This is a genomic window from Microbispora sp. NBC_01389, assembly GCF_045040095.1.
Classification (GTDB): domain Bacteria; phylum Actinomycetota; class Actinomycetes; order Streptosporangiales; family Streptosporangiaceae; genus Microbispora.
In genome coordinates this window covers 2752666-2807535 of the sequence record NZ_CP109552.1, presented here as the reverse complement: position 1 = coordinate 2807535, position 54870 = coordinate 2752666, and the positions used below count along the sequence as shown (strand labels likewise).

Genomic DNA, 54870 nt, shown 5'->3' with positions numbered 1-54870 from the left:
CCCCGGCGGGGAGCTTCCCCGGCACCGGCCGACTCTGGCCGAGATCGCCAATCTGGCGGGAGTGTCTCCGCCGACCGTGTCGAGGGTGCTCAACGGGCAGGCCGGGGTCGCCCTGACCACCCGGCAGCGGGTGGAGGCGGTGCTGCGGGAGCACGGCTACCGGCGGCGCGACAGCGAGCCGGCCGCGATCCTGGAGCTGGTCTTCCACGCCCTGGAGAGCCTGTGGGCACTGGAGATCATCCAGGGCGTCGAGCAGGTCGCGCGGGAGCGCGGGCTGGCCGTGGTGCTGACCGAGATGCAGGGCAGGCTCACCCCCGGCAGGGCCTGGACCGAACAGGTGCTCGCCCGCCGCCCCACCGGGGTCGTGGCGGTCTTCTCCGAGCTCACCGTGCAGCAGCAGTCCCAGCTCGCCACCCGTTCGATCCCCCTGGTCGTGCTGGACCCGACCGGGGAGCCGCTGCACCAGACGCCGTCCGTCGGGGCCACCAACTGGAGCGGCGGGATGGCCGCCACCCGGCACCTGCTCGACCTGGGCCATCACCGCATCGCCATGCTGAGCGGGCCCACCCAGTGGCCGTGCTGCCGGGCCCGGCTCGACGGCTTCCGGGCCGCGATGGACGCGGCGGGCGTGTACGTGGACCCCGCCCTCCTGAGGATCAGCACCCTCTATGTGGAGGGCGGGTTACGCGACGGCGCCGAGCTGCTGCGCCTGCCCGACCCGCCGACCGCCGTCTTCTGCTCCAACGACCTGCAGGCGCTCGGCGTCTACGAGGCCGCCAGGCGGGCCGGGCTGCGCGTCCCGGAGGACCTCAGCGTGATCGGGTTCGACGATCTGTCGTTCACCCAGTGGGCCGGGCCGCCCATGACGACCGTACGGCAGCCGCTCGTGCAGATGGGGGCCACCGCCGCGCGGATGGTCCTCACGCTCGCCGACGGCGAGCCGCTCGAACAGCACCGCGTCGAGCTCGCCACCACCCTCGTCGTACGGGAGAGCACCGCGCCACCCCGTGTTTGATACCCGTGCCTGACCGCGTTCAGGGCCGGCGGCCCCAGGTGGCCCACCGCCACAGCCACTCCAGCGGTCCGTACCGGTGCGTGCGCAACCAGAGCACGGACCACAGCCACTGGACGGCGAGGATTCCGGCCGAGGTCGCCGCCACCCTCGCCGAGGACCAGGCCTCCGGCGAGCATCCGCAGAGGCGGGCGGCCAGCAGGACGAGGACGGTCGCGGTCAGGTAGTTGGTCAGCGCCATCCGGCCGAGCGGCGCGAAGACGGCCCGCAGCGCCGGCCGGAGCGGCGTCCGCAGCAGCACGAGCAGGGCGCAGACGTAGACCCCCGCGAGCAGCAGCCCGGAGAGGGCGAGCGCCCGCCCGAAGTCGGGGTCGCCGCCCTCCTGGCCGACCGACCACCACAGCGCGGGCGCCGCCGCGACCGCGGAGGCCAGCCCGAGCAGCGCCGGAACTCGGGTGGACCGCTCGATCCGGGCCGTCACGCCGTATCGGGTCAGCGCGGAGCCCAGCAGGAACAACCCCGCGACCAGGGTGAACCTCTCCCCGCCGAGGAAGAGCGACACCGCGACGAGCGCGGGGGCGAGCCCGGCGACCACCCGGCGCGGGAGCCAGGTCGAGGGCAGCAGGATCAGCAGGCCGACGACGGCGTACGTGCTCAGGATGTCGCCGTGCCAGAGCAGGAAGAAGTGCGCCAGCCCGGCCGCGAGCAGCACGAGGAGCCGGCGCAGCAGGATCACCCTCGGCCGTGCCACCCGGGCGGCGGCCGACTCCAGCAGCAGCGAGAACCCGACGCCGAACAGCAGCGAGAAGATCGGGAAGAAACGCTGCTCGACGAGCAGGCCCATCCAGGCGTCGTCGGGGGTCGCCGGCTCGGCCGCCCGCCAGAGGTCTCCGGTGTGGGAGATGGGTTTGACGTTGGCCAGCAGGATCCCGCACAGCGCGAAGCCGCGCACCACGTCGAGCGCGGTGATGCGCTCACGTCGCGTGTGTTCCGTAGAAGTCGCCGTAGGAGTTGCCGGAGAAGTTTCCGGAGAAGTTTCCGGAGAAGGTCGCATGAAGCCGCATCCTGCGCGGACCCGTACGGCTCCGGCATCGGCCGCAAGCGGGAATCGCGCGGCACGGGACCATACTTTCGGCCGGTTCTGTGCGGGCCGCCAATCTCATAGCCTCGGGCCTGTGTTTTTCGAAGCCGGGGAGTACGGGGGCGGGGAGTACGGGAGCGGAGGGTACGGGGGCGGGGGGTCCGGAGACGGGCGGCCGACGCCGGGCTGGGCGCCGTGTTCGTCGTGGTCCTGGCCCTTTGGGCCTCCCTCATCGCCGGCAGCTGGGGTGGCGGCTACTGGCGGTTCGACTGCGCCGCGGGCGCCGCGGTCTGCGTCATCGCCCTGGTCCGGCGGCGCGACCGGGCGTGGGCGGCGGTGGCGGGCCTGGCCGTGGCGGCGACCGCCGTCCTGGCCGCCAGGTTCGCCGATCTGCCCGCCGAGCCCGGCCCCGGGATGGCCCTCGGCCTGGCCGTGCTGGTCGCCGCGGCGGTCAGAAGACTGCCGGTCCGTACGGCCTGCGGCGTAGCGGGGGGCGGGCTGGCCGTGGCCGTCGGCAGCCTGCTGACCGCGCACACGGTCGCCGCCGGGGTGCCGTCGGTCACCGCGATGAACATCACGACCTGGGCCGCCGCCGTCGTGGCCGGGCTGTCCCCGCGGCTGCTCGACGCCCGCAGGCGGGCCGTCGCGGAGGCGGTGCGCCAGGCCGAACGGCTGGCGCTGGCCCGGGAGTTGCACGACGTCGTCGCCCACCACGTCACCGGCATCGTGGTGCAGGCACAGGCCGCCCGGCTCGTCGCGCGCCGGAGCCCCGAGAAGGCGGGCGACGCCCTGGGCCAGATCGAGGCGGCCGGGTCCGACGCGCTGGCCGCGATGCGACGCGTCGTCGGCCTGCTGCGCGTTGCCGAGGGTGCGGCGAGCGGCTCCCGCGACGGCGCGGCCGTCACCGGGCCCGAAAGGCTCGGCGACCTGGTCGGGCGCTTCGAGGCCGGGGGCCACCCGGTGCGCCTGCGGCTGCCGCACGAGGAGGAGACGGCGGCGTGGCCGCCCGAGGTGGCCTCCACGGTCTACCGGGTGGTGCAGGAGTCGCTGACCAACATCGCCCGGCACGCGCCGCAAGCCCGTGCGGTCACGGTCAGCGTCGAACGGAACCGGAACGTCGTCGTCGTGGAGGTCACCGACGACGCGCCGCCAGGGCCGGGCGGGGAATCGCGTGGAGGATCGCGTGGAGGATACGGCCTGCTCGGGATGCGTGAGCGGGTCGAGGCGCTCGGCGGCACGTTGCGGGCCGGGCCGCGGCCCGGATCCGGCTGGTCGGTGCTCGCCACCCTGCCCGCGCCTCACCCGGGCCTCCGGCGCGACAGGTGACGACGATCAGAGTCCTGGTGGCCGACGACCAGGCGATGGTACGCGGCGGCCTGCGGCTGATCCTGGAGGACCAGCCCGACATCGAGGTGGTCGCCGAGGCGGCCGACGGCGCCGAGGCCGTCGAGCTGGCCCGGCGGCTGCGGCCGGACGTGTGCCTGGTCGACGTGCGGATGCCCCGGCTCGACGGCATCGAGGTCACCCGTCTCCTGGCCGGCCCGGGAGTCCCCGAGCCGCTCAAGGTGGTCGTGGTCACGACCTTCGACCTGGACGAGTACGTGTACGGCGCGCTGCGGGCGGGCGCGGTGGGCTTCGTGCTGAAGGACTGCGGCCCCGCCCTGCTGGTGGAGGCCGTGCGGGCCGCGCAGGCCGGGGACGCCCTCGTCTCCCCCTCCGTCACCCTGCGACTGCTGCGCCACCTGACCACCCACTGGACCACTCATCCGGCCGCCCGGCCGGATCATCCCCTCTCGAACCGGGAGATCGAGGTCGTCCGGGCCGTCGCGCGGGGCCGTACCAACCAGGAGATCGCCACTGAGCTGTTCATCTCGCTCAGTACGGTCAAGACCCACGTGTCGGGCATCCAGGCCAAGCTCAGGGTGCGCAACCGCGTCGAGATCGCCGCATGGGCCTGGGAGAACCATGTCGTGGGTCCCACCTGACACAACAGCCCAAAAGGTGTCAAATCACCTGGAATGGGGAGAAGGTAGGCAGCCGAACTAGAGGAGGATGGCAGCATGGCCGTAAGCGGCATCATCTCCGCCATAATCATCGGACTCATCATCGGCGCTCTCGGTCGGCTGGTCGTGCCCGGACGTCAGGCCATCCCGATCTGGCTGACCATGGTGATCGGCGTCATCGCCGCCCTCATCGGCACGGCGATCGCGCGAGGCCTCGGAGTGGGGAACACCCGCGGCATCAACTGGCTGGAACTGATCATCCAGGTGGCGCTGGCGGCCCTGGGCGTCGTCGCCGCCGTGGCCGTCTACCGGCGCAGAAGCGTCGGATAGTCCCTCCCCGACGCCTTCCCCGACGGCCCCGGCACGCGCCGGGGCCGTCGGCGCGTTCCAGGACTTCACCGACCTTTACGCAATCACCGACTTCCTTTGATTTCCCCCGCCCCAGGGCGGCGTACGGTCGTCTTTCGGGGGCTTCGGGGCTTTCGGGGGGTCTTCATGAACTGCCGCGACGAGACGTGTGTCACCTGCTCGGACGAGGCGGTCGCGGTCACCGTCGTACGGCTCCTCGACGCCGGCCTCGCGGTCGCCGACACCGGCCGCGGCCGGGAGGTGGTGAGCGTCGCCCTGGTGGACGTCCGGCCCGGCGACGTCGTGCTGGTCCACGCCAAGGAGGCCATCGCCGTGGTCCCCGGTGAGGTCCCCGGTGAGGTGCCCGGTGAATGGAGGCGCTCGTGAAAGAGGCGGGCCCGATGAAGGCGCCGGTGGAGCACCACATGCGCTGGCAGTTCGGTGTGCTCGTGCCGCCGGGTTTCCCCGGCGAGCCGTCGGCCGGCGGGACCGAGTGCCTCCTGGAGGCGGACCCGGACGCGACGATCGACCTGCGACTGCGGTTCCTGCACGTCAGGTGCAGGACGGTGGAGCGGGAGGAGGACGACGGCTACTGGCCGGTGCCGAAGCTGACCGTCGGCGGGCACGACTACCTCGGCTTCGACGAGGCCGTCGAGCGGGAGACCCGGGCCACCGTGCCCCTGACGGGCGGGCGGCGCACGATCGAGGTCCATGTGCCCGGGGGCCGGGAGATCGAGCCGATCATCGCCCCGAGCGGTGAGCGGACGGGCCGCGTCATCTGCGAGCACCAGCCGATCGACGCGGAGATGCGGGTCTCCGCCGAGCGGCTGTCCGGACCGTACGGGCTGGTCAGGCTGAGGGTCGAGGTGCACAACACGGCCCGCTGGGAGCGTGCGGACGCGCCGCGCGAGGAGGCCCTGCGGCACTCGCTGGTGGCGGCCCACCTGCTGATCGGTGTCAGCGGAGGAGCGTTCGGCCCCGCCCCCGCCGACGAGGGCCCGCAGGTCGGGGGGGCATGACGGCGATGCACGAGTTCGGGATCGCCGAGGCCGTTCTCGACGCCGTGGAGAATCGCGCGAGGGGCAGACGGGTGCGCCGGGCCCGGGTGCGGGCGGGCGCCCTGCTCCGCATCTCCCCCGCGATCCTGGCGCAGGCGTTCGGCCTCGCCGCCACCGGCACGGTGGCCGAAGGGGCGGCGCTCGACCTGGTCGTCGAGCCCGTCCGGCTCATCTGCCGGGGCTGCGGGCACACCGCCCTGTGCGACGACCCGATGACGATCTGCGGCGAGTGCGGGGGCATCGACATCGACAGCGAGGGCGGGGACCGCCTCGTCCTGGAGTCGGTCCAAGTGGTGGAGGCGGCCCATGTGCCTGGGGATTCCGGGCGAGATCGTGGAGATCCCGTCCGATCGGACTGACCTCGCCAAGGTCGACGTGAGCGGGGTCCGCCGGGCCGTCAACATCGACCTGCTCGACGGTCAGCCGCTGCGGCCCGGCGACTGGGTCCTCATCCACGTCGGTTTCGCCTTGTCGAAGATCGACGAGGACGAGGCCAGGGCCGCGCTGGAGTTCCTGGAGGGCATCGGCCAGGCGTACGAGGACGAACTCGCGGCGCTGCGCGACTCGGGCCCAGAGCCGGGCACGGAGCTGGGCACGGAGGGGTGAATCATGCGCTTCGTCGACGAGTACCGCGACGCGGACAAGGCACGGGCGCTGTCCGCGGCGATCGCGGGCCTGTGCGAGCCGGGGCGGACCTACACCTTCATGGAGGTGTGCGGCGGCCACACGCACACCATCTACAAGCACGGACTGGAAGACCACCTGCCCGAGTCGATCACGCTGGTCCACGGCCCCGGCTGCCCGGTGTGCGTGATCCCGATGGGCCGGGTGGACGACGCGATCCACATCGCCGAGCGGCCCGGCGTCATCATGACCTCGTTCGGGGACATGACGCGGGTGCCCGGCGGCCGGGGGTCGTTCCTCGACGCCGCCGCCCGGGGCGCGGACATCCGCATGGTCTACTCGCCGCTGGACGCGCTGAAGATCGCCCGGCGCAACCCGGACCGGCAGGTGGTCTTCATGGCCATCGGGTTCGAGACCACCACGCCGTCGACCGCCGTGACCGTGCTGCGGGCGGCGGCCGAGGGCCTGCGCAACTTCTCGGTCATGTGCAATCACGTCATGATCATCCCGGCGATCACGGCGATCCTGGACTCCCCCGGCCTGCGTCTCGACGGGTTCGTCGGGCCCGGACACGTGTCCACGGTCATCGGCTGCCGGCCGTACGGGTTCGTCGCCCGCGACTACGGCAAGCCGCTGGTCGTGGCCGGCTTCGAGCCGCTCGACATCCTCCAGGCGATCCACATGCTGATGCTCCAGATCGCCGAGGGGAGGTCGGAGGTCGAGAACCAGTACGCCAGGGTCGTCCCGTGGGAGGGCAACCCCAGGGCGCTGCGGGCCGTCGACGAGGTGATGGAGCCGCGGCCGCGCTTCGAGTGGCGCGGCCTCGGGCTCATCCCCCGCTCCGCCCTGCGCATCCGGGAGAAGTACGCGGCGTACGACGCGGAGCGGCGGTTCGACGTGCCCGGCGGCCGGGTGGCCGACCCGAAGGCGTGTCAGTGCGGCGAGGTCCTCAAGGGCGCGCTCAAGCCGTGGGAGTGCAAGGTGTTCGGCACGGCCTGCACTCCCGAGACGCCGATCGGCACCTGCATGGTGTCGTCCGAGGGCGCCTGCGCGGCCTACTACAACTTCGGCCGCTTCTCGCGGCGGCGGGTGCGGGATGCGTCCAGGGAGGTGACGGCGTGACGAGCCGCGAGGAGCAGGTGCTCGAACGCGTCGACCGGGCGCGGCGGCGGAAGGCGCGGGTGCGCGAGGAGCACATCACGATGGCCCACGGCGCGGGCGGCAGGGCGACGCAGACCCTGATCGAGGCGGTCTTCCTCGACGCGTTCCGCAACCCGCTGCTGGAGCCGCTGGAGGACGGCGCGGTGTTCCAGGTTCCGGCTTTCACGGCACCAGGCGGGGCAGTCGCCCGGCTCGCGTTCACCACCGACTCCTACGTGGTCTCGCCGCTGTTCTTCCCCGGCGGCGACATCGGCGACCTCGCGGTCAACGGGACGGTCAACGACCTGGCCGTGTGCGGGGCGAGGCCGCTGTATCTCTCCGCCGGGTTCGTGCTGGAGGAGGGCTTCCCGGTCGAGGACCTGCGGCGGGTCGCCGCCTCGATGGCCCGGGCCGCCGCCGCGGCGGGCGTGGCGATCGTGACCGGGGACACCAAGGTGGTGCAGCGCGGCAGGGCCGACGGCTGCTACGTCACCACCGCCGGGGTGGGCCTGCTGGACCGGGACACGCGGCTCGGCGTCGCGCGCGCCCGTCCCGGCGACGCCGTGCTCGTGTCCGGCCCGATCGGGGAGCACGGCGTGACGATCATGCTGGCCCGGGGCGAGCTGGAGATCGAGGCCGACGTCACGTCGGACACCGCGCCGCTGAACGGGCTGGTCGCCGCGCTCCTCCAGGCCACGGGGTCCGTACGGTGCCTGCGGGACGCGACCCGGGGCGGCGTCGCGACGGTGCTCAACGAGATCGCCCTCGCCTCCGGCGTCGCCGTCGTCGTCGACGAGGACGCCGTGCCGGTCCGCCCGGACGTACGCGGGGCCTGCGAACTGCTCGGGATCGACCCGCTCTACGTCGCCTGCGAGGGCCGGGTCGTCGTGGTCGTGGCAGGGGACACGGGAGGGAACACGGCCGGGAACACGGCGCAGGACGCGCTCGCCGCCCTGCGCGGCCATCCGCTCGGCGCGGACGCCGCCATCATCGGCCGCGTCGCGGCCGATCCCCCGGGCCTGGTGCTGCTCAGGACCGCCTTCGGCGGCACCCGGATCGTCGACATGCTGGTGGGCGACCCCCTACCGAGGATCTGTTAGCCGGGACCTGTTAGCCGGGATCTGTCAGCCGGGATCTGTCAGCCGGGATCTGTCAGCCGGTCGCGGGCGGCGGCGACGGCGGCCTGACCGAGGCTGACGCCGCCGTCGTTCGGGGGGACGCGATGATGGGTCAGCACGGTGAAGCGGCGTTCCTCCAGCAGGGTGACGGCCCGGTCGAGCAGGAGCAGGTTCTGGAAGACGCCGCCGGAGAGCGCCACCGCCGACAGGCCGGTGATCTCCCGCAGGTGGTCGCAGCCGGCGGCGACGACATGGGCCAACGTGTTGTGGAAGCGCGCGGCCACCACCTCACGCGGAGTGCCCGACCGCAGGTCGCCGGCCGCCGCGCGGACCAGGTCCACGCCCGGCACAGTGAACGGCGCAGCAAACGGCGCAGTGAACGGCCCTTCGCCTGAGGTGAGGCGGCACGCGTACGCGTCGTCCACGCGGGGATCGGCGATCTGCTCCAGTTCGACGGCCGCCTGGCCCTCGTAGGTGATCTCGTCGCGCGTGCCCACCAGCGCGGCGACCGCGTCGAACAGCCGGCCCGCGCTGGACGTGCGCGGCGCGTTCACACCACGCCGGGCCATCGCGGTCACCACCGCCCATCGACCGGCGTTGCGGCGGACGACGCCGAGATCGCCGGGGACGTCGCCCTCGTAGGCGAGGTCGAGGTAGGCCGCCGCCATCCGCCAGGGCTGCCGGATCGCCGCCGCGCCTCCCGGCATCGGCACCGTCGCGAGGTGACCGGCCCGCTCGAACCCGGCGAGATCGGCGACGAGGAACTCCCCGCCCCACAGCGTGCCGTCGAGGCCGTACCCGAGGCCGTCGAAGGCCACCCCGATCACCGGCCCGGCGACGCCGTTGTCGGCCAGGCAGGACGCGACGTGGGCGTGATGGTGCTGCACGCCGACCAGGTCCGCGTCCCGGTCAAGGATCCAGTCGAGACCGTACTTCGTGGACAGGTAGTCGGGGTGGAGGTCGTGGGCGATCACCTCGGGCGCGACGTCGAACAGCCGCATGAAGTGGGCGACGCCCTCGGTGAACGACCTGAGGGTCTCGTGGTTCTCCAGGTCGCCGATGTGCTGGGACACGAAGGCCCGGTCGTCCCTGGCCAGGCAGAAGGTGTGCTTGAGCTCAGCGCCGCAGGCGAGCACGGGCCGCGGCGCGCCCCCGGCGAGCGGCAGCGGGTGGGGCGCGTAGCCCCGGGAACGCCTGATCGGCAGCGCCCGCCCCCGGAAGACGCGCACGACGGAGTCGTCCGTACGGACGTGGATGGGCCGGTCGTGGGTCAGGAAGGCGTCGGCGACGCCGCCGAGCCGTTCCCGAGCCTCCTCGTCCCGGTGGACGATCGGCTCTTCGGAGACGTTCCCGCTGGTCAGCACGATCGGCTCGGCCAGCGCCCGGAGCAGCAGGTGATGGAGCGGGGTGTAGGGCAGCAGCACGCCCAGCCACCGGTTCCCCGGCGCCACAGAAGGCGCCACCCCGGCGGCGTCCAGACGGCGCAGCAGCACGATGGGCCGGGCGGGGCCGGTCAGCAGGCGTTCCTCGGCGGCGCTCACCTCGCACAGCCGCCGCGCCTCGGCGAGGCCGCCCGTCATCACCGCGAAGGGCTTGTCCTCGCGGTGCTTGCGCGCGCGCAGCGCCGCGACCGCGGTCTCGTCCCCGGCGAGCGCCGCCAGGTGGAAGCCGCCGAGTCCCTTCACCGCCAGCACCCGGCCGCGCCGGAGCAGCCGTACGGCCTCCTCCAGCGGGTCTCCCCTCCCCTCTCCGCCGCCGGGGAGCAGCAGCCGCAGCCGGGGCCCGCAGGCGGGGCAGCACACCGGCTGGGCGTGGAAGCGCCGGTCGGCGGGGTCGTGGTACTCCCGGGCGCAGTCCGGGCACATGCGGAACCCCGCCATCGTGGTGTTCGCCCGGTCGTAGGGCACGTCATGGACGATCGTGAAGCGTGGGCCGCAGCAGGTGCAGTTGGTGAAGGCGTAGCCGTACCGGCGGCCGGCCGGATCGGCGACGTCGCGCAGGCACGCGTCGCAGGTCGCCACGTCCGGCGGGACGAGCGCGCGCCGGTCCCCCCAACCGAGGCTCCGGTTGAGACTCGGCGCGATGACGAAGTCGCGGCGGCCGGTCACGGCGGCCGGGCCGGTGCTGATCCGCTCGATCACCGCGAGCGGCGGCGGATCCGCGGCCAGCGCGGCCAGGAACGCCTCGACGAGCGCTCCGCCGCCCTCGATCTCGATGAACACCCCGCGTTCGTCGTTGCCGACCAGCCCGGCGAGGCCCAGCCGCGTGGCGAGGCCGTACACGAAGGGCCGGAAGCCGACCCCCTGCACGATCCCCTCGACCCGGACGGCGACGGCACGCCTGCTCACGGGCCCATTGTCTCAGGCCGCTGTCTCAGGCCGCTGTCTCAGGCCGCTGTCTCAGGCGGGGCTCTGGTCCGGCAGCTCGAAGACGTCGTCGAGGGCGATGACCCGCAGCAGATGGCGCAGGTAGGCGGTCAGCGCGACGATCCGGAAGGCCGCCCCGCGTTCCTCGGCCCCCCGGTAGAGGTTCATCACGACCGCCATGCCCGAGGAGTCGACGAATCTCAGCCCGGCCAGGTCGAGCTCGATCACCCGCGGATTGTCCGCGAGCACCTTGTCCACCTCTTCGGCCGCCTCGTCCACGGTGGTGTAGTCGAGCTCCCCGGTCAGCACCAGGCGCGCGGTGCCGGGCCCGAGGGTGACGTACTCGACCTCTAACGGCGGCGTGTCCTGCATCAGGGGCTCGTCTCTTCGGGTTCCGGGTGATCGGGGGCGCCACGGGCCGCGCCCGCCGCTCGCATGCCCTCGGCGAGAAACGCCCGGGCCCGAGGGCAGTCTGTCAGCTCACCGCGCAGAACGGCCAATCCGAGCACGACGGACTCGCCCGGCACCCCGCGCGCCGCCAGCACCGCGCAGGTCCAGGTGACGAAGTCCGTGAAAACCGACATGTCGCCGAGATACAGCGCGGCGCCGAGGAAGTCGGCGACGTGCCCCAGATCCTCCGCCGTCTGCTCCAGCTGCCACGGGTCGTAGTCCCGCATCGGCGGGCAGGAGGTCGCGAGCAGCTCCAGCGCCCGTGGCAGCAGTTCGCCCCGGCGCCGGGCGAGGCAGGCGTACTCGTCGTCGGGCGGCAACTCGGCGCCGTTCCCCGGCGCGAACATCAGCGGCCCGGTGCCGAGCAGGTCGGCCGCTACGTCGGCGGCCGGGGCCCAGGCGTCCGCGCCGAGCAGGCGGGCGATCCGGTCGTCGGCGCCGAACGCGGCCCCGCCTGCCAGGACGGGGACGCCGGCGGTCCGGCAGGCGGCGACGGCCCGGTGCGCGCGGGGCAGCCACACGGGCAGCGTGCAGCCGAGCGCGACCAGTTCGGGGCTCACCTGCCCGATCCACTCGACCAGGTGGGGTGTGGGCACGCTGGCGCCCAGGAAGTCGACCCGCCATCCGTGCAGGCGCAGCACCTCGGCCAGGAGGCGGGTGGGCAGAGAGTGATGCTCTCTCTCGACGCAGGCGACCACGACGCGCCCGCGGGCGGGAGGCGGGGTCACCCTCCGGGCGACGGCGGCGACGACCCGCTCGCTGACCGCGGACGCCGCGTGCTCCTGGGCCACGGACCACCGGTTGGCCGCCCACAGCCGGCCGACCCGGCGCTGGGCCGGCACGATCACGCGCAGCAGCACGTCCTGGGCGGACACGCCCTCGTCGAGCATGCCGAAGACCAGGTCGACCGCGCCGAACTCGTCGACCTCCTCGATCCGCCGCAGATAGCGGACGATTTCGCTCGTGAAGCCCGCCGTCGCCGCCGGGGCGCTCGTCATCGCCCGGCCACCGGCCGAAGGCGGAGCTGCGGGGATCCTCCCATGTCACGCCCCCTCAGCTGAGTCGTCTCTCTCACGTTACCCGTGCGGACCGGCCCCCGGACGGGCGGGCGGCGGTCGCCGCCTCGATGCCCTCGGTCAGCAGCGCGCGGGCGCGCGGGCAGTCGGCCAGCACGTCCCGGAAGATCCGCAGCCCGAGCATCACCGACTCGGCGGGCACCTTCCGTGCCGTCAGCACCTCACAGGTCCATGTGACGAAGTCGGTGAACAGGCTCGGGTCGTGGACGTACAGCGCGGCGGCGAGGAAGTCGGCGATGTGACCGAGATCCTCCGCGGTGTGCTCAAGCTGCCGCTCGCTGTATCCGCCCATCGGGGCGTACGACTCCCTGAGCAGGTCCAGCGCCCTGGCCAGGACGTCGGCGCGGTGCCGGGTCAGGTAGCCGTACTCCTCGTCGCCCAGGTGGACCTCCCTGTCGCTGCCGGCGGCGAACGACGGCAGCCCGGAGGCGAGCCGGTCGGCCGCCGCGTCGGCGGCGGGCGCCCACGCGTCCGCGCCCAGCAGGCGGGCGAAACGGCCGTCGGCGCCGAATGCGGCCCCGCCCGCGAGCACCGGGACGCCCACAGCGCGGCAGGCGGCGATGGTGGCGTGCGCCCGGGGCAGCCGGGTCGCGATCATGCAGCCGAGCGCCACCACGTCGGGGCCGGTCTGGTGCAGGTGGGTGATCAGGTGCGGGCCCGGCACGCTGGCCCCCAGGAAGTCGACCCGCCATCCCCGCAGCCGCAGCACCTCCGCCAGCATGCGGGTGGGGAGGGCGTGATACTCCCCGTCGGCGCAGGCCACCGTCACCCGGCCGCGCGTCGGGGTGGGCCGCACCCGCCCGGCGATCGCCGCGACGGCTCGCTCGCTGACCGCGGTGGCGCCGTGCTCGCGGGCCACCGACCAGTCGTTGGCCGCCCACAGCTCGCCCACCCTGCGCTGGCCGGCGGCGACGACCCGCAGCAGCACGTCCTCGGCGGGGACGCCCTCGTCGATCAGGCCCAGGACGAGATCGATCGCGCCGTACTCGTCGGACTCGCCGATCAGTTTCAGGTAGCGCTCCACCGCGTTCTCGACGCCGGTCATCCAGTCGTCTCCGCCCACACCGTCATGGCGCCCGTCATGGCGCCCGTCGTGGCGCCCGTCGCCGTACCGGCCGCCGGGTCCTGACCGCCCGCCCGTACGGCGAGCAGGGCGCGGTCGTCCTGCTGGCCGCCCGCGAGCCACTCGCTGCTGATCTGCTCAAGCCGCTCCACCAGCGCGTCGACCGGCATGCCGCGACAGGTCGCCAGGGCGTCCTTGAGCCGTTCCTCGCCGAACATCTCGCGCCCGGTCGGGCCGCCGAAGGCCTCGGTGATGCCGTCGCTGTACAGCAGGCACACCTCGCCGGGGGCCAGGTCGACCGTGGCCGGCCGTACCACGGTCTTCTTGAGCGCGCCGAGGAGGGAGCCGCGGGCGGGCACCTCCTCCACCGTGCCGTCCCGGCGCAGGACGAGCGGCGCCGGATGGCCCGCCACGGCCAGATCCACCGGCACGTGCTCGCCGGGGGCCTCGCGGAGCGTCGCGAGGACCAGCGTGACGTAGGAGTTCGGCGCCGGCGAGGCGAGCAGCGACCGGTTCAGCAACTGGAGCAGCCGGACGGGTCGGCTTTCCAGCAGCAGCAGCGCGCGCAGGCTCTGCCTGACCTGACCGGCCAGCACGGCCGCGCGGGCGCCCTTGCCGCAGACGTCGCCCAGGATGATCAGAGGCGGCCGTTCCACGATGCCCGACTCGATGCCGTGACCGGCGCCGGTCTCGGGCAGGTAGACGTCTTGAACTCCTCCCCGGCCTGAAGGCCGGAGATTCTCCCGTCGCGTCGCGGTTAAGCGGCGCGCGGGGGTTGACGCTTCGCGGACCGGGCAACCCCGAGGTCTCCACGTCCTGACACCGCAGTTCCTGCGGCGTTGCGAATGTTGATCGCGGCGTTGGTGTCGGCGTGCCCGGCCCACCCGCACGCGGGATTAACGCAGGCGTACCTGATCCCGTTCCGGGCCGCCGGGTCGCGGTGGCCGCACCGGTGGCAGGTCTGCGACGTGCCCGGGGCGGGCACCTTCACCACCAGCCCGCCGCGATCACGGGTCTTGTACTCCAGCAGGGTGTGCGGCCCCACGCCTGCCCGGTGATGGCGCGGTTCAGCCCCGCCTTCTGCCGCACGTTCCGGCCGGGTTGGTCGATCGTGCCGGTGGCGGAGCGGACCATGTTCGTGATCGTCAGGTCTTCCACCACGACCACGCCGAAGGTGCGCGCGAGTTCGGTGGTGGTGGTCTGGTGCTGCCAGTCGACGGCTCGGCGCTTGGCTGTCGCGCGGAGCCGGGCGATCCGGTCGTAGGTGCGGGCCAGCCGTGTGGACGTGGGCCGGCCAGGAGTGCGAGCGCGGCGCTGGCGGGCGGACTTCTTCTCCAGCCGGCGAAGGCGTTCCTTCTCGCCGCTGGTGAGCCATTCCCCATGGTCACGCGTGGTGCCGTCCGACAGGGCCAGGGCGACGGTGATTCCCCGGTCGATCCCGACCTGCTCGCCCCGGTGGGCGACCGGGGCAGGCACCCGGCGTTCGGCCCGGAACACGATCTGCCACCCGAAGGCGTCTTTGACCAGCCGCGCGCCGGTGATCCGCCCGGCCGGGCCGCCCCTGGTGACGCCGGGCAGATCCCTGGTCCACCGGAACCGCACCCGCCCGACCTTGGGCAGGTTGACCGCACCCCACCGCCGATTCAGCCGGGCGATGTTCAGGTCCCGCCCCTGGGGGACATCCACGGCCATCCGGGACCGGAACCGGCCCTTGAAGCCGGGCCGTTTCGCCGGGTGGCCGGGGTTGAAGTAGTTCGCCCACGCCTGCCGGTAGGTTCTCAGCACCGCTTGGGCCGCCTGGGCGGGCAGCCGCCCGATCCAGTCGATCTCCCGGCGGGCCTGCCGGATCGCCGCGTCGCAGTCCTTCACCGAGGCCAACCGGCCCTGCCGGAAGGTGCAGTACTCGTGCAGCAGGTTCCACAACGCGCGGGCGGTGTGCGCCTGACCGTCCAGCACCGCCACCTGGGCGGCGGTGAGGTCGAGTCGCGCCACGTGCGCCCGCGCCTGCCCGGCCACCTCCACGCCCTGATCGTACCCCCGGGTTTACGCCATCGTGACGGAATCCACACTGTGAGTGACCCGATCTGCGGCGTGGGCGGCCAACCGCACTGAAGGGTGTCTCGGGCGGATCCCAGCGAGATATACAGTGCTCCCGTCCGCTGGTACCCGTGGAGCGGGCACTTTTGGGTGCGGCTGTCACCTTGCCGGAAGCGTGGGCAACGCACCGCTCACGGTCCTCAAGCACTACCTCGACCAGCAGAAACGACCCATGTGAGCGGACAGTGTGAGCGGACAGTGTGAGCGGACAGTGTGAGCATCTCTGCCGCCAGGGCTTGACCCATGAGCTGAGCTGTTCACGGGCAGACGGCCAGGGCACGCTCGCGCCCTGGCGGGCACTCCCGCGTGGGCCTTCACCCCCGGCGTGAACGCCGGAGCACTGGCCCACATTTCGGTAGAAGTCGCCGCCCACGGCGCCGGCCTGCTGGGAGGACCGGAGCCTCCCGCCGAGGCGCATGCCCTCGATGTCCGGCAGTTCGGGCGGCAGCAGGCCGTCGATCAGGATGGTGTTGACCGCGCTCTGCTCCCGGAACAGCGTGGCCGCCGAGAGCGCCGCGCCCGCCCGGGACGCGAGGTCGCGCGCCATCGCCAGGGCCTCCTCGTCGAACGGGGGCCGGCCGGCGCGGCGGACCAGCGCCATCGCCCCGGCGGGGACGCTGTTGCCGGGCAGCGGGAACACCAGCAGGTCACCGGCCGGGCCGAACCCCTCCGGCAGCAGCCAGTCCGGCACGGCGCCCGCGTCCTGCCGCCCGCCCGAGCCGTGCGTCAGGCCCGCGAGCGCGTCGGTCAGGCCGGGCACCCGCAGCACCGTCGCGAGCGGCAGGACGCCCTCCTCCGGCCCGGCGTGCCCGGCGACGGCCCGGACCCACTCGACCCGGCGGTTCGTCGCGGGCGGCAGCACCACGATCGCCACGTCGCACAGGAACTCGGCGCCCAGATCGACGGCGGCCCGGGCGCATCGGCGCGGGTGGAGCGACGCGAACAGGCGGCGCGCGGCTTCCAGCAGGAACTCGGTGCGGCGCGGCAGGGAAGGCGCCTCGCTCAGGTAGAGGGCACGATGGTCGCCGACCGCCTCCGTCCGCACCCGGATCACCCGGCCGCCGTACGTCACCGTGGGCGGGCCCGCGCCGGGCGCCGGGCGCAGCTGTGGGGGGATCAGCCGACCGGGGACGATCTCGGGCGCCAGCAGCGCCGCCATGTCGCCGGGCGTCGCCCGCGCGGCTCCCGCGGTCGCGGAGCCGGTGGCGCCTCTCACCCGTGCGTTCTCTTCAATGGCCCCTGTCTCAATGGCCTCGGTCCTCGGATCGTCGTCTTTGCCAGACTACCTTCGGCCACGACGGCTCGATCCCCGGGCTGAAGGCCGTCGTCAGCGGTAAATGTTCGGCCACGCCGACATCCGCGGGCGGAGGCGGGGAAGGGCCGCGGGAGGACCCGGCCGGGCGGGCAGAAGGGCAGGGAGGCTTTCCATAATTCCGATCGATTTGGTAGGGTTCGCAGGTGCACTTCGACTACACCATGGCGATCGGCTCCTTTCTGGTCGCCGTCGTCGTCGGCCTGACGGGCATGGGTGGGGGCGCCCTCATGACGCCCATGCTCGTGACGTTCTTCGGCGTACCGCCCCTCGCCGCCGTCTCCAGCGACCTCGTCGCCGCCGCCGTCATGAAGCCGGTGGGCAGCTTCGTCCACCTGCGCCGGGGCACGGTCAACCTGAGGCTCGTCGCCTGGCTGTGCGCGGGTTCGGTCCCGGCGGCGTTCTGCGGCGTGCTCATCGCCCGCGCCCTCGGCACCGGCGAGGGCGTGCAGAGCGTGATCCAGAAGGGCCTCGGCATCGCGCTGCTCATCGCCGCGGCGGGCCTGGCCGTCCGCGGCTACCTCGCGATGCGCGACCGCGCCGAGGGCCGCACCCCGGAGACCGGCCGCCGCACCGCCGCCCCCGGCGAACCGGCCGCGACCGAGATGCCGTCGGTCACCGTACGGCCGGTGCCGACCGTCCTGGTGGGAGCCGTCGGCGGGCTCGTCGTCGGCATCACCTCGGTCGGCTCGGGATCGCTGATCATCGTGGCTCTGCTCGCGCTCTACCCAGCGCTGAAGGCCAACCAGCTCGTCGGGACCGACCTGGTCCAGGCCGTGCCGCTGGTCATGTCGGCCGCGCTCGGCCACCTGCTCTTCGGCGAGTTCACGCTGTCCGTCACGGTCGCGCTGCTGGCGGGCTCGATCCCGGGGGTCTACCTCGGCTCGCGGATCTCCTCCCGCGCCCCCGGCGGCCTGATCCGCCGCGCCCTGGCCTTCGTGCTGCTCGCCTCGGCGCTGAAGATGTTCGGCGTCGGCAACGCGCAGACCGTCTGGGCGCTGCTCGCCGTGCTGCTGCTCGCCCCGGCCTTCTGGATGGTCCTGCGGGTGCGCTGCGGCCTGCCGCCGCTGCCCTGGACCCGTACGGCGGACTCCTCTGGAAAAGAAACGGACCGGGTCGCCGCCCCGTAGAGCGACCCTCTGAATCTAGAGCGACCGCAGCGCGGGGAGCAGCTCCTTCTCCGACCACTCGAAGAACTCCCGCTGGCGCTCCCGGCCGACCTGGACGAGCGCGAGGTGGGTGAACCCGGCGTCGGTGTACTGCCGCACCGCCTCGACCACGGCGTCCACGTCGGCCCCGCAGGGCACCTTCTCGGCCACGTCCTCCGGCCGTACGGTCTCGGTCGCGGCGGCGAAGTTGACCGGGGCGGGCAGCTCGGACATGACCTTCCATCCGGTGACCGCCCAGCGCCACATCCGGTGCGCCCGCTCGACGGCGGCGTCCTTGTCGGGGTCGTAGCAGACGGCGAGCTGGCCGTACACCGGCTTGCCCTCGCCGCCCGACTCGGCGAACTTCTCGACCAGCGAGCCGTCCGGGTCGGTCGCGATGAGGCCGTCGCCGAGCTCGGCCGCGATGTCCGCCGACTGGCCGCCGGACGCCGCGACCGCGATCGGCACCGGGCGCTCCGGAAGATCGAAGACCCGGGCGGAGTCGATGTCGAAGTACTCGCCCCTGTAGTTGCGGTAGCCACCCTGGAAGAGCTCCCTGATGACCTCGATGGCCTCGCGGAACATCTCGTGCCGGGTGTTGACCGGCGGCCACCCGTGCCCCACGACGTGCTCGTTGAGGTTCTCGCCCGCCCCGAGCCCGAGCGTGAACCGCCCGTCGCTGAGCACTCCCACGGTGGCCGCCTTCTGCGCCACCACCGCCGGGTGGTAGCGCATGATCGGGCAGGTGACGTAGGTCATCAGCGGCAGCCGTTCGGTGGCCTGCGCCACCGCGCCGAGCACGGACCAGGCGTATGGGGAGTGCCCCATCTCGTCCAGCCAGGGGAAGTAGTGGTCGGAGATGACGGCGTAGTCGAAACCGGCCCGCTCGGCCGTGACCGCGTCCTCCACCAGATCCTTCGCCGGGCTCTGCTCGCACATGAGTGTGAAACCGATCTCTGCCATACCGCGACCCCTACCCAGGTCGGCCCAGGTCAGACGAACCGCTCAGACGGCCCGTCAGACGGCCCGGTGGTACTGGTGGGGCCAGTGGCCGGCGGCGCCGAGCTCCCGGGCCGCGTGGTTCGGCCAGTAGGGGTCGCGCAGCAGCGCGCGGCCGAGCATCACCGCGTCGGCCTGCCCGGACGCCACGATCTCCGCCGCCTGGCGCGGCTCGGTGACGAGCCCGACGGCCGAGGCGCGCAGGTCGGTCTCGGCCCGCACCCGGGCCGCGAACGGCACCTGGTAGCCGGGGCCGGTCGCGATGCGCGCCCGCGGCGCGTTGCCGCCGGACGACACGTCCAGCAGGTCGACGCCGTGGGAGAGCAGTTCCTTGGCCAGCCGTACGGTGTCGTCCGCCGTCCAGCCCTCGCGGGGGTCCTCGGGGTTCTCGCTGAGCCAGTCGGTCGCCGAGACGCGGAAGAACACCGGGAGCTCCTCGGGCCACTCCGCGCGCACCGCGTCGACCACCTCCAGCGCGAGGCGGGCGCGGTTCTCGAAGGAGCCGCCGTACGCGTCGGTGCGGTGGTTGGAGAACGGCGACAGGAACTGGTGGATCAGGTAGCCGTGGGCGCCGTGGACCTCCACGACCCTGAAGCCCGCCGCGAGCGCCCGGCGCGCCGCCGCCGCGAAGTCGCCGACGATCCGCCGGATGTCCTGCTCGCCCAGCTCGTGGGGCACCGGATGGCCCTCGTCGAACGGGATCGCGCTCGGCGCGACCGGCCGCCAGCCATGCTCCTCGGGGCCGACCGGCGCGCCGCCGCGCCACGGGCGGTCCGTCGACGCCTTGCGGCCGGCGTGGGCGAGCTGGACGCCGGGCACCGCGCCGTGCTCGGCCAGGAACCGGGTGATCCGGCCGAACGCCTCCTGCTGGCGCTCGTTCCACAGGCCCAGGTCGGCGGGGCTGATCCGGCCCTCCGGCGACACGGCGGTGGCCTCGGTCATGACCAGGCCGGCCCCGCCCACCGCCCTCGACCCGAGGTGGGTGAGATGCCAGTCGGTGGGCACGCCCTGCTCCGGGCCCTCCACCGCCGCGGAGTACTGGCACATCGGCGACATCCAGGCACGGTTGGGGATGGTCAGGTTCCGCAGGGCCAGGGGCTCGAACAACGCGCTCACGGCCGCGCTCCTCTCGTCGTCGGGACGCTAGTACGATATCCTTCGTAGTACGCCATCTGTCAAACTACGAAGGTATTCGTACAATGAGGGGCTCACGAAGGGAGCCACCGATGCCGTCCGCCCCCCCACCCAGCACCCCACAGCTCCGGACGCTCGACCATCCGGACAGTGCCGAGATCCGGCTCGAAGACGTGCTGCACGCACTGTCCGATCCCGCCCGCCTCCAGGTGGTGCACTACCTGGCGGGCGGCGGCGAGGCGTCCTGCTCGGAGATCGACCTCGCCGTCAGCAAGTCCACGAGCACCCACCACTTCCGGGTGCTGCGCGAGGCGGGGGTGATCAGGCAGGTCTACCGTGGCACCGCCAAGATGAGCTGCCTGCGCCGGGACGACCTCGACGACCTCTTCCCCGGCCTGCTGGACGCCGTGCTGCGCGCGTACGAAACGCGGTGCGCCCGGCGCGCGTAACCGTCCAATCCACCTTGACCAGTTACCGGCTTTACGTTACCTTTGTGACTGCCTAAGAAAATAAAGACAGTTACAACGGCGATGGGGCGGCAATGATGTTCTACGACTACTCCCTGGCCACCGAGAGGGTCAGCGAACTGCACCGCGCGGCGGACCACGCCCGCGTCGCGAGCCGCATGGCCGCGGCCCGGCGGTGGTCGCGCCTCGCGACCTGGGCCGAGCGCCAGGCCCGGCGGGCGGGCGACCTGGGCTGAGCCACCTGGGCCGACGCCCGCCGTCCGCGCCGGGCGCAGAGAGTGTGAGGAGGCGCGGATGCGGGTGCGCGACGTCCCGGGCGCGGCGGTGGTGAAACCGACTCCCGCCGCCCTCATGGAGGACGCGGGCACCGGCCTCGACTACGGCACCCGGCCCGACCGGCTGCCCGGCCTGCTCACCCCGTGCGACCGGTTCTTCGTCCGCAACCACGCGCCGACCCCCCGGCTCGACCCCCGCACCTGGACGCTGCGCGTCGAGGGCGCCGGCGTCCGGCGAGCCGTCGACTACACCTACGACGACCTGTGGCACCGGTTCCCGCTCGTCTCGGTCGTCCGTACGCTGGAGTGCGCCGGCAACCGGCGCGCCCTGTTCGCCGCCGAGTGCGGGCGCCGCTTCGACGGGGTGCGGTGGGGGCGTGGCGCGATCGGCACCGCCGAGTGGACCGGCGTCCCGCTGCGCGACCTGCTCGAACCCGCCGGGCTCACCGGCGCCGCCGTCGAGGTCATGCCCGAAGGGCTCGACGAGGGCCGCGCACGCCGCCCGATGCCCCTCGCCAAGGCCCTGGCCCCCGACACCCTGCTCGCGCTCGCCATGAACGGCGAGATCCTGCCCCCGGACCACGGCTTTCCCGCCCGCGTGGTGGTCTCGGGCTGGCTCGGCGCCGCCGCGATCAAGTGGGTGGGCCGGATCGAGGTCTCCGACCGGCCGCTGCGCGTGCCGTGGAACACCGAGGACTACGTGCTCCTGACTCCCGGCCGGCCCGCCGCGCCCGTCACCTCGACCCCCGTCGCGAGCCTGGTCGAACTGCCCTGGCCGGCCCGGCTGCGGCCCGGCCCGCGCCTCGTCCGCGGCCGGGCGTACGCCGGGGAGGACCGGGTGGCGGCGGTCGACTACCGGATCGACGACGGCCCCTGGCGGCCGGCCGTGCTCGACGGGCCGGGCCTCCCCGGCGTCTGGACCCGCTGGCGCTTCCCCTGGGACCCCGCCCCCGGGGCACACGTGGTGCGCGTGCGCGCCACCGACGAGCACGGCCGCTCCCAGCCGGACACCACCCCCTGGAACGCTCTCGGCTACTGCCACAACTCGGTGCTGCCCCACCCCGTACTCGTGGCCTGAGTTGATTTCGGGGAGCCTGGACCATTGACGTGGACCGTTCCAGCGTCAAGCATGGGCGACGCCGCCTCAGTCATACGTACGTCCGCATGCGTGAGATCCAGGAGAGACAATGATGCCGAGCGAGTCGTCCACGGAGGCGGCGTTACCGAAGTCCTGGCAGGCGTTCGCCGCCAAGCCCGGCGAGCCCACCGCCAAGGCGGTGGCCAAGGAGCTGGGAGAGGACGCGAACCCCAAGGTGCTCGGGTCCTTGCGGCTCATGGCCGAGACCCTGGCCCAGCGCCCGGCGAACGAGCGCAGCACGATGTCCCGGCTCATCGCCGCACAGCTCATGGGCCACGTCGCCCGCGCGTTCCTGAGGGCGACCGCCGCGGTCCGGCTCGCCCATCTGGTGATGGAGCAGCCGAAGGAGCGGCGCACGCCGATGCACGACGACGTGCGCCACCGCTTGGATCTCCAGGAGCCGAAGACGTCGGCGCCCTCCGAGAAGGTGAAGGCGAGCCGCGACCGGCGGACGCTCGACGCGCTCGACCTCGCCCCGGGGGGCACGACCCCGGACAAGGTCACCGTCGACCTGGTCACGCTCGCGCAGCGCGTCGACGACGTGCGCGACGCCTCTTCGATGGGCCATCTGCGGGAGGCGCTGAAGCTCGTCAACGCCATCTCCGGCGGCAGGTTCGCGTACTCGAAGGACCGCCGCGGCGAGATCGGCAAGAAGGTGCCGGTGAAGGGGACGACGCAGGAGCACATCGTCGAGCAGATCGGCTTCCGCGCCGCGCCCAGCCAGCGCGACGCACCCGCCGGTCTGTCGGCCCAGAACGACCTCGTGGCCTCCTACTGGCGCACGAACTTCCGCGAGAAGGTGACCCTCTTCGTGGAGAAGCTGCAGTTGAGCCCGAAGCTCGGCCCAGGCGACATCCTGGTCAACAGCCCGCGCGTGCTGCGCAGGCTCAAGATGGTGCTGCCCCCGGCGGTGTGGGCCGATCTCTCGATCACGCGGCTCTTCGAGACCTCGGGCATCAGCGTGCTGAGCGGCGCCGGCAAGCACAGCGGAATCGGGTGGGACAAACTCCTGTACGAGCTCGGCGCGACGCCGTCGGCCTACCAGCTCTACGAGCTGATGGACAGGGAGAAGACGTCGCCCGAGCCGGACTTCACGGTCGACACGCAGGCCGACCTCGTGCAACTCATCACCTCCGGCCGGTTCTCCCGGCTGCAGGAGATCGCGCGGACGAAGAGCGAGATCGCGCCGGTGTGCGCGATGGTCGAGCATCTCGTGCTGGGCCTCGCCGACAAGCTCGGCCCCGACCGCTACGACGCGCTGACCGCCAACGCTCTCGGCTCGCTGAGCCGGCTCCTCGACATCGTCGTGGCGAACGAGATCAACCCCACGGTGGCGATGCGCGCCGCCGACCTGGTGCTGGACGAGATCGCCATTGTCGTCGCGGTGGGCAGGTACTACACCGGGACCGACTACCGGAACACGATGCGGGCGATCCTGCTGGAGCGGGCGCCGAGCATCGCGACGATGTCCGACGACGAGATCGAGGTCGAGAGCCAGCTCATGACGAGCGGCATGGACGCCATCGCCACCGCCCTCTACATCGCGTTGTCGTCGCGGGGCCATGAGGAGGTCTCGCGGTCGACCGAGACGATCGACTACTACGAGACCGGGGAGCTGCTCGACCGGCTCAAGAAGGGCGAGCAGGCGACGCCCCACAAGGACGTCCTGGTGGCGGCGCTGAACCCGAGCACGCCCGCCTTCGCGCCGTCCCCGGCCAAACTCGTGGAGGACGTGCTGCGGAGCGTGCAGGCGCACAAGAAGGGCGAGGTGCCGTTCGCGCTGATCATCGACACAACCATCGAGGTCGCGCCCGCGAAGGGCGGCAGGACCCAGATCGAGATCGTGCTCGACGGCCTCAAGGGGGCCGTCGCCGCCGGCGCGCTGGAGGTCTTCCTGTGCAAGAGCTTCCAGAAGTACGCCTCGTTCGGCACCGGCAAGGTGGCCGCCGGCGATCTCACGATGCTGTCGGCGAAGGGCAACCTCAAGTCCGCGTACGCGCGGGCCGAGGCGCTGCTGCAGGACATCGAGCTCGACCTCGCCGGGCACGACGAGGCGCAACTGGTGGTGCACATGCTCAGGCACGGGCACCGCGACGAGCTGGCCCTGATGCGCAGCGCCGCCGGGAACGCCAGGTTCGTGGACCAGTTCTGCTGGCCCATCGACCGTTCGGACCTCCGGCAGGGAACGCCGTACGTGGAGGGCATCCCCCTGATCCTGCGCACGACGCCCACCGGCGACGCCGACGCGCTGTTCAAGAAGCTCGCGCTCATCGACAAGCGCGACAGCTTCTCGTTCCTGCGCACGTCCTACGTCGACGGGATCCCGAGCGCCGGCGGCGTCGAGGGCAAGTACGTGCGCATCAACACCGGCCACGAGTCGAAGGCGGCGATGGTCGAGTACTTCTACGCGTTCGGCCACCTGGCGACCAGCACGCCCCCGGGCTCGGCGGAGCCGAGCGAGACACCGGTCAATCTCCGCGCGCTGACGATCGCTCCGGTGCAGATGCACCTGAAAGCGCTGGACGCCGCGAAGGACACCGATGCCCTGACCGCGCGGTACCTGAACAACATCCTGGCCTCCTACTGCGCGTTCGCGCTCCAGAATGTGGCGGACAGGGCCGCCGTGATGCCGCTGCTCGTCGACTTTTTCGTGAATTCGACAGGCGGCGTCACGATCGAGACCCAGCGCTATCTCGCCGGCGAACTGCTCACGTTCACGCGGAACCAGGGGGAGGTCGGTTCGGACCCCGTCGTCCTCACGGCGCTGTACAACGCCGCGGTGGCCCTGCCCGCCTGGCGGCGCACTCCCCTCGCCCGGGGGCTCTGGTCCGCGCTCGGCATGATCGGCGAGTCGGAGGAGGCGACGCGGCTGCGCGCCTTCCTCGATCGGGCCCGCCAATGACGGCGGCGAAGGCCCCCGTCTGATCGTCACCCGCGTGCGCGCACGGCGCCTTCAGGGGATCAGGACCACCTTGCCGATGGTGGCGCGGGTCTCCAGCGCCGTGTGCGCGGCGGCGGCGTCCCTGAGCGGGAAGCTCTGCACGAGCGGCGTCAGCGCGCCCGACGCGGCGGCGGCGAGCGCCCGCTCCTCCAGGCCCCGCAGACCGCCCGGCCGCCGCAGCACCCGCGGGCCGATGCCCGCGGACGCGGTGATGCCCCGCTCGTACAGGTCCTCGGTGGTCAGCCTGGTCGGCCCGCCCGCCGCGTCGGCCCAGCCGAACAGCACGAGCCTGCCGCCGACGCCGAGCAGTTCCAGAGCCTGCCGGCCGAGACCCCCGCCGACACCGTCCAGCGCCAGCGTGACCTCCCGATCGCCGAGGGCGGCCCGGACCGTCCCGGGCCAGCCGGGGGCGGTGTAGTCCACGGCGTGGGCGGCGCCCAGGCCGAGCACCCGGTGCGTCTTCGCCGCGCCGCCGGCCAGCCCGACGACGGTGGCCCCGGCCCGCGCCGCCGCCTGGACGAGCAGGGCGCCGATGCCGCCCGCCGCCGCCGTCACGAGGACGACGTCGTCCGCCCGGATCTCCGCCACGTCGAGGATCCCCATGGTGGTCCGGCCGGTGCCGATCATCGCCACCGCCTCGCCGAAGCCCAGGCCGTCCGGGATCTCGTGGATCGCGGCCGCGTCCCGTACGGCCAGCTCGGCGTAGCCGCCGGGGGCCATGCCGAGGTGGGCGACCACCCGCCTGCCGACCAGGGCGGGGTCGGTCTCCGGCCCGGCCGCGTCGACGATCCCGGCGACCTCGCGGCCCGGGATCGTCGGCAGGTCGGGCACCGGGATCGGGCCCCCGCCGTACTTCCCGGCCCGCAGGACGGTGTCGACCAGGTGGACCCCGGCCGCCCGTACGGCGACGCGGACCTGGCCGGGACCGGGCTCGGGATCGGCGACCTCCTCGTGGACGAGGTTGCCGGCCGGGCCGAAGGCGTGCAGTCGGACCGCGTACATGCGGTTGTCTCCCCTCCGCGGGCATCTGAGCAGGTCCGTTATAGATCGCTTTCGACCTCCGGCGACATCGGACGATGGTCCTAGGTCGCACGGGTGAACCGATTGGCCCGCGTCGCGCGATAGACCGGGCATGCGTCCGATCCCCGTCTGGCCTCCCTGGAGACGCCCGCACCCGCCGCCCGTGGGTCCGCACAGCGACGACCACGACCTGATCGCGGCCGTGGCGGCGGAACGCGTGGAGGCCCTGCGACTGCTGCACGACAGGCACGCGCCCTGGCTGCGCGCCCGCCTGCTGCGCAGGTGCGCCGATCCCGACCTCGTGGACGACGCCATACAGGACACGTTCGTCGCGGTCTGGCGCGCGGCGGGGCGTTACTCGCCGCGAGGCGAGGACGCCGCGGGATGGCTCTGGACGATCGCGGCACGGCGTCTGTCGTCCGCCCTGCGCCGGCCCTCCGGCCGGTGGATCGGCGCCGCCGCCGTCCTCGACACCGACGCCCGGGTCGCCTCCGCCGAGGAGGCCGTGCTGCTCGGCGTCGAGCACGGCGACCTCGGCGGGGCACTGTCCCGCCTGTCCCCCGAGCTTCGCGCCGTGATCCAGGCGACCGTCCTCGACGGCCTGACCGTACGGGAGGCCTCACGGCTGCTCGGCATCCCGGAAGGCACTGTGAAGACCCGGCTCATGCGGGCCAGAGCCCGGCTGCGAGAGGAGCTGGCATGACCAACGGTGACTGGCACATCCCGCGCGGCCTGCTGGAACGCTATCTGGACGGCGCGCTCGACCCCGTGAACGTCATGTCCCTGGAGGCGCACCTCGTCCGCTGCGGCCGGTGCCGCACGGCGGTGCCCGCCGACGAAGCCTGGCTCGCCGCATCGTGGCGCGGGGTGTCCACCGAGATCGCCCGGCCCCGGCCGTCGCCCGCCGAACGGGCGCTGCGCCGCGCCGGGGTCCCCGAGCACCTGACCCGGCTGCTCGTCGCGACGCCCGCCCTCAGCCGGGCCTGGGCGGCCGCGGTCGCGGTGGCGCTCGCGTTCGCGGTGACGGCGGCGCACCTCTCGGACGAGGGCTTCCTGGTGTTCCTCACATTGGCCCCCGTGCTGCCCACGGCGGGGATCGCCCTGGCCTACGGCCAGTGGGCCGACCCCGCGTACGAGACTTACGCGGCCACGCCCATGGCGGGCGCGCCCCTGCTGCTGGTGCGCTCCGTCGCCGTGCTCCTCACCGCCGTCGCGCTGACCACACTGGCCGTGCCGCTGCTGCCCGCCACGACGGCGGCCTGGCTGCTCCCCGCGCTGGCGCTGAGCACGGGCTGCCTGGCGCTGGCCACGCGGGTGCCGCTGCCCCTCGCCGCCACGGTCCTCGGCGGCGGATGGCCGGTGGTCGTGACGGCCGTCGGCCTCGCGACGGACGACCGCGTGCTCCCGTTCCGGCCCGCCGCGCAGGTGCTCTACGGCTGCGTCGCGGCGCTGCTCGCCCTCGTCCTGTACATCAGGCGTCACCGCCTCGACCCCGCGGAGTCCCGATGACCGATCCCGGCGTCCCCGATCCTGTCGTCCCCGATCCCGTCGTCACCGTGCGTGGCCTGCGCAAGCGGTACGGCCGCGCCCTCGTGCTCGACGACCTGGACGTCGCGTTCGGCACCGGCGTGACGGGCCTGCTCGGCCGGAACGGCGCGGGCAAGACGACCCTGCTGCGCTGCCTGGCCACGACGCTGACCCCCGACGCGGGGAGGATACGCGCCCTCGGGTTCGATCCGGCGACGCGTTCCGGGCGCTCCGGCGTGCGCCGCCGGCTCGGCTACCTCCCCCAGGACCCCGGGTTCTACCCGCATTTCACCGCCTTCGAGACGCTCGACTACGTCGCGATCCTCAAGGAGATGACCGACCGGCGCGAGCGCCACCGGGAGGTGTCGCGGGTGCTCGCCGAGGTCGGCCTCGACGACCGGGCCCGCACGAAGGTGCGCAAGCTGTCGGGTGGCATGAAGCAGCGGCTCGCGCTCGCCCAGGCCCTGCTCCGCGACCCCGGCCTGCTCGTCCTGGACGAGCCCACGGTCGGCCTCGACCCCGAACAGCGGCTGCGGCTCCGCGCCCTGGTCTCCCGGCTGGGCGAGAACCGCACGGTCCTGCTGTCCACGCACCAGACCGAGGACGTCGCGGCGCTGTGCGAACGGGTGCTGGTGATGGACGCCGGGCGGATCCTGTTCGACGGCACCCCCGCCGGGCTCGCCGCCGTCGCGGCCGGCCGGGTGAGCCTGGGCGACGACCGGCCGGGGCCCGGCTCTCTCTTCTGGCGTACGGCCGACGGGCGCTATCGCACGATCGGCGAGGCCCCGGCGGGGGCCGTCGCGGCCGATCCGACCGTGGAGGACGGCTACCTCCTCCTCGTCGGCCGTACGGAGGGGGCGGCATGAGTCTGGTGGGGTTCGAGACGAGCCGCCTGCTGCGCAGCCCGCTGGTCTGGGGGGCCGCGGTGCTCATGGTCGCGCTGCGCGTGTGGCAGACCTGGTCGCGTGCGCCCGCGTGGCCCGAGGTTACGATCGACACCGCGTACGGATGCCTGCTGGTGGGGGCGGGCACCTTGCTGGCGGCGAACCTCGCCGTCGGCCGCGAACGGCGGCACGGTGTGCCGGAGACGATCGCCGCGCTGCCGGTCCGGGTTCCGGCCAGGACCCGGGCGCTGCTGGTCGCCGCCCCGGCGGTCGCCACCCTGGTGGCCTGCGCGGCCGTGGCGCTCCACCTGCTGAGCCTGCTGCCCGCGCACCCGGCCGGACGGTTCGACGCCTGGGAGGCGCTGACCGGGCCGGCCGGGGCGGCGGTCGGCGCCGCGCTCGGCGTCGCCGCGGGCCGCTGGCTGCCCGGACCGGCCGCCGGGCCGGTCGTGCTGTTCGCGGTCGCGGCACCTCTGGAGCTGTCCCGGGGAGGCGGCTCGTGGGCCGGGCTCCTCCCGGTGGTCCTGCACCACGAACTCCCGGTGGAGATCGGCCCCCGGCCGTCGGGAGCCCATCTCGTCTATCTCCTCGCTCTGGTGCCGCTGATCGCCGCGCTGGCGATGAGCCGTCACGGAGCGCGCCCCCGCCGTCTGCTCGCGGCGCTGGCCGGGCTGGCGGTTGCGGTGCCCACGGGGGCCGCCGCGGCCGGCGGCACGCACGACGCGGTCCCCGCGGAGAGACTGGCACGGTGGATGGCTCCCGGGGCGCAGCGCTGCCGGGTGATCGAGGAAGTGCGCTACTGCGCCTATCCGGGCTACGAGCCGTGGATCCCCCTCTGGACACGCGCCGTACGGCCCGTGGTCGCCGCGCTCCCGCCCGCCGGGCGAAGCCGGGTGCCCGAGATCCGGCAGCGGGTCGGCGGTGTCTCGGCCGGTCGGGGCCGGGGAACGATGATGAAGCCCGCATGGCCGCACCCCACCGGCCCGTTCTTCCTCTGGGGCCGGAACGGGACGGAGCCGCTGTCCCGGGCCTGGCTCGCCGGGCAGGTGGCGGCCCGGGTGACCGGTCTGCCGGAGCCGGACTACTGGCACCTGCCGGTCGGCGACCCGCTGTACCACGCCACCGGCCTCTCCTTCAGCCGGGGCACGCCCGGATGCGCCGGGTGGCGGCAGGCCCGCACGCTCGTGGCCCTGTGGCTGGGCGGCCAGGCCGGGCCGGTGCGCACGGCCGCCTCATCCTGGGCCGACACGACGGACTCCGAGCGGCCCGCCGCCGAGAGGCTGTATCGCTACGCGGAGCGACTGATGGAACGCCCGGACACCCGGACGCGTGTCCGAACCCACTGGGCGACGCTCACCGACCCGAAGACCACGGTCGAGCAGGCGCTCCCGCTTCTCGGCCTGACCCCCGATCCTGATGGCCGGAAGGACTGCTCGTGATCCGTACGGCGATGATCCTCCCCCGCCCGCTCCTGCGGGCCGTCCGCTGGGCTCCGCTCGCCTGGGCGTCACTGGCCTCCGCCGCCGTGGTCGTCCTCGCCGCACTCACCCGGGGGGCGGTGGTGAGCTGCGACGCCGTGGTCCTGGCGCGGCTGTCCGCCGGGGTGCTGGGCGCGACGGCCGGTTTTGGGCTCGTCGACCCCATGGCATACGACACGCTCTCGACGCCGGTGCCCCGCTGGCTGCGGATGTGGCTGCGCACCGCGCTCGCGGCCGGGGCGGCGCTCGGCGCCTGGGGGACGACCCTGGCACTGATCGTCGTGTTCCTGCCGCAGGGCTCCCCGCTGCTCGCCGGCGATCTGGCGCTGGAGGCCGCGACGTGCGTGCTCACCGGACTGTCCGGCGCGGCGGTGGCCGTACGCCTGCGTCCCCGGCACGGCCGCGCGGCGGCCCTCGCGGGTGCGGCGGCCCAGTTCGCCCTGCTGTCGGTCACGCTCTTCCTGACGGCCGAGTTGTGGCTGTGGCCGTTGCAGGACGACCCCCAGTGGCCGGTGGCCCACCGGTTGTGGCTCGCCCTGCTCCCCCTGCCGGCGGTGTGCCTGGCGTTGGCCAACCGGGACGCGGCGGCCACGGCGGTGAGGTGGCGGATCAGCTTTGTTCACAGAGTCAATGTCGGTGTTCGTTGGGTTTTCCCTGGGCGGCATTTATGATCACTGCGAGTCACCTCTGCTGCCGCCGGTCTGGGAGACGACACGTGGGCGATGACGCGCCGCCGCCGGGCATCGACGCGAGTGTCCCCAACCCCGCCCGCATGTACGACTACTTCCTCGGCGGGAAGAACAACTACGCGGCCGACCGGGCTGCGGCGGAGCGGGTCCTGCGGGTCGCGCCCGAGGCACGCGTGCTGGCCCGCCGCAACCGCGCCTTCCTGCGCCGCGCCGTACGCCACCTGGTGGCCGAGGCCGGCATCCGGCAGTTCGTGGACATCGGCACCGGGCTGCCCGCCCAGGGCGGGGTCCACGAGGTGGCCCACGAACTGGATCCCACCGTGCGGGTGGCGTACGTCGACCACGACCCGGTCGTGCTCGCGCACGCCAGGGCGCTGCTGTCCGGCGCCGGCTCCACCGTCACCGTGCGGGGCGACCTGCGGCGGCCCGAGGAGATCCTCGCCGATCCGGGGCTGCGGTCGCTGATCGACCTGTCGCAGCCGGTCGCGATCCTGCTCGTGGCAGTGGCGCACTTCCTGTCCGAGGACGACAAGCCGGCCGCGCTCGTGGCCCGGCTGCGGGACGCCGTCGTCCCCGGGAGCCACCTCGTGCTGTCCCACGTCACGGACGAGGAGCGGGGCGGCGCGGCGCGGGAGGGGGCGGCCGTCTACCGGGGTTCCGACGCGGGCGTCACCCTGCGGAACCGCGAGGAGATCCACGGCCTGTTCGACGGTTTCGACCTCCTCGATCCCGGCCTCGTCCCGCTGGACGACTGGCGGCCCGGCGACGAGAATCCGCTCGTACGGCAGGCTCGGCGCAACCTGCCCACCTGGTTCCTCTGCGGAGTCGGCCGAATACCCTGAAAAAGCCGTGAATATTGTGTTACGTCCCTCCTTTACTGGTTTCTTCCTTTAGGTGCGATACGCGACAATATGCGTCATCGCATTGGATGGGAGGAGACGCATGCTGAAGCGCAACAGGCTGTTCGGCCCGAAGACCCGCGTGACCTTCGCACTGCCCGTCGACCAGCCCCTGGGGACGGTCAGCGTGGTCGGCGACTTCAACGACTGGCTGCCCGGCCGCCACGAACTGCTGCGGCGCAGGAACGGCACCCGTACCGTGTCGGTGATCCTCCCGCCCGGCGCGCACCGGTTCCGCTACCTCGCGACGGGCGGCGTGTGGTTCGACGACGAGAGCGCCGACCACGTGGACGAGCGGGGCAGCGTGCTCCACCTCTGACAAGGCCTGTTTCCTCTTCCATAACTCGGGCATACGGGAACGATCGTGACATCCAGGCCCTTCTGGAAGGGGAAACCATGAAGGCACTCACCTGGCACGGCAAGCGCGACGTGCGGGTGGAGGAGGTCCCGGACCCGGCGATCAAGGAACCGACCGACGCGATCATCCGGGTCACCACGACCGCCATCTGCGGCTCCGACCTCCACCTGTACGAGGTGCTCGGCCCGTTCATCGGGGAGGGCGACATCCTCGGCCACGAGCCGATGGGGATCGTGGAGGAGGTCGGCGCGGGGGTCACTCACATCGCCCCCGGCGACCGCGTCGTGATCCCGTTCAACATCTCGTGCGGCCATTGCCACATGTGCGACCGGGCGTTGTTCGCCCAGTGCGAGACCACCCAGGTCCGCGAGTACGACACCGGAGCCGCGCTGTTCGGCTACACCAAGCTGTACGGCGAGGTGCCCGGCGGCCAGGCGGAGTATCTCCGCGTGCCGCAGGCCCATTTCGGGCCGATCAAGGTGCCGGAGGGGCCGCCGGACGAGAGGTTCGTCTACCTCTCCGACGTGCTGCCCACCTCGTGGCAGGCGGTCGAGTGGGCGGAGATCCCCGGCGGCGGCAGCGTCACGGTCTTCGGCCTCGGCCCGATCGGGCAGATGTCGGCCCGCATCGCGCGCCACCGCGGTTACCGGGTGATCGCCGTGGACCTCGTGCCCGAGCGACTGGAGATGGCCCGCAGGCACGGCATCGAGGTGATCGACGCGAACGACGCCGACGACGTGCCCGAGGCGGTCCGGTCGATGACCGGCGGCCGGGGCACCGACTCGGTCATCGACGCGGTCGGCATGGAGGCGCACGGCTACACCGTCGGCAAGTTCGCCCAGACGGTCACCGGGATGCTGCCCGACAAGGCGGCCGCCGCGATGATGACCCGGGCCGGCCTCGACCGGCTCGCCGCCCTGCAGGACGCCATCGAGACCGTGCGGCGCGGCGGCACGATCTCGATCAGCGGCGTGTACGGCGGGATGACCGATCCCCTGCCGATGCTGCGGATGTTCGACAAGGGGATCGCGCTGCGGATGGGCCAGGCCCACGTCAAGCGGTGGATCGACGACCTCATGCCGCTCGTGACCGACGACGCCGACCCGCTGGGGGTCGAGGACCTGGCGACCCACCGCCTGCCGCTCGACCAGGCGCCGCACGGATACGAGATCTTCCAGAAGAAGGAGGACGGCGCCGTCAAGGTCCTGCTCACGCCCTGACCGGCACGGCCCGTCTCGTCCGTCCGCGTACGGCGGTCGCGAGGAAGACCGCCCCGAACACCAGGCCGACGAGCAGGGCGATCGACGCCCCGGTCGCGACGTTCCACACCGTGGAGACCCACACGCCCGCCAGCGCGCAGGCGACCCCGATCGCCGCGGCGATCGGGAACAGCAGCGCGATCCTGTCGCTGAGCAGGCGTGCGGTCGCGGCCGGGCCGACGATCAGCGCGACGGCGAGGATCGTCCCGAGGGCGGGCACGGTGGCGACGACGGTCACCTCGACGACCGCCAGCAGGGCGAAGTCGAGCAGCACGGTGGGCAGCCCGAGCGCCGCGGCGCCCACCGGGTCGAAGGCCGCGAGCAGCAGTTCCTTGCCCACCAGGGCCAGCAGGACCAGCACGCCGACCGTGACGGCGACGGTCGCCGCGAGGTCGCCCGTGCTCACCGCGAGGACGTCGCCCACCGTGTACGCCGCGAGGTCGCGGGTGAACCCGTCCTGCGACGACACCAGCACGACCCCCAGGCCGAAGCCGCCCGACAGGGCGATGCCGGTCGCCGTGGTGAAGTCCTGCCCGCGGCCCCGGCTGAAGACCAGGACGGCGGCGACGACCAGCAGCCCGAACAGCCCCCCGCCGAGATAGAGGTTCACCCCGAGCATGGCGGCGACCACGATGCCCGGGAACGTCGCGTGGGTGAGGGCCATCGTGAAGAACGGCAGCCGCCGGGCGACGACGAAGACGCCGGTCACCCCGCCGAGCACACCGACCAGGACCGCCTCGACGAGGGCCCGGTGGACGGTGGAGTCCAACCAGTTCATGCCGCCTCCAGGACGTCGAGATCCTCGGACGCGGTGCGGCGGGCGGCCTGACCGAGCTTCGCACGCCGGCGGGCGAACGCGGCGGCGTGGGCCAGGCCGTACAACCCGACCAGGACGAGCACCACGGTGGCCCCGGAGGCGAGCCGGAGGCCGTACCCGATCGAGGCCTCGTAGCTCGCGACCAGCCCGAGCCATCCGGCGGCGGCGCCGAGGAGCGCGGCGAGCGGCACGATGATTACGAGCCGGTCCGACAGGGCGCGGGCCGTCGCGGCCGGCACGACCAGCAGCGCGATCACGAGGATCGTGCCGACCGCCTTGACGGCGGCCACGACGACCAGGGCGACCGCGACGTTGACCACGAGGTCGAGCAGGCCGACGCGGATCCCGGCCGCGCGGGCGCCCACGGGGTCGAAGGCGCGCAGCAGCAGCGGCCGCCGCAGCACCGCCAGCAGCGCCACGACCAGCGCCGTCACGACGGCGGTCTGCACGAGCTGCTCCTCGGTGACGGTGAGCACCCGGCCGAACAGGAACGCGGTGAGGTCGGAGGTGAACCCCGTCTGCCGCGACACCAGCACGACGCCGACCGCGAACAGCGTGGTCAGCAGCACGGCGAGCGCGGCGTCCTCGCTCACCCTGCGGCGGGCGGTGAGCAGCGTGAGCAGGACCGCCGTGACCACCCCGGCGGCGAGCGCGCCCCAGAAGACGCCGCCGTCCCCCGCCATGATGTGGCCGATGACCACCCCGGGGAAGACGGTGTGCGTCAGAGTGTCGCTGACGAAGGCCAGGCGGCGCAGCAGCACCAGCACGCCGACGGTGCCCGCGAGCGCGCCGAGGACGACCAGCTCGGCCAGCGCCCGCGCCATGAACGGAAGCTGGAACGGCTCGAAGAAGATCATGACCGTGCCGCCCTCACGTCTGGGTGACGATCACGCGGTCGCCGCGCAGTTCGAGCGCGTGCCCGCCGTACGTCGCGCGCAGCCGCTCGGGCGTCAGTACGTCACCGGTCGGGCCGAAGCCGAACTGGTGCCGGTTGAGCAGGCACACCTCGTCGCAGGCGAGGTGCGCGATGGCGAGGTCGTGGGTGCTGACGACGACCGAGGCGCCCTGCTCCTTCAGCGAGCCGATCGCCTCCAGCAGCGCGTGCTGGCTGACCGCGTCGACGCCGTTGAACGGCTCGTCGAGCAGCAGCATCCGGGGCCCGGCGGCGATGGCCCGGGCCAGCAGCACCCGCTGGCGCTGCCCGCCCGACAGCGTGCCGAACCGGTCGCGGGCCCGCGCGGCCAGCCCGACCCGCTCCAGGGCCCCGGCGACCTCGGCCCGGTCGGCGGCGGAGGGACGGCGCAGCCAGCCGATCCGGCGGTAGCGGCCCATCATCACCACCTGCTCGACCGAGACCGGGAAGTCGGGGTCGAGCGTGTCGGCCTGCGGCACGTACGCGACGTCGCGGCGGGCCTGCGCCGGGGTCGTGCCCAGCACCTCGATCCGGCCGCGGACGACCGGGACCAGCCCGAGCAGCGCCTTGATCAGCGTCGACTTGCCCGCGCCGTTCGGGCCGATCAGCGCCACGGCCTCGCCCTCGTGGACGACGCCGTCCAGTTCCTCCAGGACGGGGACGTCGCCGTAGGCCACGCTCGCCCGGTCGATCACCAGGGTCGGCGCGCGCTCACTCATGTGGACGTCCCCCTCAACGCGTTGACGATGGTGTCGGTATTGTGCTCCTCCATCTGGAGATAGGTCGCACCGGCCGACCCCTCGGGGCCGAGCGAGTCGCCGTACAACGCGTCCTCGCCGGCCACGACCGTCACCCCGGCCTCACGGCCGATCGCCTCGGCGGTCTTGGGCGGCAGCGACGCCTCCGAGAAGATCGCCGCCGTCCCGGTCGCCCTGATCTCGGCGACGAGATCGGCGACCTGCTTGGCCGACAGCTCGGCGGAGGTGTCGAAGCTCGGGATGATCGACCCGACGAAGGTCAGCTTGTAGCGATCGAGGTAGTAGCCGAAGGCGTCGTGGTTCGTCACCAGCTTGCGCCGGTCGGCCGGGATCGAGCCGATCTTCCGGGCGATGTCGGCGTCGAGCGCGTCCAGCTTCGCGTCGTACGCCGCCAGGTTGGCCTGGTAGGCGGCGGCGTCGCCCGGATCGGCGGCGGCGAAGGCCCTGCCGATCGTGGCGGCCATCGTCTTGACGTTCAGCGGGTTGTGCCAGATGTGCGGATCGCCCGAGCCCTCCTCCGCCGAGCCGTCGCCCCCGCGGACGGGCACGCCCCGCGAGGCGTCGACCACCGGGCCGTCGAAGCCGGCCGCCCGGATCGTGTCGTCGAGCCACTTCTCCAGGCCGACGCCGTTCTTCACGAGCACATCGGCCTCCGCGATGGCCCGCATGTCGGCGGGCGACGGCTCGTAGTCGTGCGGATCGACGTTCGGCCGGAGCAACTGGTGGACGGCGACCCGGTCACCGCCGAGGTTGCGGGCGAAGTCGGCGACCTGGGTGGTGGTCGCGACCACCTTCAGCGGCAGCGACGGATCATCGGGGGTCGCGGGCTCCGCGCCGCCGCACCCCGCGGCGAACAGGACGAGCAGCGCGGCGGACGACAGGGTTCGGGCAAGCGGCGAGAGCACGACAGATCCTCAAGTCGGCGTATCAGGGGAGACATCCCACTCAACTGTCCCGCAAATGAAAATCATTGTCAACGTGGTACAACTCGGCGCCCAGTGGCGCCCCGCCCGGAAAACACTTACGGCCCCCGGGTGACCCGGGAGCCGTACGGAAAGACGTGCTGAGGCGCGGGCTCAGACCTGGCCGGCCTTCTCCAGGGCGGAGCAGCAGGCGTCGGTCATCAGGCGGGTGACCAGGTAGGGGTCGACGTTGGCGTTGGGACGCCGGTCCTCGATGTAGCCCTTCTTGTCCACCTCGACCTGCCACGGGATGCGGACCGAGGCGCCGCGGTCGGAGACGCCGTAGCTGAACTTGTCCCACGAAGCGGTCTCGTGGTGGCCGGTCAGCCGGTCCTCGATGCCGTGGCCGTAGTGCTTGACGTGCTCCACCGCGTGGTCGGCCAGGGCCTCGCAGGCGGTGATGATCGGCTCGTAGCCCTCACGCATGGCCTTGGTGGAGAAGTTGGTGTGCGCGCCGGCGCCGTTCCAGTCGCCCTTGACCGGCTTGGGGTCGAGCGTGGCGGCGACGTCGAACTCCTCGGCGGTGCGGTAGAGCAGCCAGCGGGCGACCCACATGTGGTCGCCGACCTCCAGCGGACCCCCCGGGCCCACCTGGAACTCCCACTGGCCGGGCATGACCTCGGCGTTGATGCCGGAGATCTTCAGGCCGGCGGCGAGGCAGCGGTCGAGGTGCAGCTCGACGATGTCGCGGCCGAAGACCTCGTCGGCGCCGACGCCGCAGTAGTAGCCGCCCTGCGGGGCCGGGAAGCCGCCCAGCGGGAAGCCGAGCGGGCGGCCCTCCTTGAAGAAGGTGTACTCCTGCTCGATGCCGAACCACGGCTCCTGCTCGGCGAACCGCTCGTCCACCTCGGCGAGCGCGGCGCGGGTGTTGGTGGCGTGCGGAGTCATGTCGGTGTGCAGGACCTCGCACATGACCAGCACGTGGTCGCCGCCGCGGATCGGGTCCGGACAGGTGAAGACGGGCTTGAGCACCAGGTCGGAGGCGTGACCGGTGGCCTGGTTGGTGCTGGACCCGTCGAAGCCCCACAGCCCCGGCTCGGCGCCGTCGGCGAGGACCTTCGTCTTGGAACGGAGCTTCGCGGTCGGCTCCGTGCCGTCGATCCAGATGTACTCGGCCTTGTAGGTCACGTCGATCCCTTTCGAAGCGAGGCGGCCTGGCGTTCGTCCGCCACGCTTGAGAGTGCCGTTCTGGCATTTCGTAACCTTTGCCCGTTTGTAACCAGGGTGTTAACGCCTGTTCTTTGCTTGACAAACCGCTGCCCCGTTGTGACCGGGAGCACATGATCCGCGCCTTTGGGGGCAGACAGAGACCGTCCACGAATCACACACCGCACCAGGGAGTGAGGGCAGATGGTCTTACTGGGCCTGCTTCTGGTTTTGGTCGCGGCGGCGGCGGTGATCGAGGTGTCGGTCAACGACACCGCGAACACCCTGCCGGTCACGATCCTTGACCGCACCTTCAACCTCAGCCCGTTCGAGTTCTTCATCGCCGGCGTGGTGACCGCCGCCGTGTTCGTCGTCGGTCTGATGCTCATCACCGGCGGCCTGCGCCGCGGGGCCGTCAGGCGCCGCCGGGCGCGCGAGGCGCGCCTCGCCGAGCGGGACCGCGTGTCCCGCCTGGAGGCCGAGAAGCGCGAGCTGGAGCGCCGTCTCCAGTCGTCTCCCACCGCCGTGGCCGAGGCCGAGCGGGACGGCGTGGCTCCGGTCACCGCGGCCTACCCCAAGGTCGACCGGGATCGGGACGGCGTCGACGACAGAGCCGAGGACCGTGCCGCCGAGCGCGCTGCCGAGCGCGCTGCCGACCGTGCCGAGATCCGCGCCGAGATCCGCGCCGAGGACCGGGCGGGGGACCGGGCGGGGGACCGGGCGGGGGACCGGGCGGGGGACAGGACCGAGCGGGAGGACACCGCACCGCACCGCTTCTCCGTGCCCCGGCAGTCGTCGCCGGACCAGCTGGTCGCGGGTGGCCGGCACGCCTCCGACGACCGGCGCGCCTGAACGGCGCGCCCGCCCAGGCGTGCCCGGGAGGCGGCCCGCCCCCTTATAGGACACACACCTATGAGGGGGCGGGCTGCAGCCGGTTCCGCGACCGGTGGGCCTCGCCGCCCAGACTCGCCGGCGGCCGCACCCGGGTCACCTCCCGCCCCCGCGCGCACGCGATCTCCGCGAAGGTGACGGCGTTGCGTACGGCGGCTCCGCCCGGGTCGTTGTTGAAGTAGACGTAGGCGTCCGGCACGTCGCCCAGCCGGTCGATCCAGCTGCGCAGCGCACGCCGCCCGTACGCCGGCCAGGGGTCGGCCCGGCCCTCGTGGAAGCGCAGGTAGACCCAGCTCGTGGTGCGCCAAAGGGGCCCCGCCGGCCGTCCGAGCCGGTCGGCCCAGCACAGGGCGGCCCCGAACTCCGTCAGCAGGTCGCGGACCTCGGCGGTCCACCACGAGGCGTGCCGCGGCTCCACCGCGACCCGCACCGAGGACGGGAACCGGGCCAGGCAGGCCCGCAGCCGTACGGCGTCGGCCCGCAGGGTCGGCGGCAACTGGAGCAGGATGGGCCCCAGCTTGGGGCCGAGGCCCTCGGCCACGCCCATCAGCCGCTCCACCGGCTCCTCCGGGTCCTTCAGCCGCTTGATGTGGGTGAGGAAGCGGCTGGCCTTGACCGCCATGACGAAGTCCGGCGGGGTGCGCTCCCGCCACGACTCGAACGTCTCCCGCTTCGGCAGCCGGTAGAAGGCGTTGTTGTTCTCGACCGTGGCGAAGATCTCGCCGTACCTCTCCAGCCACAGCCGCTGCGGCACTCCCCCGTAGACGAGGTCGCGCCAGTCGGCGTACTGCCATCCGGAGGTCCCCACCAGCACGGGCATGCCCGGTTCCTACCCCGCGAACGGCATAGATCGCAGATCCCGGGCAGCCGGACGACCTCAAGGCGTTCTGCCAGGCCGCCGTGGACGCGTTCGGCGGCTGAGCCCGCGTACGACGCGGGATCGTTCCAGAACTCTTTCCGAGCGGATCACGGTCTGCCATGCTTTTCCGGTGCTACCCCGTGGACACACTGCATGACCGAGGTATTCACGCTCGGAGAGGCGCTGGCCGTCGTCTCGGCCGACCGGCTGCGTCATGACGCGGGCACCCGCCTCGACGTGGAGGGGCCCGAGCTGACGACGGCTGTCGGCCTGGCCCGGCTCGACCACTCGGTGAGCTGGCTGGGCCGGGTCAGCGCCGACGAACTCGGCGTCCGCACGCTGACCGTCCTGCGCGGCGAGGGCGTGGACGTCTCGGCCGTACGGGCCGACCCGACGGCCTCCACCGGTCTCGTCGTACGCCAGCGGCGCATCGGCCGGTCGTCGCACGCGGCGTACTACCGCGGCGGGTCGGCGGGCTCGCGCCTGACGACCGGCGACGTGCCCGGCGAGGCCGTCCAGTCGGCCCGGATCCTCCACGTCACCGGCGTCACCGTCGGGCTGAGCGGCTACGCCTACAGCGCCGTCCACCACGCGGCGAAACTCGCCAAGGACGCCGGCGTGCTCGTCTCCGTCGACGTCAACCACCGCCCGCACCTGTGGGACAGCGTGGAGGAGGCGCGGCAGGGCCTGACCGAGCTGGCCGCCTGCGCCGACGTGCTCTTCGCGACCCAGGACGAGCTCGGGCTCGTGGAGCCGGCGCTCGCGTCGGTCCCCGAGCTGGTCGTGACCCGGGGCGCCAAGGGCGCCAGCGCCACCGTGGAGGGCCTGCGTTACGACACCCAGGCGGCCCCGGTGACGTCCGTCGACCCCGCTGAGGTCGGCGGCGCGTTCGTGGCGGGCTACCTCAGCGCGATCCTCGACGGGCTCCACCCCTCTGAGCGGCTCAAACGCGGCATCTCCGTGGCCGCTTTCGCCGTGGCCAGCCCCAGCTCGTGGCAGGGCCTCCCCACCCGCGGCGAGCTTCCCCCGTAAAGGTCCGCAATATCCTGATCAAGCCCGGTACCATCCGTGATGTACGACGAGGAGGGGTGCCGTGGACGAGCAGAGGGCACCGGCGGGCGTGGATCCGTTCGCACCCAGCGTCGCTCGGATGTACGACTACTACCTGGGCGGCAAGGACAACTTCGCGGTGGACCGCGAGGCCGCCCAGAAGATCATCGAGATCCTGCCCAACCTTCCGGACATCGCCCGGGAGAACCGCGAGTTCCTGATCCGGACCGTGCGATACCTCTCCCGGCAGGGCATCCGGCAGTTCCTCGACATCGGCGCCGGGCTGCCCACGCAGCGCAACGTCCACCAGGTCGCCCAGGAACTGGCTCCCGAGTCGCGCGTCGTCTACGTGGACAACGACCCCGTCGTCCTGGTCCACGCCCGGGCGATCCTCGCCGAGAACGAGCGGGTGATCGCGGTCGGCGCGGACCTGCGGGACCCCGAGGCGCTCCTGGCCGATCCGGAGGTCCGCGCGCACCTCGACTTCTCCGAGCCGCTCGCCGTCCTCCTGCTCGGGGTGCTGCACTTCGTCCCCGACGACGACGAGGCCCTGAAGATCGTCCATGCGCTCCGGGCCCCGCTGGCGCCGGGCGGCTACCTCGTGGTCTCGCACGGCTCGCTCGGCGAGCTGAGCGAGGGTCAGGAGGAGGAGGGCCGGAAGGTCTTCAGCCGCACCTCCGTCCCCGGCACCACCTCCCGGTCACGGGAGCAGGTCCTCGCCTTCTTCGACGGCCTCGACCTGGTCGAGCCGGGGGTGGTGCCGCTGCAGGACTGGCGGCCCGTCGCCGAATACCTCTCCGTACGGGAGGGCAAGGCGGGCGCGCTCGGCGGCGTCGGCCGCGTGCGCTGACCCGTATGAGGGACGCGGGACGTTGCGACATTGGTACCGTCCCGTAACACCCCGCCCGGAGAATCAGAGCAATGGTCTGAAAGCAGACCAAAGGAGCCGGGCATGCCAGATCCTGTCGGTGACGTGCGCGATGTCGTCACGGGCTGGGCGGGACGCCCGTTGACCTTCACTCCGATCACGGGCGGGCTCAGCCACCACGTCGCCAGGATCGACAGCGACGACGGCGACCGCTGGATCCTGCGGGTGCTCGATCCGCGCATCACCGAGGCGGGCCTCGGCATCCCGCTCGACCAGGAGATCGCCAACACGGTCGCCGCGGCGGCGGCCGGGGTCGGCCCCCGGGTCGTGCACGTGCTGCCGGGCGCCCTCGTGCTGGAGTACGTCGAGGGCGTCACCCTCGACGTCCCGGCCGTGGCGGCGCGGATCGAGGAGGTGGCGGCCGCCTGCCGCCGCCTGCACGCCGGGCCCCGGTTCGGCAACGACTTCTCCATCTTCGGCACGCTCCGGGACTATCTGGCCCGGTGCCGGGCCCACGGTCTGGCGCTGCCGGCCGGGTTCGACGACGTGCTGCCGCCGGCGTACGACATCGAGGCGGCACTCGCCCGCCGCCCGCTGCCGTCCGTTCCCTGCCACAACGACCTGATCTGCGGCAACCTCATCGCCACGAGCGGCGGCGTCCGCATCGTGGACTACCAGCTGTCCGGCAACAACGACCCCTGCTTCGAACTGGGCGACATCGCCGCCGAGGCCGGTTTCGACCCCGGCCAGGTCGTACGGCTCACGCGGGCCTACTTCGGCGACGACGAGCACGCCCCCCGCGTACGACTGAACCTGATCATGGCCAACCTCACCTGGGCGCTGTGGTTCGTCGTCCACCAGGGGCTGGTCCGCGACCGCGCCCTGCCCGCCCTGGACTACGACGCGGAGGCGGCGGAGAAGTTCGCCCGCGCCGTACGGGACCTGGCGGACCCAAGTTTCGGCCGGCTGATCGACGGGGTCACCGGCCGGATGTCCCGCACCTGTTAGAGGAGGCCTCAATGGCGCACGCCCTCGACGACGACGCCCGACGACTCGCGGAACTCGGCTACAAGCAGGAGCTGGCCCGCACCTGGAGCGGGTTCTCCAACTTCGCGATCTCCTTCTCCATCATCTCGATCCTGGCCGGCTGCTTCACCACCTTCAGCCAGGCCTGGAACAACGGCGGACCCCTGGCGATCTCCGTCGGCTGGCCGCTGATCTCGGCGTTCATCCTGATCATCGGCTTCTGCATGGCCGAGCTGGTCTCCGCCTATCCCACGGCGGGCGGCATCTACTGGTGGGCCGCCAAGCTCGGCAGGCCGGTCCACGGCTGGTTCACCGGCTGGTTGAACCTGATCGGGCTGATCGCGGTCACGGCGTCGGTCGACTACGGCTGCGCGACGTTCCTCAACATCGTGGTCGGCCGGTTCAGCGACTCCTGGGCGAACGGCAACGCGCTGCACCATACCTTCCTGCTGTTCGCGATCGTCCTGGTGCTGCACGCCCTCATCAACATCTTCAGCCACCGGCTGATCTCGCTGCTGCAGAACATCTCGGTGTGGTGGCACGTGTTCGGCGCGGCGGCCGTCGTGCTGATCCTGGTCTTCGGCCCGTCGAAGCACCAGAGCGTGGGCTTCCTGTTCGAGACGTTCAACCACTCCGGCTTCGGCAGCGGCGACTCCGGGCCCGCCTTCTGGCTGTACGTGCTGCCGCTGGGCTTCCTGCTCACGCAGTACACGATCACCGGCTTCGACGCCTGCGCGCACGTGTCGGAGGAGACGCACGGCGCGGCCCGCGCGGCGGCCAAGGGCCTGTGGCAGTCGATCTTCTACTCCGCGATCGGCGGCTGGATCCTGCTGCTGGCGTTCCTGTTCGCGGCGACGAACGTGGAGGCCGTCGACGCCGAGGGCGGCTTCGTCGGGGCCATCTTCACCTCGTCGCTGTCGTCCACCCTCGCCACCGTCGTCTTCGGCATCTCCACGATCGGGCAGTTCTTCTGCGGGATGAGCTGCGTGACCTCGATGTCCCGGATGACCTACGCGTTCTCCCGCGACGGCGCGGTGCCGGGCTGGCGGCTGTGGTCGAAGATCGACCGCAACCGCACGCCGGTGAACGCGATCATCGGCGGCTGCGCCGTCGCGCTGCTGATCACGCTCCCCGCGTTGTACGCCCCCGAGGGCTCCGCGACGCCGGTGGCGTTCCTGGCCGTGGTGTCCATCGCGGTCATCGGGCTCTACCTCGCGTTCCTCATCCCGATCTGGCTGCGGCTGCGCGCGGGCGACGCCTTCCAGACCGGCCCGTGGACGCTGGGCCGCAAATACAAGGCGCTCTGCTGGATCGCGGTGATCGAGATCGCGATCATCTCGGTCTACTTCGTCCTGCCCATCTCACCCGCGGGCGTGCCCGGGGACGCCGGTTTCACCTGGACGTCGGTCAACTACGCCCCCATCGCCGTGGGCGCCGTGCTCGTCGGCATCGCCCTGTGGTGGCGCCTGTCGGCCAGGCACTGGTTCACCGGCCCGCGCCGCACCGTCGACGACGTGGACCAGCCCGAGCCGGTCGCCTGATCCCGGCTGTCAGGTGGCCTCGCCCAGCCGTTCGGCCAGCCGGTCCAGGCCGCCCCTGATGAGCCGCCCGTATCCGTCGTCGCCAAGCGCGCCGATCCCGGCCCGCGCCTGCCGGAGGTGCTCCCGGGCGCGGCCGAGATCGCCCAGCTTGCGATAGCACTCGGCCAGGTTCAGGTGCAACGACGGATACAGGCCGGCCACCGAGAGCGGCACGCCGGCCGCGGCCACCCGGTCGTCGGTGACGAGATCGGCGGCGGCGAGCGCCCGCAGATCCCACATCAGCTCGTCCTGCACGTCGTCCTGCACGTCGGCCATCGAGTGGGCCAGGACGCAGACATGCAGCGGGTCGCCCTGCTCACCACCAATGTCACCCCAGATCCGCGCGAACAGGTCACGAGCGGCGTCACGCTGACCCTGGCCGTGATGCAACTCCACCGCCTCACCGATCCGGGTCATCGTCGGGTCGGTGGTCATGGGCGGCACCTCTCACCATCGCGAACGATCGCGGCCAGCCTACTTGCCGGATGTGCCGCAACGACCTTCGAGTTCGGACCGGCCGAGTATCGCGAATACGCCTGTTCCCTCAGGTCGCAAGGCTTACTCTCTGGCTACGGGATCGTGTCCAGCCCGGAAAAGGCCGTGCCCCGGGCGGCATGCTGTGCAGAGGCGGACCCGGGGCTTACATCTTCAAGTTACCACCTCACGGTCTGACCGAACCTGGTCTGGCCGAACCCGCCGTGGAGGAACCTGTGGACGCCGAACTGCCGCAGTGGATGCGGCGGGCGATCTCCCAGCCACGCCTCGCCCCCTACCTGCGCAGTTGCGGGGCGGACGCCGCTCAGGCCGAGCGTCTCTACTACTGGAATCTGGAGGCCGCGGCCGCTTTCTACGGCCCGCTGCACTTCCTTGAGATCTGTCTGCGCAATGCCTTCCATCAGGCTCTCACCACCAGGTTCGGCAGGCCCGACTGGTGGGAACCGGCGCTGTTGACCCCGCACTGCGGGCGCCAGGTCCGTAAAGCAGCAGACCACGCCGCCGCCAACGTCGGCCAGCGTCGTCCCGTCATTCCTGATGATGTCGTCGCGGAGCTGACCTTCGGCTTCTGGGTTTCTCTGATCAGCCGCCGCTACGACCGGCACCTGTGGGTCCCGGCGCTGCACACAGCTTTTCGCGACTGCCCCGAAACACGCCGCGACCTGCATGACGGCCTGCTGTCCCTCGTCCTGTTCCGTAACCGGATCATGCACCACGAGCCCGTCCACACTCGTGATCTCGCCGCCGACTACGCCAAGCTCTGCCGCATGCTCGGCTATTTCGAACCCGAGGCCGCCGGACTGCTCCCGCGCATGGACCGAGTCGCTGAGGCGCTGTCCCGCCGCGCGGACGTCTGCGCGGGTGTGCTCGCTCCCCGTCTGTAGCAGGCTCAGGGCTCAGGTACGGCCCGGGGCTCCTGGCCGCAGGTCACGAGGGCCGGAGCTCAGGAGGATTCGAAGGCGGTGGCGACGGCTCGGCGGGTCTCCTCCATGGAGGCCCGGCCGAGCTCGTGGGCGACCGACGTCATCTCCACATCCGGCATCCCGCAGGGGATCGCGAGGTTCCACGGCGTGAGGTCGCCCTCCACGTTGAGGGCGAAGCCGTGGCTCGTGACCGACCGGCTCGCCCGCATGCCGATGGACACGATCTTGCGGCCGGTGGCCCTGGTCCACACGCCGGTCAGCAGTTCCGACCCCGGTGGGGTGTCGCGCCGCTCGGCGGCGACGCCGAGCGCGGCGAGGGCCTCCACCAAACGCAGCTCGACCTCGCGGATGTAGTCGACCACGCCCTCGCCGGTGGCCAGCTTCACGACCAGGTAGCCCACGAGCTGCCCGGGGCCGTGATAGGTGAGCTGGCCGCCGCGGCCGGTCGGCACCACGGGGATGCCGGCCGCCGGGTCGGGGAGGTGGGACTCCAGGGTGCGCTTGCCGGCGGTGAAGACCGGCGGATGACTCAGCAGCCACAGTGTGTCGGGCCGCGCGTCGTCCTGCCGTTCCTCGACCAGGGCGGCCATGCGTTCCATGGCCTTCTCGTAGTCGACCAGGTCGTCCTGGACCAGCGTCAGGGGCCGTCGCCGCATCATCGCTCACCTCTCCCGATGCGAGCATATTCCGATGTGAGCATTATTCCGATGTGAGCTACAGACGCGCCCGCGCGGCCCCGCGCCGCCTACCTGCGGCCGTACGAGTAGCCGTACCCCGGTGCGGACGCGGCCGGGGCCTTGGGGAAGATCACCCACATGATGATGTAGGCCACGAACTGGGGGCCGGGCAGCAGGCACGACAACAGGAACAGCACGCGGACGACGGTCGGCGAGATGCCCCACCGCTCCGCGAGCCCGCCGCAGACTCCGGCGATCATCTTGTGCTGTCTCGATCGGTACATCGTCGATTTCCTTTCGTCATCCGGTACAACGGACCGCTCTACAGATCACGTTCCGCCAGGGACCCTGATAAAACCCTGACCATCCCTGAGCCGTCCCTGAATCGGCGATTCGGGGGTCAGCACCGGTGATCTTCTCGCCGCAGGGGGCATATAGGGAGCCAAAAGACCGTCGTGGGAGTTACACATGGACATAGCGACCCTGCAGGGGCAGACCCGGCTGTACCTGCGGCAGAAGATCACCATGATGGTGAACAGGTACGTCGTCCATGTGGCCGGTCCCGGCGGTTCCGAGGGCGAGCTGGTCGGCTTCGCCGAGCAGAAGCGGATGGCGCTCAAGGAGCAGGTGACGCTCTACACCGACGAGTCGCGCGAGACGGTCCTCGCCGGTTTCAAGGCGCGCAAGGTGCTCGACATCGCCGGGGAGTACGACGTCGTGGACCACGCCGGAGCCTCGATCGGCACCTTCCGGAAGAACTTCGGCCAGTCGCTGCTCCGCTCGACCTGGCATCTCCAGCAGCCCGGCCTGCCGACGCTGACCGGCCACGAGCGGAACTTCGTGGTCGCGCTGCTCCGTCGCTTCGCCGACTCGCTGGAGTGGCTGCCGTACCACTTCGACTTCAGCATCGGCGCCTCGATCGCGTTCTCCGTCGACCGCCGCTGGGGCCTGCGCGACCGGTACGCCATCGAGATCCACGACCCGCGCCTCGACCGCCGCCTGGTCATCGCCATGGCCGTGGCCCTCGACGCGCTCCAGGCCAGGTGAGGGAATCACCGGAACGACCGCGACTGTTATAGTGGGCGGGTAACCGTATGGTTCTGGCTCCGTTCGAGCCCATACGCGCACCGCACATCTTCCGTCGGCGGCCGGCCGACCCGAGACCTCCCGCGCGATCCGTGATCTGACGGGCGACCTGCCCGTCCGTTCCAGGCGCGGCGTCCCACGATCCGCCTCCGGCGGACAACCCCATCATTCGTGCATGTGAGTCCCGTGAGGACTCCGCACACTCCCACACCGAGGAGTCCTGTGACCCCCACCGCTCTCACCGTTCCGAGGCCCCGCGCCTCCTCCCGTACGCGACGGGTCCCGGCCGGCGCCGCCCCCGCGACCGTCGCCACCGAGGTCGGCGGCCTGCTCGACTTCGCCGGCCGGAACGCCGTGATCCGGTCGCGCGGCTACCTGCCCGGGCCGAAGGACGTGACCGTCCCGGCCGCGCTCGTGGCGCGGTACGGCCTGCGCCGCGGCGACCTCATCCGGGGCGCCGGGGAGAACGGCAGGCTCGCCTCCGTCGTCTCGCTGAACGGTGCCCCGGTCGACGCCGGTGCGTCCCGGCCCGACTTCGCCGACCTCGTGCCGATCCATCCCGACGAGCGGCTGCGCCTGGAGACGACGCAGAACGTCCTGGCCACCCGCGTCATCGACCTGTTCGCCCCGGTCGGCAAGGGCCAGCGCGGCCTGATCGTCGCCCCGCCGAAGGCCGGCAAGACGATGTTCCTCAAGGCCGTCGCGAACGCGATCACGGCCAACCACCCCGAGTGCCACCTCATGGTCGTCCTGGTGGACGAGCGGCCCGAGGAGGTCACCGACATGCGCGAGACGGTCCGGGCCGAGGTCGTCGCCTCGACCTTCGACCGCCCGCCGCAGGACCACATCACAGCGGCCGAGCTGGCCGTCGAGCGGGCCAAGCGGCTGGTGGAGACCGGCCGGGACGTGGTCATGCTGATCGACTCGATCACCCGCCTCGGCCGGGCGTACAACATGGCCGCGCCGAGCGGCGGGCGAGTGCTCACCGGAGGCATGGACGCGCGGGCCCTGCACCAGCCCAAGAGGGTGCTCGGCGCCGCCCGCAACATCGCCGGCGGCGGCTCGCTGACGATCCTCGCGACCGCGCTGGTCGAGACGGGCTCGAAGATGGACGACAACCTCTTCGAGGAGTTCAAGAGCACCGGCAACATGGAGCTCAAGCTGAGCCGGAGCCTCGCCGACCGCCGCGTCTTCCCCGCCGTCGACGTCGTCGCGTCCGGCACCCGCCGGGAGGAGCTGCTGCTCGACGCCGCCGAGCTGCCGCTGATCTGGCGGCTGCGGCGGGCGTTGCAGGACCAGGAGTCGTTCGAGCGCTTCCTCGGCTCGCTGAAGAACACCGGCTCGAACGCCGAACTCCTCCTGGCCCTGTCGAGGGGTTAGACGCCGATGGGGTGCCAGACGGTCTTGGTCTCCAGGAACGCCGACATCCGCTCGATGCCGGGGTCGGCGAGCCAGTCCACGCGGCCGGTCGGCGGCCGGAGCACCCGCTTGAGGTTCTCGGCGGCGAGTTCCTCGCACGTGACGGCCAGCTCGGGGTCCGCGCCCGTCAGGTCGACGCCGTTGACGTCCATGTGGCCCGCGAGCCAGGGAGCGATCTCGGCGGCCGAGCCGGTGAGGATGTTCACCACCCCGCCCGGCAGGTCGGAGGTCGCCAGCACCTCGGCCAGCGTGATCGCCGGCAGCGGCGCCCGCTCGGAGGCCACGACCACGCAGGTGTTCCCGGTCACGATCACCGGCGCGATCACGCTGACCAAGCCCAGCAGCGGGCCCATCGGCGGGGCGACCACGGCCACCACGCCGGTCGGCTCCGGGCTCGACAGGTTGAAGTACGGCCCGGCGACGGGGTTGGCCGACCCCAGGACCGCCCCGATCTTGTCGGACCAGCCCGCGTACCAGACCAGCCGGTCGACCGCCGCGTCCACGAGCTCGCCGGCCTTCTTCGCGGAGACGCCGTCGGCGTCGACGACCTCGGCGGCGAACTGCGCGCGCCGGCCCTCCAGCATCTCGGCGATCCGGTACAGGATCTGGCCCCTGTTGTACGCCGTGGCGCCCGACCACCCGGCGAACGCCTTCCTGGCGGCCGAGACGGCGTCCCTGGCGTCCTTGCGCGAGGCCCGGGCGGCGTTGGCGAGGAAGTCTCCCTTGGAGGAGGTCACGGCATACGACCTTCCGCTCTCCGAACGCGGGAACGCGCCGCCGACGAACAGCTTGTACGTCTTGCGCACGGCCAGCCGCGCGGCCTGCTCACTCATCGAAGGTTCCAATCTCGAGCGGACGGGCGGGCTGGTAGGTCTGGCCGCACCGGCACACGCCGCCGCGGTGCGCGAACCACCCGTGCCGTACGGCGAAGCGGCGGGAGCGGCGGCCCCGGGAGAAGCCCTCTCCGGCTCCCGCGTCGGCCCGGCGGGCCAGGCGGTGGCGACGTCCGGCGTCGCAGCGGGCGTGCGGCGGGGCCGCGTGACGGTCACACCGGTCATACCGCAAGGTAGGCCTCCAGACCGTGCCGCCCGCCCTCGCGGCCGTACCCCGACTCCTTGAAGCCGCCGAACGGCGAGGCGGGGTCGAACCGGTTGAACGTGTTGGACCAGACGACGCCCGCCCGCAGCCGGGACGCCATCCACAGCATGAGCGAGCCCTTCTCGGTCCACACACCCGCCGACAGCCCGTACGGCGTGTTGTTGGCCTTCTCCACCGCCTCGGCGGGGGTCCGGAACGTCAGCACCGACAGCACCGGCCCGAAGATCTCCTCGCGGGCGATCCGGTGCGACTGGGCGACGCCGGTGAACAGGGTGGGCGGGAACCAGTATCCCCGGTCCGGGATCGGGCAGGAGGGCGACCAGCGCTCGGCGCCCTCCGCCTCCCCGGCGTCCGACAGCTCACGGATCCTGGCGAGCTGCTCGGCCGAGTTGATCGCGCCGATGTCGGTGTTCTTGTCCAGCGGGTCGCCGAGCCGGAGCGTGCCGAGACGCCGCTTGAGCGCCTCCAGCAGGTCGGCGGCGACCGACTCCTGCACCAGCAGCCGCGATCCGGCACAGCAGACGTGGCCCTGGTTGAAGAAGATGCCGTTGACGACGCCCTCGACGGCCTGGTCGATCGGGGCGTCCTCGAACACGATGTTGGCGGCCTTGCCACCGAGTTCCAGCGTGAGCTTCTTGCGGGTGCCCGCGAGGCTCCTCGCGATGTGGCGGCCGACCTCGGTGGAGCCGGTGAAGGCGACCTTGTCCACCCCGGGGTGGGCGACGAGCGCGGCGCCGGTCCCGCCCGCGCCGGTGACGATGTTGACGACCCCCGGCGGCAGGCCGGCCTGCCGGCAGATCTCGGCGAAGGCGAGCGCGGTCAGCGGCGTGGTCTCGGCGGGCTTGAGCACGACCGTGTTGCCGCAGGCCAGCGCGGGCGCGATCTTCCAGGCCAGCATGAGCAGCGGGAAGTTCCACGGGATGATCTGCCCGGCCACCCCCAGCGGGCGCGGGTCAGGGCCGAATCCGCTGTAAGCCAGCTTGTCGGCCCAGCCGGCGTAGTAGAAGAAGTGGGCGGCGACCAGCGGGAGGTCCACGTCGCGCGACTCGCGGATCGGCTTGCCGTTGTCGAGCGTCTCCAGCACGGCCAGTTCACGCGACCGCTCCTGGATGATCCGGGCGATCCGGAACAGGTACTTGGCCCGCTCGGCGCCCGGCATGCCCGACCAGAGGGGGAACGCCTTGGCGGCGGCCTGGACCGCGCGGTCGACGTCGGCCTCCCCCGCCCACGCGACCTCCGCGAGAACCTCCTCGGTGGCCGGGTTGACGGTCTTGTGGCGTTCCTCGCCCTGCGGCTCGACCCACTCGCCGTTGATGAAAAGGCCGTACGACGGCCGGATGTCGACGATGTCCCGCGACTCGGGCGCGGGTGCGTATTCGAACATGACTCAGCCTCAGTCGAGCGTGAAGTAGTCGGGACCCGCGTACCGGCCGGTGGCCATCTTCTGCCGCTGCATGAGCAGGTCGTTCAGCAGCGAGGAGGCGCCCAGGCGGAACCAGTCGGGGTGCAGCCAGTCGGGCCCCGCGGTCTCGTTGACGAGCACCAGGTATTTGATCGCGTCCTTGGTGGTGCGGATGCCGCCCGCGGGCTTCACGCCCACCTGACGGCCGGTCGCGGCGCGGAAGTCACGCACGGCCTCCAGCATGACGAGCGTCACCGGAAGGGTCGCGGCCGGCGACACCTTGCCGGTCGAGGTCTTGATGAAATCCGCTCCGGCGATCATCGCCAGCCAGGAGGCCCGCCGCACGTTGTCGTACGTCGCGAGCTCCCCGGTCTCCAGGATCACCTTCAGATGGGTGTCGCCACAGGCCTCCTTGATTGCGACGATCTCCTCGTACACCTTGAGGTAATCGCCGGCGAGGAACGCGCCGCGGTCGATCACCATATCGATCTCGGACGCGCCCGCGGCCACCGCGAGGGAGGTGTCGGCGACCTTCACCTCCAGGGAGGACCGTCCGCTGGGGAACGACGTGGCGACCGACGCGACCTTCACCCCCGAGCCGGCGAGGGCGCTCACGGCCGTCGCGACCAGGTCGGGGTAGACGCAGACCGCGGCGACCGGCGGCACGGAGGCGTCGCCGGGGTCGGGCCGCACGGCCTTGGCGCACATCGCCCTGATCTTGCCGGGGGTGTCGGCGCCCTCCAGAGTCGTGAGGTCGACCATTCCGATGGCCATGTCGACGGCCTGTTTCTTGGCGGTCGTCTTGATCGATCGCGTGCCCAGCATCGCGGCGCGGGCGTCCGCGCCGACCCGGTCGACCCCGGGAAGGCCGTGCAGGAACGCCCGCAGCGTCGAATTTGAGGAGGCGACCTCCGCGAGCGGAGTAGTCATAGTTGGCACGGAACCAGCATCGCCGACCACGGCGAATGATTCCAAACCCGGGGACCCAGGTGTTCCTAAGACATCGCCTCACCCGCCTTAGACGGCGTAGGCCGGCGGTCGCACACCGGGCGGCCGAGAGATAGGGCATCCGCCCGATGTGGCGGGGGGCGTCTTAGACCGAACCTTGAGGAGTACGGAAAGAAGCCTCGGACAAGGAGAACCCCGATGGGGCCGGAACTGCACTACCAGATCATGATCAACAGGGTCGCCGAGCTCCAGGAGGAGGCCGCCTCGCATCGGCGCGCCCGCCAGGCGCTGGCCGGCCTCAAGGCGCGGCAGCGTGCCCGCCGCATGCGCGGGACGTTCGGCAAGCTCCGCAACTCGTGACCCGCGCACGACGGCCCGGCCGGACCCTCCCTCCCGGCCGGGCTTGCCGGCCCCCGTAGGACAAAAAAGCAGGCGAAGACAGACAAAGGGTCATGACATGCTTTACGACATGACACGCCGGGCGGTTAGCCCCGTCTTCGTGGGGCGGGACGCGGAGCTGGAGACCCTCGCCGAGGCCTACGACCAGGCCCGCAAGCAGGCCACCGCGGCGGTGCTGATCGGCGGCGAGGCAGGGGTGGGGAAGACCCGCCTCGCCGGCCGGTTCGCGGAGGAGGCCGCGGAGGACGGCGCCCACGTGCTCGTCGGGGGCTGCGTGGAGCTGTCCGCCGAGGGTCTCGCGTACGCCCCGTTCACCGCCGCGCTGCGCCAGCTGGTCAGGGAGTCCGGAGCCGCCGAGGTCACCGCGCTGCTGCCCGACGGCGCCGGCCGGGACCTGGCCAGATTGCTGCCCGAGTTCGGCGAGCCGACCGGCGACGGGGAGACGGAGTCAGCCCGCGCCCGGCTGTTCGAGCTGATCCTCACGCTGCTGGAACGGCTCGCCGAGCGGCGGCCGGTCGTCCTCATCATCGAGGACGTCCACTGGGCCGACCGCTCCAGCCGCGACCTGATCGCCTTCCTCAGCCGCAACCTGCGGACGGCCCCCGTCCTGATGGTCATGACGTACCGGTCGGACGAGCTGCACCGCACCCATCCCCTGCGGCCCGTGCTGGCCGAGCTGGGCCGGGTCGACGGGGTGACGCGGCTGGACCTGCCGCGCTTCACCCAGGACGAGGTCGCCGCGCAGATGGCCGGGATCCTCGGCGTCACCCCCGCGTTCGCCAGGGTCGACCGGGTCTTCGAGCGCAGCGGCGGCATCCCGCTGTTCGTGGAGGCGCTGCTCGACTGCGGCGAGGAGTGTTCCTTCCCCGACTCGCTGCACGACCTCATCATCGGGTCGGTGGAGCGCCTGCCCGAGGAGAGCCAGCGGGTGCTCCGCGTCGCCGCCGCCGGGGGCGTCCGGGTGGGGCACGCCCTGCTCGCGGCGGTGAGCGGGCTGTCGGACGTGGACCTGGAGGACGCGCTGCGGCCGGCCATCGCCGCCAACGTGCTGCAGGTCGCCGACGGCGGGGCGTACGCCTTCCGGCACGCCCTGATCCGCGAGGCGGTCCACGACGAGTTGCTGCCGGGCGAGCACGCCCGGATGCACGCGCGGTACGCCGAGGAGATCGACCGCGACCGCACGCTGGTGCCCCCGGGGCGGGCGGCCATCGAGATCGCCCACCACTGGTACTCCGCCCGCGACGACCGGTGGGCGCTGATCTCCGCCTGGGAGGCGGCGGAGAAGGCGGCCAAGTCGTTCGCCTACACCGAGCAGATCCAGCTGCTCGAACGCGTGCTGACGCTGTGGGACAAGGTGCCCGGCGCCGCCGGCCACATCGGCCAGGACCACTGCACGGTGCTCGAACGGGCCTCGGAGGCGGCGTACGTCAGCGGCGACATGGAGCAGAGCCTGAAGTACGTGCGCGGCGCGCTCGCCGAGCTGGACGAGCGGACCGCCCCGGAGCGGGTGGCCGAGCTGCTGGTCCGCATGGCGAACGTCAAGTCGCAGAAGGCCAAGCCCGGCAGCCTGGACGACCTGCGCCGCGCCGAGGGCCTGGTGCCGCTGCCCGGAGACACCCGCACGCTCGTGCTGACCCGGCTCGGCACGGTGCTGATGTGCTCCGACCAGGTCGTCGAGGGCACGGCGGTCACGCAGGAGGCGCTGCGCACGGCCCGTGAGAAGGGGCACGAGGTGCAGGAGGCCGACCTGCTGATCAACCTCGCGCTCGGCCACTCCATCAACGGCGACCTGGAGACCACGTTCGCGCTCAACGAGCGGGCGCTGGCGATGGGCACCCGCCTGGACTCACCCCGGATCATCCTGCGCGCCCTCGGCAACAACGTCGACGCCCTCGACAACCTCGGCCGCTCGGACGAGGCGGTGCAGCTCGCCCTGGAGGGGGAGAAGCTCTCCCGCCGGTACGGCAGGTTCCGCCACCAGGGGGTGTTCATCGCCAACAACCGGGCGGAGGCGCTGGAGTCGCTCGGCCGGTGGGACGAGGCCATCGAGGTCATCGACCGGGCCATGACCATGGGGCCCACCCTGCGCACCCGCTGGCACATGCTGCGCGTCCGGGCGGACATCGCGATCAGCCGGGGCGAGGAGGACCTGGCGCAGGACGTCCTCTCCGAGGTCGGCGTCTTCTCCCCGCGCCGCGAGGAGCAGACGCAGGAGTGGACGCACAACACCCGCCTGGCGCTCGCCTTCCACCTGATGCGCGGCGAGCCGCTCAAGGCGCTGGACCTCCTGGAGGCCGCGCTCGGCAACCCGCCGCTGTCGCGCAAGGCGATGCTGGCCGGGCGGCTGCTCGCGTCGATCCGGTACGTCTGCGACGCCGCCGCGCCGGTCGCGCCCGAGCGGGTGGCGAAGGTGCGGGCGCACGGCGACCGCCTGGCGGAGAACCTGGGCGGCGGACCGGTGAACGAGGCGTTCGGCCTGGTCTACCGGGGAGAGTTCGACGCGGCGGCGCAGGCGTGGCGGCGGCTGGGCCGCCCGTACGTCCAGGCCAAGGCGCTGCTGCTCGCGGCGGCGGACGCCGCCGCGCACGG

General features: G+C 72.4%; 58 protein-coding genes (2 of these 58 cut by a window edge). 34 read left to right on the top strand and 24 right to left on the bottom strand.

What is annotated here, in order from left to right; all coding sequences use genetic code 11:
* Window positions 1–1015, top strand: partial view of a LacI family DNA-binding transcriptional regulator gene (locus OG344_RS12735; protein ID WP_405088398.1) — the 3' portion only. 20 nt of this gene lie to the left of the window's left edge; only the last 1015 of its 1035 coding nucleotides appear in the window; the start codon falls outside the window, past its left edge; the stop codon is at window positions 1013–1015.
* A 19-nt stretch (window positions 1016–1034) separates the two neighbouring features.
* Here the strand turns inward: OG344_RS12735 and OG344_RS12730 are convergent, their stop codons facing one another.
* Window positions 1035–1967, bottom strand: coding sequence for a DUF418 domain-containing protein (locus OG344_RS12730; protein ID WP_405088397.1), 933 nt, complete (start codon window positions 1965–1967; stop codon window positions 1035–1037).
* A gap of 321 nt (window positions 1968–2288) precedes the next feature.
* Here OG344_RS12730 and OG344_RS12725 point away from each other — a divergent pair, with 321 nt between their 5' ends.
* The 9 genes from OG344_RS12725 (at window position 2289) to hypE (ending at window position 8366) form a co-directional block, all read left to right on the top strand.
* A complete protein-coding gene (locus OG344_RS12725; protein ID WP_405088396.1) occupies window positions 2289–3419 on the top strand; it encodes a histidine kinase in 1131 nt (376 codons plus the stop codon).
* Between the two features lie 35 nt (window positions 3420–3454).
* A complete protein-coding gene (locus OG344_RS12720; RefSeq protein ID WP_405089083.1) occupies window positions 3455–4078 on the top strand; it encodes a response regulator in 624 nt (207 codons plus the stop codon).
* Between the two features lie 75 nt (window positions 4079–4153).
* On the top strand, window positions 4154–4426 hold the full coding sequence (locus OG344_RS12715; protein WP_327043480.1) for a GlsB/YeaQ/YmgE family stress response membrane protein: 273 nt from the start codon (window positions 4154–4156) through the stop codon (window positions 4424–4426).
* A 165-nt stretch (window positions 4427–4591) separates the two neighbouring features.
* Window positions 4592–4831: a HypC/HybG/HupF family hydrogenase formation chaperone gene (locus OG344_RS12710; protein ID WP_405088395.1), complete on the top strand. Its 240-nt coding sequence runs from the start codon at window positions 4592–4594 to the stop codon at window positions 4829–4831.
* Window positions 4816–5463: a hypothetical protein gene (locus OG344_RS12705; protein ID WP_405088394.1), complete on the top strand. Its 648-nt coding sequence runs from the start codon at window positions 4816–4818 to the stop codon at window positions 5461–5463. The genes OG344_RS12710 and OG344_RS12705 overlap by 16 nt, the downstream gene beginning before the upstream one ends.
* On the top strand, window positions 5460–5861 hold the full coding sequence (locus OG344_RS12700; protein ID WP_327043477.1) for a hydrogenase maturation nickel metallochaperone HypA: 402 nt from the start codon (window positions 5460–5462) through the stop codon (window positions 5859–5861). Before OG344_RS12705 ends, OG344_RS12700 begins: the two co-directional genes overlap by 4 nt.
* Complete coding sequence (locus OG344_RS12695) at window positions 5836–6108, top strand: HypC/HybG/HupF family hydrogenase formation chaperone (RefSeq protein ID WP_405088393.1); 273 nt, start codon at window positions 5836–5838, stop codon at window positions 6106–6108. The genes OG344_RS12700 and OG344_RS12695 overlap by 26 nt, the downstream gene beginning before the upstream one ends.
* Before the next feature lie 3 nt (window positions 6109–6111).
* On the top strand, window positions 6112–7248 hold the full coding sequence (gene hypD / locus OG344_RS12690) for a hydrogenase formation protein HypD (protein ID WP_405088392.1): 1137 nt from the start codon (window positions 6112–6114) through the stop codon (window positions 7246–7248).
* On the top strand, window positions 7245–8366 hold the full coding sequence (hypE, locus tag OG344_RS12685; protein ID WP_405088391.1) for a hydrogenase expression/formation protein HypE: 1122 nt from the start codon (window positions 7245–7247) through the stop codon (window positions 8364–8366). The genes hypD and hypE overlap by 4 nt, the downstream gene beginning before the upstream one ends.
* 38 nt (window positions 8367–8404) lie before the next feature.
* Here the strand turns inward: hypE and hypF are convergent, their stop codons facing one another.
* The 7 genes from hypF to OG344_RS12650 form a co-directional block, all read right to left on the bottom strand.
* Entirely contained in the window at window positions 8405–10732 is a 2328-nt protein-coding gene (gene hypF / locus OG344_RS12680) for a carbamoyltransferase HypF (RefSeq protein ID WP_405088390.1), read from the bottom strand.
* Between the two features lie 51 nt (window positions 10733–10783).
* Window positions 10784–11122, bottom strand: a complete 339-nt coding sequence (locus tag OG344_RS12675; protein ID WP_405088389.1) for an STAS domain-containing protein — start codon at window positions 11120–11122, stop codon at window positions 10784–10786.
* Window positions 11122–12198: a B12-binding domain-containing protein gene (locus tag OG344_RS12670; protein ID WP_405088388.1), complete on the bottom strand. Its 1077-nt coding sequence runs from the start codon at window positions 12196–12198 to the stop codon at window positions 11122–11124. The genes OG344_RS12675 and OG344_RS12670 overlap by 1 nt, the downstream gene beginning before the upstream one ends.
* Window positions 12199–12271: 73 nt before the next feature.
* Window positions 12272–13321 (bottom strand): B12-binding domain-containing protein, encoded by a 1050-nt coding sequence (locus OG344_RS12665; RefSeq protein WP_405088387.1) that lies wholly within the window; start codon window positions 13319–13321, stop codon window positions 12272–12274.
* A complete protein-coding gene (locus OG344_RS12660; RefSeq protein ID WP_405088386.1) occupies window positions 13318–13995 on the bottom strand; it encodes a PP2C family protein-serine/threonine phosphatase in 678 nt (225 codons plus the stop codon). Before OG344_RS12660 ends, OG344_RS12665 begins: the two co-directional genes overlap by 4 nt.
* A gap of 101 nt (window positions 13996–14096) precedes the next feature.
* Complete coding sequence (locus OG344_RS12655) at window positions 14097–14324, bottom strand: zinc ribbon domain-containing protein (RefSeq protein WP_405089082.1); 228 nt, start codon at window positions 14322–14324, stop codon at window positions 14097–14099.
* A 2-nt stretch (window positions 14325–14326) separates the two neighbouring features.
* Window positions 14327–15361 carry an RNA-guided endonuclease InsQ/TnpB family protein gene (locus OG344_RS12650; RefSeq protein WP_405088385.1) on the bottom strand — a complete coding sequence of 345 codons (1035 nt, stop codon included), beginning with the start codon at window positions 15359–15361 and terminating at the stop codon, window positions 14327–14329.
* Between the two features lie 500 nt (window positions 15362–15861).
* Here OG344_RS12650 and OG344_RS12645 point away from each other — a divergent pair, with 500 nt between their 5' ends.
* Window positions 15862–16446: a hypothetical protein gene (locus tag OG344_RS12645; RefSeq protein WP_405088384.1), complete on the top strand. Its 585-nt coding sequence runs from the start codon at window positions 15862–15864 to the stop codon at window positions 16444–16446.
* A 466-nt stretch (window positions 16447–16912) separates the two neighbouring features.
* The gene (locus OG344_RS12640; protein ID WP_405089081.1) at window positions 16913–17878 is read left to right on the top strand and encodes a sulfite exporter TauE/SafE family protein; all 966 of its coding nucleotides are present in this window, start codon (window positions 16913–16915) and stop codon (window positions 17876–17878) included.
* Window positions 17879–17893: 15 nt separating this feature from the next.
* On the opposite strand, the gene OG344_RS12635 is transcribed toward OG344_RS12640, so the two are convergent.
* Together OG344_RS12635 and OG344_RS12630 are read right to left on the bottom strand one after the other, a co-directional pair.
* A complete protein-coding gene (locus tag OG344_RS12635; RefSeq protein ID WP_405088383.1) occupies window positions 17894–18859 on the bottom strand; it encodes an LLM class F420-dependent oxidoreductase in 966 nt (321 codons plus the stop codon).
* A 54-nt stretch (window positions 18860–18913) separates the two neighbouring features.
* Window positions 18914–20011, bottom strand: coding sequence for an NADH:flavin oxidoreductase/NADH oxidase (locus OG344_RS12630; protein ID WP_405088382.1), 1098 nt, complete (start codon window positions 20009–20011; stop codon window positions 18914–18916).
* Window positions 20012–20121: 110 nt separating this feature from the next.
* Between OG344_RS12630 and OG344_RS12625 the strand changes: the two genes are divergently transcribed.
* From OG344_RS12625 to OG344_RS12610, 4 genes are all read left to right on the top strand, one after another.
* On the top strand, window positions 20122–20478 hold the full coding sequence (locus OG344_RS12625; protein WP_327049391.1) for a helix-turn-helix transcriptional regulator: 357 nt from the start codon (window positions 20122–20124) through the stop codon (window positions 20476–20478).
* A 92-nt stretch (window positions 20479–20570) separates the two neighbouring features.
* Window positions 20571–20732, top strand: coding sequence for a hypothetical protein (locus tag OG344_RS12620; protein ID WP_327049390.1), 162 nt, complete (start codon window positions 20571–20573; stop codon window positions 20730–20732).
* 58 nt (window positions 20733–20790) lie between these two features.
* On the top strand, window positions 20791–21849 hold the full coding sequence (locus tag OG344_RS12615) for a sulfite oxidase (protein WP_327049389.1): 1059 nt from the start codon (window positions 20791–20793) through the stop codon (window positions 21847–21849).
* 109 nt (window positions 21850–21958) lie between these two features.
* On the top strand, window positions 21959–24811 hold the full coding sequence (locus OG344_RS12610) for a hypothetical protein (protein WP_405088381.1): 2853 nt from the start codon (window positions 21959–21961) through the stop codon (window positions 24809–24811).
* Between the two features lie 51 nt (window positions 24812–24862).
* Here the strand turns inward: OG344_RS12610 and OG344_RS12605 are convergent, their stop codons facing one another.
* A complete protein-coding gene (locus tag OG344_RS12605) occupies window positions 24863–25852 on the bottom strand; it encodes a zinc-binding dehydrogenase (protein WP_405088380.1) in 990 nt (329 codons plus the stop codon).
* 130 nt (window positions 25853–25982) lie between these two features.
* Between OG344_RS12605 and OG344_RS12600 the strand changes: the two genes are divergently transcribed.
* The 8 genes from OG344_RS12600 to OG344_RS12565 all read left to right on the top strand — a co-directional run bounded on the left by OG344_RS12600 (window position 25983) and on the right by OG344_RS12565 (window position 32925).
* Window positions 25983–26573 (top strand): RNA polymerase sigma factor, encoded by a 591-nt coding sequence (locus OG344_RS12600; RefSeq protein ID WP_405088379.1) that lies wholly within the window; start codon window positions 25983–25985, stop codon window positions 26571–26573.
* The gene (locus tag OG344_RS12595; RefSeq protein WP_405088378.1) at window positions 26570–27379 is read left to right on the top strand and encodes a zf-HC2 domain-containing protein; all 810 of its coding nucleotides are present in this window, start codon (window positions 26570–26572) and stop codon (window positions 27377–27379) included. The genes OG344_RS12600 and OG344_RS12595 overlap by 4 nt, the downstream gene beginning before the upstream one ends.
* A complete protein-coding gene (locus OG344_RS12590) occupies window positions 27376–28263 on the top strand; it encodes an ATP-binding cassette domain-containing protein (RefSeq protein ID WP_405088377.1) in 888 nt (295 codons plus the stop codon). Before OG344_RS12595 ends, OG344_RS12590 begins: the two co-directional genes overlap by 4 nt.
* On the top strand, window positions 28260–29720 hold the full coding sequence (locus OG344_RS12585; protein WP_405088376.1) for a hypothetical protein: 1461 nt from the start codon (window positions 28260–28262) through the stop codon (window positions 29718–29720). Before OG344_RS12590 ends, OG344_RS12585 begins: the two co-directional genes overlap by 4 nt.
* Window positions 29717–30430, top strand: coding sequence for a hypothetical protein (locus tag OG344_RS12580; RefSeq protein ID WP_405088375.1), 714 nt, complete (start codon window positions 29717–29719; stop codon window positions 30428–30430). The genes OG344_RS12585 and OG344_RS12580 overlap by 4 nt, the downstream gene beginning before the upstream one ends.
* 44 nt (window positions 30431–30474) lie before the next feature.
* The gene (locus OG344_RS12575; protein ID WP_405088374.1) at window positions 30475–31290 is read left to right on the top strand and encodes an SAM-dependent methyltransferase; all 816 of its coding nucleotides are present in this window, start codon (window positions 30475–30477) and stop codon (window positions 31288–31290) included.
* 100 nt (window positions 31291–31390) lie between these two features.
* Window positions 31391–31666, top strand: coding sequence for an isoamylase early set domain-containing protein (locus OG344_RS12570; protein ID WP_150936145.1), 276 nt, complete (start codon window positions 31391–31393; stop codon window positions 31664–31666).
* A 77-nt stretch (window positions 31667–31743) separates the two neighbouring features.
* On the top strand, window positions 31744–32925 hold the full coding sequence (locus OG344_RS12565) for a zinc-dependent alcohol dehydrogenase (RefSeq protein ID WP_405088373.1): 1182 nt from the start codon (window positions 31744–31746) through the stop codon (window positions 32923–32925).
* Here OG344_RS12565 and OG344_RS12560 read toward each other — a convergent pair.
* The 5 genes from OG344_RS12560 to glnII form a co-directional block, all read right to left on the bottom strand.
* On the bottom strand, window positions 32915–33742 hold the full coding sequence (locus tag OG344_RS12560) for a metal ABC transporter permease (RefSeq protein ID WP_405088372.1): 828 nt from the start codon (window positions 33740–33742) through the stop codon (window positions 32915–32917). The two genes, OG344_RS12565 and OG344_RS12560, sit on opposite strands and share 11 nt — an antisense overlap.
* Entirely contained in the window at window positions 33739–34638 is a 900-nt protein-coding gene (locus OG344_RS12555) for a metal ABC transporter permease (RefSeq protein ID WP_405088371.1), read from the bottom strand. The genes OG344_RS12560 and OG344_RS12555 overlap by 4 nt, the downstream gene beginning before the upstream one ends.
* A 13-nt stretch (window positions 34639–34651) precedes the next feature.
* Entirely contained in the window at window positions 34652–35413 is a 762-nt protein-coding gene (locus OG344_RS12550; RefSeq protein ID WP_111697344.1) for a metal ABC transporter ATP-binding protein, read from the bottom strand.
* Window positions 35410–36357 carry a metal ABC transporter substrate-binding protein gene (locus tag OG344_RS12545; protein WP_405088370.1) on the bottom strand — a complete coding sequence of 316 codons (948 nt, stop codon included), beginning with the start codon at window positions 36355–36357 and terminating at the stop codon, window positions 35410–35412. The genes OG344_RS12550 and OG344_RS12545 overlap by 4 nt, the downstream gene beginning before the upstream one ends.
* Before the next feature lie 171 nt (window positions 36358–36528).
* Window positions 36529–37542, bottom strand: coding sequence for a glutamine synthetase (glnII, locus tag OG344_RS12540; RefSeq protein WP_405088369.1), 1014 nt, complete (start codon window positions 37540–37542; stop codon window positions 36529–36531).
* A 222-nt stretch (window positions 37543–37764) separates the two neighbouring features.
* On the opposite strand from glnII, the gene OG344_RS12535 reads away from it, so the two are divergent.
* On the top strand, window positions 37765–38412 hold the full coding sequence (locus OG344_RS12535) for a hypothetical protein (RefSeq protein WP_405088368.1): 648 nt from the start codon (window positions 37765–37767) through the stop codon (window positions 38410–38412).
* A 58-nt stretch (window positions 38413–38470) separates the two neighbouring features.
* On the opposite strand, the gene OG344_RS12530 is transcribed toward OG344_RS12535, so the two are convergent.
* Window positions 38471–39271 (bottom strand): DUF72 domain-containing protein, encoded by an 801-nt coding sequence (locus tag OG344_RS12530; RefSeq protein ID WP_405088367.1) that lies wholly within the window; start codon window positions 39269–39271, stop codon window positions 38471–38473.
* 192 nt (window positions 39272–39463) lie between these two features.
* Between OG344_RS12530 and OG344_RS12525 the strand changes: the two genes are divergently transcribed.
* From OG344_RS12525 to OG344_RS12510, 4 genes are all read left to right on the top strand, one after another.
* Window positions 39464–40342, top strand: a complete 879-nt coding sequence (locus OG344_RS12525; protein WP_405088366.1) for a sugar kinase — start codon at window positions 39464–39466, stop codon at window positions 40340–40342.
* A 61-nt stretch (window positions 40343–40403) separates the two neighbouring features.
* Entirely contained in the window at window positions 40404–41210 is an 807-nt protein-coding gene (locus OG344_RS12520; protein WP_327049376.1) for an SAM-dependent methyltransferase, read from the top strand.
* A 102-nt stretch (window positions 41211–41312) separates the two neighbouring features.
* Window positions 41313–42236: a phosphotransferase gene (locus OG344_RS12515; protein WP_405088365.1), complete on the top strand. Its 924-nt coding sequence runs from the start codon at window positions 41313–41315 to the stop codon at window positions 42234–42236.
* 11 nt (window positions 42237–42247) lie between these two features.
* Window positions 42248–43795, top strand: coding sequence for an amino acid permease (locus OG344_RS12510; protein ID WP_327049374.1), 1548 nt, complete (start codon window positions 42248–42250; stop codon window positions 43793–43795).
* Window positions 43796–43804: 9 nt separating this feature from the next.
* On the opposite strand, the gene OG344_RS12505 is transcribed toward OG344_RS12510, so the two are convergent.
* The gene (locus tag OG344_RS12505; protein WP_405088364.1) at window positions 43805–44269 is read right to left on the bottom strand and encodes a tetratricopeptide repeat protein; all 465 of its coding nucleotides are present in this window, start codon (window positions 44267–44269) and stop codon (window positions 43805–43807) included.
* A gap of 275 nt (window positions 44270–44544) precedes the next feature.
* Here OG344_RS12505 and OG344_RS12500 point away from each other — a divergent pair, with 275 nt between their 5' ends.
* Window positions 44545–45213, top strand: a complete 669-nt coding sequence (locus tag OG344_RS12500) for a hypothetical protein (RefSeq protein WP_405088363.1) — start codon at window positions 44545–44547, stop codon at window positions 45211–45213.
* 59 nt (window positions 45214–45272) lie between these two features.
* On the opposite strand, the gene lipB is transcribed toward OG344_RS12500, so the two are convergent.
* Together lipB and OG344_RS12490 are read right to left on the bottom strand one after the other, a co-directional pair.
* Window positions 45273–45911: a lipoyl(octanoyl) transferase LipB gene (gene lipB / locus OG344_RS12495; RefSeq protein WP_405088362.1), complete on the bottom strand. Its 639-nt coding sequence runs from the start codon at window positions 45909–45911 to the stop codon at window positions 45273–45275.
* 86 nt (window positions 45912–45997) lie between these two features.
* On the bottom strand, window positions 45998–46213 hold the full coding sequence (locus OG344_RS12490) for a PspC domain-containing protein (RefSeq protein ID WP_405088361.1): 216 nt from the start codon (window positions 46211–46213) through the stop codon (window positions 45998–46000).
* 184 nt (window positions 46214–46397) lie between these two features.
* Between OG344_RS12490 and OG344_RS12485 the strand changes: the two genes are divergently transcribed.
* Both OG344_RS12485 and rho read left to right on the top strand, forming a co-directional pair.
* Window positions 46398–46976, top strand: a complete 579-nt coding sequence (locus OG344_RS12485) for a hypothetical protein (RefSeq protein ID WP_327049369.1) — start codon at window positions 46398–46400, stop codon at window positions 46974–46976.
* Between the two features lie 261 nt (window positions 46977–47237).
* A complete protein-coding gene (gene rho, locus OG344_RS12480; protein ID WP_405088360.1) occupies window positions 47238–48395 on the top strand; it encodes a transcription termination factor Rho in 1158 nt (385 codons plus the stop codon).
* On the opposite strand, the gene OG344_RS12475 is transcribed toward rho, so the two are convergent.
* From OG344_RS12475 to deoC, 4 genes are read right to left on the bottom strand one after another with little or no spacing between them, the layout of a single operon-like run.
* Window positions 48392–49267, bottom strand: a complete 876-nt coding sequence (locus OG344_RS12475) for an aldehyde dehydrogenase family protein (protein ID WP_405088359.1) — start codon at window positions 49265–49267, stop codon at window positions 48392–48394. The genes rho and OG344_RS12475 overlap by 4 nt on opposite strands.
* Complete coding sequence (locus OG344_RS12470; protein WP_327049366.1) at window positions 49260–49499, bottom strand: hypothetical protein; 240 nt, start codon at window positions 49497–49499, stop codon at window positions 49260–49262. Before OG344_RS12470 ends, OG344_RS12475 begins: the two co-directional genes overlap by 8 nt.
* A complete protein-coding gene (locus OG344_RS12465; RefSeq protein ID WP_405088358.1) occupies window positions 49489–50916 on the bottom strand; it encodes an aldehyde dehydrogenase family protein in 1428 nt (475 codons plus the stop codon). Before OG344_RS12465 ends, OG344_RS12470 begins: the two co-directional genes overlap by 11 nt.
* Window positions 50917–50925: 9 nt before the next feature.
* A complete protein-coding gene (gene deoC, locus OG344_RS12460) occupies window positions 50926–51864 on the bottom strand; it encodes a deoxyribose-phosphate aldolase (protein WP_405088357.1) in 939 nt (312 codons plus the stop codon).
* A gap of 216 nt (window positions 51865–52080) precedes the next feature.
* On the opposite strand from deoC, the gene OG344_RS12455 reads away from it, so the two are divergent.
* Window positions 52081–52242 carry a hypothetical protein gene (locus tag OG344_RS12455; RefSeq protein WP_327049363.1) on the top strand — a complete coding sequence of 54 codons (162 nt, stop codon included), beginning with the start codon at window positions 52081–52083 and terminating at the stop codon, window positions 52240–52242.
* 109 nt (window positions 52243–52351) lie between these two features.
* Window positions 52352–54870, top strand: the 5' portion of a protein-coding gene (locus OG344_RS12450; RefSeq protein WP_405088356.1) for an ATP-binding protein. It continues 376 nt past the right edge of the window; 2519 of the gene's 2895 nt are visible here — the first part of the coding sequence; the start codon lies at window positions 52352–52354; the stop codon falls past the right edge of the window.

Excerpts from the sequence above, each read along its gene's own strand:
- OG344_RS12720 (WP_405089083.1), top strand. The coding sequence starts at position 3,455 with ATGGTACGCGGCGGCCTGCGGCTGATCCTGGAGGACCAGCCCGACATC.
- OG344_RS12715 (WP_327043480.1), top strand. The coding sequence starts at position 4,154 with ATGGCCGTAAGCGGCATCATCTCCGCCATAATCATCGGACTCATCATC.
- OG344_RS12710 (WP_405088395.1), top strand. The coding sequence starts at position 4,592 with ATGAACTGCCGCGACGAGACGTGTGTCACCTGCTCGGACGAGGCGGTC.
- OG344_RS12705 (WP_405088394.1), top strand. The coding sequence starts at position 4,816 with ATGGAGGCGCTCGTGAAAGAGGCGGGCCCGATGAAGGCGCCGGTGGAG.
- OG344_RS12700 (WP_327043477.1), top strand. The coding sequence starts at position 5,460 with ATGACGGCGATGCACGAGTTCGGGATCGCCGAGGCCGTTCTCGACGCC.
- hypD (WP_405088392.1), top strand. The coding sequence starts at position 6,112 with ATGCGCTTCGTCGACGAGTACCGCGACGCGGACAAGGCACGGGCGCTG.
- OG344_RS12675 (WP_405088389.1), bottom strand. The coding sequence starts at position 11,122 with ATGCAGGACACGCCGCCGTTAGAGGTCGAGTACGTCACCCTCGGGCCC.
- OG344_RS12670 (WP_405088388.1), bottom strand. The coding sequence starts at position 12,198 with ATGACGAGCGCCCCGGCGGCGACGGCGGGCTTCACGAGCGAAATCGTC.
- OG344_RS12665 (WP_405088387.1), bottom strand. The coding sequence starts at position 13,321 with ATGACCGGCGTCGAGAACGCGGTGGAGCGCTACCTGAAACTGATCGGC.
- OG344_RS12645 (WP_405088384.1), top strand. The coding sequence starts at position 15,862 with ATGTCCGGCAGTTCGGGCGGCAGCAGGCCGTCGATCAGGATGGTGTTG.
- OG344_RS12640 (WP_405089081.1), top strand. The coding sequence starts at position 16,913 with ATGGCGATCGGCTCCTTTCTGGTCGCCGTCGTCGTCGGCCTGACGGGC.
- OG344_RS12635 (WP_405088383.1), bottom strand. The coding sequence starts at position 18,859 with ATGGCAGAGATCGGTTTCACACTCATGTGCGAGCAGAGCCCGGCGAAG.
- OG344_RS12625 (WP_327049391.1), top strand. The coding sequence starts at position 20,122 with ATGCCGTCCGCCCCCCCACCCAGCACCCCACAGCTCCGGACGCTCGAC.
- OG344_RS12620 (WP_327049390.1), top strand. The coding sequence starts at position 20,571 with ATGATGTTCTACGACTACTCCCTGGCCACCGAGAGGGTCAGCGAACTG.
- OG344_RS12615 (WP_327049389.1), top strand. The coding sequence starts at position 20,791 with ATGCGGGTGCGCGACGTCCCGGGCGCGGCGGTGGTGAAACCGACTCCC.
- OG344_RS12610 (WP_405088381.1), top strand. The coding sequence starts at position 21,959 with ATGATGCCGAGCGAGTCGTCCACGGAGGCGGCGTTACCGAAGTCCTGG.
- OG344_RS12605 (WP_405088380.1), bottom strand. The coding sequence starts at position 25,852 with ATGTACGCGGTCCGACTGCACGCCTTCGGCCCGGCCGGCAACCTCGTC.
- OG344_RS12600 (WP_405088379.1), top strand. The coding sequence starts at position 25,983 with ATGCGTCCGATCCCCGTCTGGCCTCCCTGGAGACGCCCGCACCCGCCG.
- OG344_RS12595 (WP_405088378.1), top strand. The coding sequence starts at position 26,570 with ATGACCAACGGTGACTGGCACATCCCGCGCGGCCTGCTGGAACGCTAT.
- OG344_RS12590 (WP_405088377.1), top strand. The coding sequence starts at position 27,376 with ATGACCGATCCCGGCGTCCCCGATCCTGTCGTCCCCGATCCCGTCGTC.
- OG344_RS12585 (WP_405088376.1), top strand. The coding sequence starts at position 28,260 with ATGAGTCTGGTGGGGTTCGAGACGAGCCGCCTGCTGCGCAGCCCGCTG.
- OG344_RS12570 (WP_150936145.1), top strand. The coding sequence starts at position 31,391 with ATGCTGAAGCGCAACAGGCTGTTCGGCCCGAAGACCCGCGTGACCTTC.
- OG344_RS12565 (WP_405088373.1), top strand. The coding sequence starts at position 31,744 with ATGAAGGCACTCACCTGGCACGGCAAGCGCGACGTGCGGGTGGAGGAG.
- OG344_RS12560 (WP_405088372.1), bottom strand. The coding sequence starts at position 33,742 with ATGAACTGGTTGGACTCCACCGTCCACCGGGCCCTCGTCGAGGCGGTC.
- OG344_RS12555 (WP_405088371.1), bottom strand. The coding sequence starts at position 34,638 with ATGATCTTCTTCGAGCCGTTCCAGCTTCCGTTCATGGCGCGGGCGCTG.
- OG344_RS12550 (WP_111697344.1), bottom strand. The coding sequence starts at position 35,413 with ATGAGTGAGCGCGCGCCGACCCTGGTGATCGACCGGGCGAGCGTGGCC.
- OG344_RS12535 (WP_405088368.1), top strand. The coding sequence starts at position 37,765 with ATGGTCTTACTGGGCCTGCTTCTGGTTTTGGTCGCGGCGGCGGCGGTG.
- OG344_RS12530 (WP_405088367.1), bottom strand. The coding sequence starts at position 39,271 with ATGCCCGTGCTGGTGGGGACCTCCGGATGGCAGTACGCCGACTGGCGC.
- OG344_RS12525 (WP_405088366.1), top strand. The coding sequence starts at position 39,464 with ATGACCGAGGTATTCACGCTCGGAGAGGCGCTGGCCGTCGTCTCGGCC.
- OG344_RS12515 (WP_405088365.1), top strand. The coding sequence starts at position 41,313 with ATGCCAGATCCTGTCGGTGACGTGCGCGATGTCGTCACGGGCTGGGCG.
- OG344_RS12510 (WP_327049374.1), top strand. The coding sequence starts at position 42,248 with ATGGCGCACGCCCTCGACGACGACGCCCGACGACTCGCGGAACTCGGC.
- OG344_RS12505 (WP_405088364.1), bottom strand. The coding sequence starts at position 44,269 with ATGACCACCGACCCGACGATGACCCGGATCGGTGAGGCGGTGGAGTTG.
- lipB (WP_405088362.1), bottom strand. The coding sequence starts at position 45,911 with ATGATGCGGCGACGGCCCCTGACGCTGGTCCAGGACGACCTGGTCGAC.
- OG344_RS12490 (WP_405088361.1), bottom strand. The coding sequence starts at position 46,213 with ATGTACCGATCGAGACAGCACAAGATGATCGCCGGAGTCTGCGGCGGG.
- OG344_RS12485 (WP_327049369.1), top strand. The coding sequence starts at position 46,398 with ATGGACATAGCGACCCTGCAGGGGCAGACCCGGCTGTACCTGCGGCAG.
- OG344_RS12475 (WP_405088359.1), bottom strand. The coding sequence starts at position 49,267 with ATGAGTGAGCAGGCCGCGCGGCTGGCCGTGCGCAAGACGTACAAGCTG.
- OG344_RS12465 (WP_405088358.1), bottom strand. The coding sequence starts at position 50,916 with ATGTTCGAATACGCACCCGCGCCCGAGTCGCGGGACATCGTCGACATC.
- deoC (WP_405088357.1), bottom strand. The coding sequence starts at position 51,864 with ATGACTACTCCGCTCGCGGAGGTCGCCTCCTCAAATTCGACGCTGCGG.
- OG344_RS12455 (WP_327049363.1), top strand. The coding sequence starts at position 52,081 with ATGGGGCCGGAACTGCACTACCAGATCATGATCAACAGGGTCGCCGAG.